We start from the raw sequence: 57,671 nt of genomic DNA, 5'->3' as shown, positions 1-57,671 counted from the left end.
AGTCGCAGGAGCTGGATACGTTGGCCTGTCCAATGCTGTCTTACTAGCACAACATAACGAAGTAACAGTAGTGGATGTACTACAAGAAAAAGTTGATACGATCAATAACCGCCGTTCACCTATTATAGATAATGAGATTGAGGAATATCTTGCACACAAAAACTTAAACCTTACCGCCACCACAGATAACTATTTGGCATATAAAGATGCAGAATATGTCATCATTGCAACACCTACCAACTACGATCCTGAAAAGAACTATTTTAATACCAGATCTGTTGAGGCAGTAATAGCCAATGTTCTTTCCATTAATCCGGATGCAGTTATGGTAATCAAATCTACCGTACCGGTCGGTTATACGGAAAAAGTAAAAAAGATGTTTGAAACCGACAATATCATTTTCTCGCCGGAATTTTTAAGAGAAGGAAAAGCTTTATACGACAATCTTTATCCTTCAAGAATAGTTGTGGGAGAGCAATCCAAAAGGGCGGAAGTCTTTGCAAATTTACTGCTTGAAGGCGCTATAAAGAAAGATGTTCCTGTTTTATATACAAATCCGACAGAAGCAGAGGCTATAAAGCTTTTTGCCAATACATATCTTGCCATGCGGGTTGCCTTTTTCAATGAGCTGGATACATATGCGGAAGTAAGAGGACTTGACACAAAACAGATTATTGAAGGGGTTTGCTTAGATCCCCGTATAGGGAATCATTATAACAATCCTTCCTTCGGTTACGGAGGGTATTGCCTTCCTAAGGATACAAAACAGCTTTTAGCAAATTATGCGGATGTTCCAAATAATCTTATCCAGGCTATTGTAGATGCCAACCGCACCAGAAAAGATCATATAGCCGATATGATTATTAAGAAAAATCCGAAGACGGTGGGTGTATATCGTCTGACGATGAAAACCAATTCGGATAATTTCAGAGAATCATCAGTTCAGGGTGTAATGAAAAGAATTAAAGCAAAAGGCATAGAAGTAATTGTATATGAGCCGGCTATGAAAGAGGACAGTTTCTTTAATTCAAAGGTTATAAGGGATTTGGATGAGTTTAAGAAACAAAGTGATATTATAATAGCTAACCGTATGTCAGATGATTTAAAGGATGTATTGGATAAAGTATATACCAGGGACCTGTATCAGAGGGATTAATATATCTTATTTTAGTAATTTTGCCTTAAATTATCTATTAGACTTGAAAAATATTCTTGTTGCCTGTATACTAGTCCTTGGAATAAATAAAGGAGATTAATTACTATGGATGAAATACATAACACAGAACAAATGATGACAGACGAGATTGACTTAAGAGAATTATTCATGGTTTTTTGGAAAAAGAAAATTTTAATCATTTGCATCACTTTAATTTCGGCAATTCTTACCGGTGTAATCAGTGTATTTTTTATAAAACCGGTATATCATTCCAGGCTAAATATAATTATTAATATGCCGGAAAAATACCTAACAAAATACGGAGGATATACCTTACCCATAACTACAAACGAGCAGTATATTAATTTAATTACCAGTTCTGAGATCTTAGCCCATACCATCATAGATATGGGTTATGAGGATATGACAATAGAATCATTGAGGGACAGAATCACTGTTGAAATTCCTGAAACCAAGGCAAATGTCAAGCAAAATAGCTTCTTTATAAAAGTTGCGTCAGACAATCCGCAGGAAGCCAAAGAACTGGCTCAGGCGTTATTTAATAATTATTATGAGTTTATAGATCTGATGACAGTTGAAGGGGCTGTGGATTATTACATAAATAAATATAGTGTTGATTTGGCTTCTTTAGAAGTTACATTGAATACAACCAAGGAGACCTTAGCCAAAAACGAAGCCCTGCTGGCACAGACACCCCAGACTATAAATCAAAAAGAAGCTATGTCAGAATTATATAATAATCCTGGCGTCAGCGATTATGTTATCCTTGAAAATATAATTAATCCGAACTATACCAAGATAGAGAGCAATATTATTGAAAATAAGCAAACGATTAATAATATTGAAAATAATATGGCGGTTTATAATCAGTATCTGGATGAGCTGAATGCGGTAAAAGAAAAAATAGCTGATTATAAATCAAACGGTAACTGGGATGTGCTAAATGACGAATTTAAAAGTATAGCAAAGACCAATATATATTTGCCGTCAGAACCTATTGTACCCAGCCGAAAATCAAGCCCGAACAATATGAGGAATGTTTTAATAGGGGCAGTGCTGGGAGGCATGGTTGCAGTGGTTGTAGTATTTATAAAGGAATTTTGGTTTACATCAAAATAGAAAAAGCAATATTTATAATTATTAAAACTTTATAATATCAATAGCTGATTACACGATAAGCTGCATATATTTTGCCATTTATTATAAGGCAAAAGTTATGCGGCTTATTTTTTTGTGTAAAAGTTCTATATTTTATCAAACTTTTTTAGAGTTAAATGGGAAAATCCCTATACAAGTTGCATAAAAAATCTATCTTACTTATTGACATTTTATATATATAATTGAATTGTCGGTAAGTTCTATATCAATTTTATCTAATTTATGGAGGGATTTATGAAAAGCAAAAAACTTAAAGCTCAAAAATTTATGGCATTAGTTTTAGCGCTGCTTATGATTTCCGGTTTATTTGCGGCATGCTCAAAATCTGAGAGCAACCCTGCAAATACCAACACCGGTAATAAAACTGAGCAGAAAAATGATGATACTTCTTCCAAGAATGAGGAGAGTAAAGTAGAAGCTAATGAAGAAGTTGTCATGGAAACCATTACGGTTTGGTCTGACAATGCTCATGAGAAAGAATTGAGAGATAAGCAGATCGCAGAGTTTAACGAAACAATCGGTAAGGAACTGGGGATTTACATTGAGTATACTGTCTACGGCAGCAATTATACCGACACAATAAAGATTGCTGCTCAGGCAGGCGAAGCTCCTGATCTTTTCAGATCCGACTCAAAATGGATGCAGGATTTTGTTGACGCAGATTATCTTGTAGCTATTGAGGACTTGCCAGGCAGTGAACAACTGCTTAGCAAATATAAAGATTTGGTAGCTAATCAGGCTCATGTATTTAACGGAAAGACTTATACCCTTCCTTATAACCTTACTACGTACGGATTTGTAATAAACAAAGACTTATTTGCTGCATGCGGACTTACCGAAGCCGATTATCCCAAGACATGGGACGATGTAAAAAGAGTAGCAAAAATAATAACTGAGAAATCCGGTGGAAAGGCTTACGGTTTTGGTATAGCACCCAGTGCACTTTGGACCATTTCTTCTTTCTATACCATGCCGGCAGGCCAGAACATAGGTCATTACGGATTTGACTATGAGAAGATGCAATTTGCATATTCTGACTATGTTCCGTTAATTAAAGCCATTGATGAAATGGTAGCAGAAGGCAGTGTAATTCCGGGATATGAAACTATGGATGCCGATATGCTAAGAGCTCAATTCTCAGCAGGAACAATAGGTATGTTGGGTGCGGCAAGCTTCGACGTAGCTGTATATAACACTCAATTCCCTGCAGAAATTGACTGGGCAGTTATAGATATTCCTACTTTTGACGGACAAGAGCCTAAATATAAAGCTTTCGGTAATCCTACCAACCTCCTTTGCGTAGGTAAGAGGGCCCTTGAACATCCCGAAAAGGTTCTTAAGGTACTGGAATTCTTCTATGATGATAAAAATGCGGCTGAAATGTATGAAGAAGGATTATATATTCCGGTAAGAAAAGAGGCAATTGCTCTTGCCACTAAAGAGCCCAGCATGAAGAATTTCTCTGCTTTTGCAAACTTTGATGAAATCTTTACAATGGCTCCCGTACCCGATACTTTAATCAAGTTTGAGGGTGATACATACCGTGATGCAATTGCAAAGATTTGGACAGATCCTGCCTTAAACGATGTGGAATCGATTATGGCAGAAATCGATGCCAAATATAATGCTGCGCTTCAACAGGTTGACCCGGCATTGGTGGAACTTTACAGGCTGCCGGAAGGCGTAACTGTTGAAAGAAGCAATTAGTTCTCATTACTATAGCCTATATAAGAAATATATAATCTTATATTAATTAAATATTTAAGCTGCCTCATGTATCTGAAATTCCCCCATATAAAACCTACCCCCATCTAAAGTAAAGATAAGTGAATAAATGATACAGAGGCAGCTTTAATTAGTAAATAAAAAAGTATGACAAAGTTGAAATAAAGGAAGATTGCCGGTGAAAAGTAAAACAAATTGGTTTAAAAAAGATTCGACACAGGCAGTTCTTATGCTGTCTCCGATGCTGATAGGATTCGTTCTTTTTACTTATTTTCCTATCATATATATTTTACGTTATGCATTTTATGATTCCAACGGTATCAAGGATACATTTATTGGTTTTGAAAACTTCGTAAGGGTATTTACCAGGGATAAAACTTACTGGAATTCGCTATTAAATACTATTATCTTGTCTTTCGGAAAGCTTGCAGTCGAGATACCTTTGGCTTTGCTGCTTGCAGTATTGCTTAATAAGGGAAGGAAAGGAACCGGGTTTTTTCGTACGGTTTTGTTTATGCCCACAGTTATAAGCGCGGCAATTGCAGGTCTTATATACTCCCTGATGTTTGCGTCTTTTAACGGTATTGTCAACGGTATGCTGCAAAATATAGGCCTTATTGAAAGGCCAATCAGTTGGTTCAGTTATAAGGGTAGCGCCATGTTTGTCATAGGACTGGCATCTGTATGGAATAATTTCGGTATCAATATGGTATTTTTCTTGATGGCCCTGCAGAGTGTTCCGCAGGAACTGTATGAATGTGCCGATCTTGACGGAGTTAATCCTGTTCAAAGGTTTTTCAAAATTACCTTGCCTATGATTGGGCCTACTTTCCAGGTTGTACTTTTAAATGCTATAGTGGGAAGCTTAAAGATGTCGGATTTAATCCTGTCTACTACAAACGGTCAGCCCGGCGGTAAGACGGAAGTTGTTATGACTTATGTATTCAAATATTTCTTCGGATATGACGGAAGGACGATAGAAGTCGGTTATGCTTCCTGTATGGCACTGGTTACGGCAGTAGTGCTTGCCATGATTTCACTTATTTATATGAAATCCAGTAAAAAGCTGGGCAACAGTTATTAATCGGAGGTTCTTATGCATTACAAATATAAGAAGATTCTTGGGAATACAATTATATATCTGCTACTTCTGATTGTATTCATATTCACTGTATTTCCGTTATTTTATACATTTATGGGTTCATTTAAAAGCAATATGGAACTTCTTGCAAACAGCGGCCGTTTGATACCTGAAAAATTTATTACAGACAACTATGTTCAGGCCTGGAAACTGGCCAATTTTAAGCAATATACTTTCAACAGTATCTTTTTATCGTTCTTTGTTGTTGTAGGAACAATATTTACCAGTACGATAGCAGGATATGTGTTTGAAAGGGGTAATTTTAGGTTAAAAAACTTTTTATTTGCCATGGTTGTATCTTCAATGTTTGTTTCTTTGGGAAGCCTTACTTTATATCCCCAGCTTATGACCGCAAAATTTTTCGGGATAAACAAATCCTTATGGGGTGTAATAATCATCCGTGTTTTCGGTCTGAACGTTACCAACTTATTTGTAACCAGATCTTATATTCGGACGATTTCTCCGGAAATTGATGAATCGGCAAAGGTGGACGGATGTACTTTCTTTAGAATATACAGAAGCATTATTTTTCCGCTGTTAAAGCCTCTTATTGCAACTTTAGCAATTTTGGAGTTCAGATTTGCATGGAACGATTATCTTATGCCTATGGTATTTACCTTGTCAAACCCTAAGCGCATGCCTTTAGTTGTAGGTATTATGAACTTAAAAGGTACGGGAGCTGCGGCTTCTTCTTGGAATCTGATGCTTGCGGGTACTTCTATAGCCATTATCCCGATGATTGTAGTTTATGTTATATTTAACCGCTATTTTATTAAAGGACTTACGGCCGGAGCGGTAAAAGGCTGATTTTTGAAAATATAAAAATTACAGATAAGTAAAATTAAATTTGAAAGGATGATGTCATATGACAAATGAAGAATTAATTAAAGAACTTAGAAAGTACAGATGTGCAGACTTATCCGATGCTATGGATGCTTTGGGACTTGTGGATGTTGGGACTATGGATGAAAGAATGAGGCCTTTACGCCCTGGTATTGAGTTTAAAGGATTTGCCCATACCGTTAAATTATATCCGAAACAGGGCAAGGTCAAAGAATGCAAAACCGTTGAAGAATGGAAAGAAGAGCTTTCAAGAGAATGTAATAATATTTATAGCTTTGTGGATACCATTACAGAAGAAAATTCCAAAGACATGGTTGTTGTTATAGATATGGACGGTATACGCGGCGGACTTTGGGGCTCGGAGATTGCCATGAACATGATGCGCCGCGGTATTGAAGGGGTTGTTATTGACGGCGGTTGCAGGGATTCTTATGAGACCAATCTGGAGAATGCTCCCGTATTCTGCACCAGAAGAACCTTTACCCACTCATACGGCCGCGTACAGGGCGGAACTGTCGGAGAAGTTATTAACTGCGCAGGGGTAACCGTAAAGCCCGGTGACGTTATATGCGCTGACGATGACGGAGTATTGGTAATCCCCAGAGAAGTGGCGGAAGATGTAATCAAGTTTGCAAAACTGCAGCTTGAAGAAGATATTAAAACAAGAAGCGATCACTACAAAGCCCTGGGCTTTAAGCCGGATGAAACCCTGGAGAGATTAAGCAAATGATTAAGATAATTTCAAATATTACGATTACCGAACCGATTAGGTGGGCTTTAGATAGGCTACAAGCGGAACTTAAAGAGAAGGAGCTTTCCTTCGAATTTGACCTAAAACTTATGAATGATGACGGCATAGAAGCTCAAGGGTATGAACGAAAGCTGCATAACGGTTCGGTACTTATAAAAGCCGGTGACGATGCTGGTTTTATGTACGGCATACTGGACCTTAGCCGGGATATTATACATAAAAAAGGCCTTATAAATTTGCAGGACCTTAAGGTTACACCCTATATTAAAATGCGGGGTATTAAATTTAATATCCCGCTTGATGCAAGGACACCAAGTTATTCCGATGCATCCGATTCTGCATTTTATAATATTGAAAATATGTGGGATTTCGGTTTTTGGACCGAATTCCTGGACAGAATGGCCATGGACAGATATAATGTTTTGTCTTTATGGTCTTTATCCCCATTTCCTTCCCTTGTACGGACCAAAAAATACCCAAAAGTGGCCCTTGACGATGTCAAAGTATCCCTAAGGCCAATAAAGACGGATCTTGCGGGGCTTCGTATGTATGATGACGATATGGAAGAAAGCTTAGTTACCGTAAAGAAAATGTCCATTGAAGAAAAAATAGAATTCTGGAAATCCGTTATGGAATATGCCCATAACCGTTGTATTAAGATATTTTTATTTACATGGAATCTCTTCGTTTACGGAACAGAAAACAATCCTTACGGAATAACCTGTGATATGGACAATCCTGTGACAAAAGATTATATATACCATTCCGTGTACGATCTTATGGATACATATCCTCTGCTTTCCGGTATCGGGGTAACCGCCGGAGAAAATATGAAAAGGGATGAAAGGGATATAAAATTCCTTGCGGATACTTACGGCAAAGCGGTCAGGGATTATATAGCCGTTCATCCGGACAGAGAGTTCAGATTCATCCACAGGCTGCATTATGCGGGATATGAACATATCGTAACCGAATTTAATGATTTTCCGTGCAATTTTGAAATCAGTTTTAAATATTCCCAGGCCCATATGTATTCCAGCATCAGGCCGGCTTTTATCGATGATTTTCTAAAAATCAGAAGGAATAATCATAAACTCTGGCTGACAGTCAGAAACGATGACTTTTATATGTACCGATGGGGTAATCCCGAATTTGCAAGAGAGTACCTTAAAAACATGCCGGTTGATATAATGACGGGATTTTATATGGGAGCGGACGGATTTACCTGGGGCAGGGACTATTTGGACTTAAGAGATACTTCTAATCCTCTGTTTATAGCCAAGATGTGGTATATGATACGCATTTGGGGTCTTCTTTCATATCGTATTGATCTTGCGGACGGGTATTTTACGGATGAATTAAGCAGTCACTTTAATATAAGTAACATCGAAGCTAAAGAGCTGTACGGGACATGGAAGGAAGCCTCTGAAATTGTGCCCGAATTAAACAGGGTCCATTGGCATGATTTTGATTTTCAGTGGTATCCGGAAGGATCATGTATGTATGATTTTGAAAAGGACAAACTAATCTTTGCGGATATCAATGAGTTTATAAATTGTCCCGTAATGCCCGGAGAAAATATACATAGTGTAAATGAGTACTGCCGGTTAATTGCTGAAGGCAAGACGACTGAAAAAATATCCCCCCTTTCTGTCGCTGACAATATTTATAATCATGCCGAAAATGCAATCAACGGCGTTCTAAAATTGAGGGCAGGAATAACCGACAACAATGAACTTTTATATACTCTTGATGATATAGAAGCTCTGGGCTATTTGGGACATTATTATGCTGCCAAGCTGAAAGCTGCGGTTTATCTGTGCTTATACCGGTACAAAAATATTGAAAAATACAGATTGGATGCAAAGAATATGCTTGAAAGGGCAGCAGAGAACTGGCTTAAATATTCTGCCAAATCAAAATCCATGTATAAGCCCCAGCTTCTTGGAAGGCTGCTTAGCTTTGTGGACCTGCAAAGGTTTGACAAGCTGGTGCTTCTTGATATTCTTCATGCCGAAAATCCGTAATTTACCTATATTAATAGCAGATACTATAATGAATTTTTTACTGTACTTTTGTAGTTTTTATGTAATTTGGCATTGCCTGTTCAGGCATATAATATGGCATAAATTTAGGTATTTTTTGCTACAGCATATAAATTGTCAATGGCTTTTATTATGTTGCAGCAAGTATACCATGGTAGTATTATATAGTTATTACTACGATTAATGTCGATTATGAAAGGAGCTTCAGATATATGAAAGAAAGTATACATAAATATTTTAAGGTTGGGACTATTCTCTGGATGAGCTATCCGCCTGCACATTATGATTATATAGATTCTTTAAAAAGGATACTTAAAGACGATTATTTTGATGCCATAGAGATTACACAGATTAAGGATGACGAACTCCGCAAGCAGACGAAAGATTTGCTTGAACAGTCCCATATCAAGGTATGTTACGGAGCCCAGCCGCGTTTGTTATCAACCGGCCTTAATCCCAATGATACAGACGAAGAAGGGCGTAAGAAAGCTGAAGCTACTTTATTGGAGGCTGTTGATGAAGCTTTTTATCTTGGAGCAAAAGGCATTGCGTTTCTTGCCGGCAAATGGAAGGAAGAAACAAAAGACGAGGCTTATAAGCAGTTGTTAAAGACTACCGTTAATGTATGTAAATATGCTGCAACGAAGGGTATGACGGTTGAACTTGAGGTTTTTGACTATGATATGGATAAGGCTGCCTTAATCGGCCCTGCCCCTTATGCGGCAGAATTTGCGGCAGACGTAAGAAAAAGCTGCAGCAATTTTGGCTTGCTGGTAGACTTGTCCCATATACCTACCACATACGAAACCATCAGTGATGTTATAAGGACATTAAGGCCTTATATTACCCATTTGCATATAGGAAATGCCGTTGTTAAGCCCGGCTGTGACGCATACGGTGACCTCCACCCCAGATTCGGGTATCCCAATTCGGCTAATGATACTCCGGAGCTTTTGGAGTTCTTTAAGGTCCTGAAAGAAGAAGGCTTTTTCAGGCCGGATAATCCATATGTACTTTCATTGGAGGTAACACCAAGACCCGGTGAAGATGCAGATATTATTCTTGCCAATACAAAGAGGGTAATAAACCGGGCATGGGCACTGTTGGATGACTAAATATTTGATAAGTAAAATAAGCGGCAAGAGCAAAACGCTGGCAGTCTGATATTACGGATTATAGGCAGAAGGGAATGAATGTTATGAAAATGGTTGTCCTTGACGGATATACATTAAATCCCGGCGACCTTAGCTGGGAGGAGTTGGAAAAAATGGGGGACTTGACGGTTTACGACAGGACTCCCCAGGATCTTGTTGTGGAAAGAATGAAAGATGCGGAAATTGTGTTTACCAATAAAACAGTAATAACGGACGAAATCCTGTCAATGTGTCCGAAAGTAAAGTATATAGGCGTATTGGCCACCGGCTACAACGTGGTTGATGTGGCGGCTGCGAATAAAAGGAATATAGTAGTAACCAATGTTCCGGCATACGGGACCGATGCCGTAAGCCAGTTTACCATAGCCCTGTTATTGGAATTATGCCATCATATCGGAGAGCATTGGGCTTCGGTTAGAAACGGTGACTGGTCCAAGTCCCCGGACTTTTGCTATTGGAAATATCCTTTAATCGAACTTGCGGGAAAAACTATGGGGATTATAGGTTACGGAAAGATCGGGCAGGGGACGGCAAGAATTGCAAAAGCCCTCGGTATGAATATTCTTGCCTATAACCGCAGCCCCATAAAGGAGGAAGACATTAAGGATATAGGAAGGCAGGTCTCTTTTGACGAACTTATAAGAGAATCCGATGTTATATCCCTGCATTGCCCTCTATTTCCTGAAACCAAGGGCATTATAAACAAAGACTCCATAAGCAAAATGAAAGACGGGGTTATAATTTTAAATACCGCCAGGGGCCCCCTTATTGTAGAAGAAGATTTGAGGGATGCCTTAATAAGCGGAAAAGTGGCTGCAGCCGCAGTTGATGTTGTGTCGGTAGAGCCGATAAAAGAGGACAATCCGCTGCTTTCTGCGCCCAATATAATAATTACGCCCCATATTGCCTGGGCTCCCAAGGAAACAAGACAAAGGCTTATGAACATTGTTGTTAAAAATCTCAAGGCTTTTATTGAAGGAAATCCAATTAATACTATAAGGTAAACAGGAGTGTTTTATGTCTTTTTCAGGTATACTGGTAAATCAAATTCTTATTATATTTATAATAATTCTAATCGGTGTTATCTGCTACAAAACCAAACTGATTGACGATACTACCAACAGTAAGCTGTCAAATATATTATTGATGCTGGTTAATCCCATAGTAATTTTTGTATCTTACCAAAGAGATTTCAGTAAAGAACTTCTTGAGGGTTTGCTTATTTCCTTGCTGATGTCTTTTGCGGTACATATTGTAGGTATTCTTGCTTCTTATATCCTTATCAGGAAAAAAAGAAAGCAAGTTATTGTCTTGGACAAAATCCGTATAAAAAAATATGTTGATGCGGAAAATGTAGAAGTTGAACGTTTTGCAGCCATATATGCCAATGTAGGATTTATGGGAATACCTTTGGTGAACGGGATTTTCGGAAGCGAAGGTGTATTTTATGTTACCGCTGCATTTACTGTTTTTCATATTTTGTCATGGACCCATGGCGTAATGATGATGTCCGGAGAAAAGAACTTAAATTTTAAGGATTTCTTCAAAAAGCTGATAAATCCTACAATTATTGGGATTGCTGTCGGCCTTATTTGCTTTATCTTTCAGATTAGGGTCCCGGACGTTGTATATCAGGCACTGGGCCACATAGCAAACCTGAATACGCCTTTTGCCATGCTGATTGCGGGAGTAACCATTGGAAAATCCAATATTGTAAAACTATTTACCAAAAATTTGAGGATATATTATATTAGTTTAATAAGGCTATTGGTTGTACCCCTTATTTCTGTCATGATGTTTTTTTGGCTGCCGATTAATGAAACGGTTAAAATAACAGCTATTTTAATGTCAGCAGTACCGACGGCGGCTATAGGAACACTGTTTGCAATTAAATTCAATAAAAATGCGGTACTGGCTGCGGAGATATTTGCGGTTACAACTCTTTTATCGATTGTTACCGTTCCTGTTATTATTAAAATAGCAGAGATGCTTATTTAAGTTTCTTAACTGTAGGAGGATAAGATGAAACATACCGGTGTAAGGATATTTATTTTAGGGGTTTTACTGTGCTTTGTATTCGGCCTTGCAGGCTGTGCAGGCAAAGATACAGGCAATCCTCCTTATGGTGATACGGAAGGCAATAACCAGACAAAAAAGGTTACTACGGAAAAGATCCGTGTATGGTCCGATAATGCCCATGAGAAGGAACTGAGGCTTAAACAGATTGAAGAGTTTAACAGGACGAAAGGGAGAGAACTGGGTATTGAGATTGAATATACGGTATTCGGCTCGGAGTATCAGGATGTCATAAAAGAGGCTATGGCTGCAGGAACTGCCCCGGAACTGTTTAGGCCCACAATGGTTTTGGTACCCGATTTTATCAGTGCGGGCTATATGGTACCTATTACTGATCTTCCCGGAGGACAGGAACTGGCAGAAAGTTATGGCAATTATCTTATCAATAATCAGCATATTTTTAACGGAAAGGTATATACCCTGCCATATAATTTGACTACTTACAAATTTATCATAAACGAGGATTTATTTAAAAAAGCAGGAATAGACCGTTACCCTAAAACTTGGGATGAGGTCAGGGAAGCTGCCAGGCGGATAACCGAGGCAAGTGACGGCAAAGCGTATGGCTGGATATTGGGGCTTAAGTCAGACTGGATGATAAGTACCTATCTTATCAGGCCCAACGGTGTAAATGTAGGCCATGTGGGATTTAACTATGAAACTATGGAATTTGATTTTTCGGCTTTTGCCCCGGTTATTAAGGCGGTAAAAGGAATGATTGACGATAACAGTGTCTTTCCCGGATTTGAAAACCTGGATGCGGATGCCGCAAGAGCCCAGTTTGCCGAGGGAAGGGTAGGTATGATACCCGGGGCCAGTTTTGACACCAGTGTTTATAACGATCAGTTTCCCGCAAATATTAATTGGTCTGTAATACCGGTCCCTTCATTTACAGAGGACGAGCCGGCATTTAAAGAGTTTGCCGATGCCACATCTTTGCTTGGGATCAGTGTTTCGGCTTACGATAAACCGAAGAAAACTATGGAAGTATTAAAGTTCTTTTATTCCGATGAGAATGCAGCCCAGATGTATTCCCAATCCCTTTATATACCTTTCCGTCAGGAGGCAATTGATATGGCAAAGAGCAAACCGGCATTAAAGGGTTTTTCCGACTTTGCCAATATACCTGACAAGGTGCTTATGCTTCCTACACCGGAAAACATAATTAGGGTTGACGGGACTTTATACAGGCAGACTATTTCAGATATTTTTGCAGGAGTCTATGATGATATGTCCGTGGAAGAAGTCCTAGAAGACTTAGATAAGCGTTACAATGAAGCATTTAAAAAGCTTCCCCAAACAGTTCGGGACGAATACAGACAACCTGCAGAAATAATCAGTAATTTTAAAAGGGATAAATAATGTATTGGAGGATAACCGATGAAATATACAATTAAGGCAAAAGATGTAGAAGTAAAAAAAGAAGTGGATATCCTTGTTGTTGGAGGGGGCCCGGCAGGAATCGGTGCGGCTGTTGCCGCAGCAAGAAGCGGCAAAAGCGTGATGCTGCTTGAAAAGAGGGGCTTTCTCGGTGGCAATATTACGGGATGCTATGTTGAAACCTGCAATCATTTCCTTCACGGCACCAATTTTAAGGCCAACGGAATATACGCTGAAATAGAAAAAAAGTACAGGGAAAGGTTTGGAAATTCCCATGATATAAGAGAAAATTCACCCCATCGGTTCAGCAGCGAATATCTTAAGGTATTTTTGGATGAATTTTTGCTTGGCGAAGGGGTTGATATAAGATTTCATTCCTTTGTTAATGATGTGATTGTAAAAGACGGCAAAATTGAGTGTGTAATAATACAAAGCAAAAAAGGCCCGGTAGCCGTAAAAGCCAAGGTTGTTATAGACTGTACCGGAGACGGTGACGTGGCTTACAGTGCCGGTGTACCGTTTGAACAGGGAAGGGATAAGGACGGTTATTGCCAGCCCGGCACCTTAAATTTCAGGATTGTGGGAGCAGACGTAAAAGCTCTTACGGAAAACGGTGACGGCCTAAAAAGAATAGGAAAGAAATTTCATGAGGATTACAGGGCGGGAAAGACCGGACTTAGCTGCAAACGCCAGGATTTGCCTTTCGGTCGTCTGACACCGGCAGGTATGGTTTCTTACGTAAATTATCCCTGCGAATATATGATTGACCCTACGGATATTGACGGGCTTACTCAAGGGGAAATAAAGTGCAGGCAGTATATTATGGAGTTTTATGAGTATGCAAAGAAAAATTATAAGGAATTTGAAAATATTGAGATAGCGTCCATAGCTCCGGAAATCGGTTTCAGGGACAGCAGAAGAATAAAGGGCTTGTATAAACTTACCAAAGACGACATTGAAGCCCAAAAGGTGTTTGACGATGCAATAGCGGTTTATCCGAGGTTTTATGATATGCTGTCGCCGGACGGAAATATGGACGGTGACGGAAAGCTTGAAGGCGGAGGATATAAAGGCCATATCTATGAGCCTATTACCGATAACAGAAGTTATACTATTCCGTACCGGTGTCTGCTGCCCGTAGATATTGGCAATCTTCTTGTAGCCGGAAGGTGTATCAGTACCGACCATGTGGCAGAAAGCAGCATAAGAGGGATTTCAGCCTGCATGCTTACGGGTCAGGCAGCCGGAACGGCAGCAGGAATTGCCTGTACAGAGGAAATATCGCCTAAGAATATTGACGTAAAAAAACTTCAGTCTGTGTTAAAAGAGCAGGGTGTTAAACTGCCGATTTGATTTTGAATGCCTTATGTATACGGTTTTAAGGCTTAGTTTACGGCTAATTATGTACACAACATACGGATTATGGGTGCAGATTTACATATATTTATATAAATATCCGGGGCTAATCTGTAAAGGTAATAAAACCGGATTTGAGTAACAAGGTTATTTTATACTTTAATGATAATTTTTTTGATTATAGGAGGTATAAATATGAAGATTGCATTATTGGAACCGTTAAACGTAAACAGTGAAATTATTGAGGAGTTATCACGGCCTATTAAGGAGCAAAATCACGAGTTTGTGATATATGATAACGTAACCAAAGATACCGAAGAATTAAAAAGGAGAGTTCAGGGGGCAGATGCCATTATTATCGCCAACAACCCTTTGCCGGGAGAAGTTATAGAAGCGGCAGACAAGCTAAAATTTATATCCGTTGCCTTTACCGGAATAGACCATATCGATAAAAATGCTTGTATAAATAAGGGCATAAAAATATCTAACTGCGCCGGTTACAGCGACCAGGCTGTGGCTGAGCTGGTTATCGGAATGATTATAAGCAAACTTCGCAATATTGTGGAATGCAATGTAGCCGTAAGGCAGGGCAAGACTATGGCTTCCGAAGGCCTGATGGGATCGGAACTGGCAGGTAAGACGGTAGGTATAGTAGGAACAGGAAAAATCGGACTTAAAGTAGCTGAACTTCTTAAAGCCTTCGGCTGCAGGCTGCTGGGGTATGACGTAACCGTAAGAAAAGAGGGCGAGGCTTTGGGAATTAAGTATGTAGCCCTGGAAGAACTATTAAAGGAAAGTGATATCGTTACCCTTCATGTTCCTTTAATGGAAGAAACCAAAAACTTAATCAATAAGGAAAGGCTGGCTTTGATGAAACCGACTGCTCTGCTTATTAACTGTGCAAGAGGCCCGGTTATTGATATCGAAGCGACCGCTTTGGCATTAAAGGAGAGAAAAATTAAAGGTGCTGCCATAGATGTGTTTGAAATCGAGCCTCCATTGCCTACAGACCATGTGCTTGTCACCACAGACAATACCTTGCTTACCCCGCACGTTGCATATGCCACCAAAGAATCAATGATAAGAAGGGCAAAAATAGCTTTTGAAAATATATATGCATGGCTTGAAGGAAAGCAGATCAATACCATGCTGTAAAAATTAAGGGTATATAGATACAATCGGAAATTTAATTCCGGCTGGATCTGTATACCCAATTATTTATTAAATAACATGAATCTAAATGTAACGGTGCCTGAATTAAAGATAAATATTTAGCTGATTAATCAATAGTTTTTGCTTTGCTATGTTGCTTAACGGTATTAAAATTATATGCTTAACATAATTAAAAATCTTTTTAATTTTACCGAAAATTAGGTTTTTATGGATGAATATTTAAGCCTTATTGAAAAATATAAAAAGTTTTTAGTGCTTTTTTATATGCTTATAAATTGCCGTATGGTAAAAATACAGGGTCTATTATGCAATTTAAATTACGGTCCTGTTCAGAAACTCTGAGAAGTTAATTTGCTTAAGAAGTTTTATGACTTCTTTCATACTTTTCATTTCAAATTTTTTAAGTATACTGTTTACCTGACTCTTTACGGTCGCTATGGATACGTATCTTTCTTCGGCTATGGATTTGTATGTACCGCCTTCGAAGAAGGATTTGAGTATTTCATATTCACTGTTTGTCAGTTTGGACAGGATATTAAGAACATATATTAAGCTGGATCGTTGAGTTTTAAGTCTTGTAAACTCTTCGATTATTTTATTCGCCACTCCGGGCCGGAGCATCAGCTTATTTGCATAAACGGTACGTATGGAATTAAGAATCTGTGAGATAGAATCGGTCTTTACAATATAATCCATAACACCGGCGCAGTATGCCTGGAATATATATTCGTCTTCTTCATGAATTGTCAAAATAATTATTTTGGTGTCCGGATTATTATTCTTAATTATTTTGGTAGCATTTATTCCGGCAGTTCTTGTTTCCATCTGGATATCCATAAGTATGACATCCGGCTTTAATTCCTTAGCTTTTTGAATAGCTTCAATTCCCGAGGTTGCAAGGCCGCTTATTTCTATATCAGGCTCTCTTGAAAGTATCATTTTAAAATATTCCCGAATGTCTTCCATATCATCTACGATTAACAGCTTAATCTTCTCCATATTGACCTCCAAAAGATTTACTTCTTGGTAAAAGAATTTCAACATTTGTATATTCGTCTTTTTTGCTTTTTATCCTCATATGACCGTAATGGGCGGTGATTACCCTGAATACATATGATAAACCTATACCCCAGTTATTCTGCTTTGATTTTGTGGAGAAATAGGGATTAAATATTTTTTTAATATATTTTCTGGGAATACCGCAACCGTTGTCACGGATTGAAAGATATATCCACTCAATACTGGAGTTAACGGTTATTCGTATTATGCCTTTTTCTACATTTTTGGAGTATATGGCATCCAGTGAATTAGTAATTAGGTTGATTAAGGCCTGTTTCATATGATACATGTCAAAATTGCCGTATACTTCGGTATCATGATAAATTTTGATTATCTCTATATAATCCGGTATATTTACTTCATTTATCGCAGATTCAATAGCATCTATCAAATTGTTGTGGATTGTACTGACTTTTAAATCTTTTATGTTGTTTAATGCTTTCGCGATTGACTCCATATGGTTGTTTGATAAAGAAAGTATTTTTTCAAGCTGGGCTTTGCCTTCCGCGGTTCCGTAGCTTGCAAGAGCTTTTTCGGACAGAATTTTTATGTTAAACATAATATTTTTGTCCGAGTGCAAAACATCTTTCAGATTATTGTTCAGCAAGGTTAGGCTTTTTTTAATCGCCCTTTCTTTGAACCAGTTAAACATATTGTCTGTTTTAAATTTATAGGCAATAAGCAAAATGGCAAGCAAAATTATAAAAGCCAGCGGCGGAAGGACAGTGGCATAGTATCTGGGAACAATGACTTCCAGTTTATACCGCCAGAAAGCGTATTGGAATACGTCATGCACCGAGGTGCGGAATGTTCCGGTAAAAAAGATGAAATAAAATATCGTATTTATGAGGGACAAACTGGCCGCTAAGCCTATAAGCTGTTTTGAAAAAAAGATATTTTATTTTTGAAAAAATTCCTTATAAGCAATCCTATAGGATATAACATATAAAGGAATGCTATAATATTCATTGCGTTATCAAGATTAATGATAAAGCTTTCCCATAATTCATTAGTTCCCTGGATTTTTAGTTTATTATCAATCAGGTATATGGCAAAAGCCGTATCCGGATGATAAAAAATAAAATATATAATAATGTAACTAGCCAGTATAGTATATTGTAGAATTTGAAGAACCGGTTTTATTTTCTGATTTTTTGTCAGAATGTTTTTGTTAAATGTATTGGCAAAAAGCATTATAGCTGTCAGATAAGTAATGATACCGATATTTCGGATTATTTGAAGGTTAGAAAGGGATATTTTTGAAAGTCGTCCGCTAAAAAGCAAAAAAAGATTATACTCAATTCCGCGATATACAAAGGAAGAAGGCACCAGATAGTTGCTGCTTCTGTAAATCTCGGAAATTATGGTAAAAAGAGATATAGTCATGCCTATAACCATTATAATAAAAAGCAGGTTATATTTGTTCTTTAGAACACGTAAGGCAAAAACAAGAGAGAAAAATCCCATAATTATTATAGTAAGTGCCGTATTATCCCCCAATACAGCAAGCCATAAAATCCAATGAATGTCTTATTATAAAAGTATAACATATATTTGACATAATGTAAGGTGTATAAATTATACAACCAATTAGGGAAATGGCACTATTTGCTTCTTTGACATAAAATTTTACTGCCTTGGAAGTATTTAAAATAAAATTTGATATATGCAATTTACAAATATTGTAGTAAAATTACATATATAAAAAATAATGCTTAGTCTTAAGAGACAAAGTACCTTTTAAATCATTACAGATAATACTCCTTGGTTTAATTTTTATATCTGAACTATAGGAGTATGTTTCCAGTATGACCGGTATAATAGTTTATTGCTATAATTAAAATCGAATGATATAATAATCTAATTAGAGCAAATTGCTCTAATATAAAAAAGCAGGAGTTGGTTATGAGCAACAATAATTACTCTCAGGATTTTTATGAAGAAATCAGTTTGCAGGACCTTTTTATGGCCTTATGGAAGCAGAAGGTTTTAATAATAATATTCACATTAGCGGCTGCGATGATTTCAGGCATTTTCAGCATATTTATCCTGAAGCCGGTTTATCATGCAAGACTTGACATAATCATTAATATGCCGGAAACATACCAGACGAAATACGGAGATTTTCTTTTGCCTATTTCTACTAATGAACAATATATAAACCTGATAACGAGTTCTGAGATTTTAAAAAATACTATAGAAGATATGGGTTATGATACAAACGAAATTTCAATCGAATCTTTAAGAGACAGAATTTCAATTGTTCAGACCAACAATAATAATGCAGGCCAAAACAGTTTTGTTATCCGGGTAGCGGCAAATAATCCGCAGGAAGCAAAGCTTTTAGCCGAAGTATTATATAACAATTATATTGAGTTTGTTGATGTACTTACGGCTAAAGGAGCAGTAGAGTACTTTATTGATTATTACTCGGTTCAGGTAAGTTCTTTGAATGTGGAACTTAAGTCAAACAAAGCACTTTTGGAAAAATACACTGAACTTTTAGCAAGTACTCCGATGACAATAAACCAGAAAGAAGCTATCGACAGTATAAAATCCGCAGATAAAATCAGTAATATAGTTATTATGGAAAATATCATTAACCCGAATTATACTGCTCTTGAGCAGGACATTATTGATATTAAACAGACCATTAATACTATTGAAAGCAACATTGACCTGTATAATACTTATCTTGATGAGCTTAAAGCAAAGAAAGCTGAAATTGAAGCATATTATAATACGGGAGAGTTTAATGAAATAAGCAATAAGATAGTTAGGGTTACAACAAGTAATATATATTTAGTATCCGAGCCTGTAGCTCCCAGCAGAAAAAGCAGCCCGAATAACTTTAGAAATATATTAATCGGTGCTGTACTGGGGGCGATGGTATCTGTGCTTGCAGCACTGATAAGGGAATTTTGGTTTAAAAAGGACATGCAGTAAAAATGACAAAAGATAGGAGTTGAATTTGCTATTGAAGATATTGAAGATGGATAGTATAAGGAAGAAAATTTATGTTTTGATATCTGTAACGGTTGTTACATCGTTATTAGGAATATCAGTTGTAAATTACATTATTTCCAAAAGGGAACTAAACCGTTCCAATCTCATTATTTTAAAAAATGCTGTTGAAGCAACCATGGTGGAGATTAACAGGAATTACCGTTATACTTTGGATGAATCGAATTGGATGACAGAGGAAGAAGCTAAAATGCTGTCACTTTCATCCATTGGGGATCTGACCAAGACTTCTATTGACGGAGTATCAGGAGCGACCACTGAGGCAAATGATGCCACCAGTGCGGCTACCGCTAACAGTATATATGCTCAGCATTCAATTGATTTAGGCGAATCGGGATATTTATTTGTTATTGATTCGGAAGGCAATGTTATTTACCATCCATTCTTGTCAGACAATATTTATGACTTAAAATCCCATGACGGAAGATACATAATACATGAGATTATAAAACAAGCAAAATCCGGCGGCGGAACCACTCATTACGCCCTGGATGAAGATGTCAGCCTTATAACTGACAGCAAGCTTGTATATTCCATGTATTTTCCTTACTGGGACTGGATTGTCAGTGCGGTCATTTATGACAAGGAGCTGGCAAGAGGGTCAAATATCATAATGACCTACAATTTAATCGGTATAGTTATAGTTTTGGCAGCCGCTTTATTATTAAGCCTAAAGATTACCGGAAGAATTATTGATCCTATAAAAACGATTTCCCAAAAATTATCCGAAGTGTCTGAGGGAGATTTGACCGTTGACAAAATACATATAAAAACCGAAGATGAAATGAAGCTTTTGGGAGACAGCGTCAACAGTCTCGTTGACAGTTTAAATCGGATTGTAAAAATGATTGTAACGTCAGGAGAAAGGTTGAACAAATATGCGGCTAAGTTAAAAGAATCTTATGGGTATGTGTCCAAATCCACATCGGAAGTTACAGGTGCCATATCCCAGATGGCAATGCAGACTGACGAACAGTCCAGGGAAACGGCAGAAGGAGTGGATAAGGTTATTCTTCTCGGGGAAAATATTAAGGAAACTGCAGAAGCAAGCAATAAAATAGGCAGCGTAGTCGAAAAAAATATTAAACTTAAGGAACTTGGTTTAAAATCTGTAAGAGAATTAAAAGATGCTGCCTTGGAGAATAACGAAAATACCGCAGTTATCGAAAGACTTGTAAGTAAAATGAAAGAATATTCAGTCGATATAGGTAAGATTTCGGACATTATATCAAACATAGCAAAGCAGACCAACTTGCTTGCTTTAAATGCCAGCATTGAAGCTTCCAGGGCCGGAGAAAACGGATTGGGCTTTGCAGTCGTTGCCGAGGAAATCCGTAAACTTGCCAACGAGACCTCCCATGCCGTAAACGATATACATGAAAAAATCGGGCAGGTTCAGGAACAGACCGCCGCAGTTGTTAATTTCATATCAAAGAACAGGTCCGGTGTGGATAGGATTAATCGGTCGGTAGAAAAAACAGAAGAAATTATAGGATTGATTTCGGACGGACTGCAGGCATTGATAGAGGAAATCAAAGTCATTGTTGATCATAACCGAATAATTAATCAAAAGAAAGACGAAATACTTGAAATGCTTGGACATATTTCAGAGAGGGCACAGGAAAACTCAGCCAATATTCAGGAAATCTCCGCAGCTGCCGAGGAACAGTCAGCTACAATCATTGATATAAGCGAAAGCATATCTCAATTATATGAGATGGTTAACGACCTGAATAATCTTGTTAAGGAATTTAAAGTGGAATAAATTATAAATATTTATGGGGTTTTCTAAAAATTATATTATAAAAAGGAAATAGATATAATTGTAATACACCATTAGAAGAACATCTAGCGTGTTTTGTGCGTCATTGGCGTACTAATAAGTCCGACTATGACGCACAAAATTAGTTAGATGTTCTTTTTACGGTGTGTAAACCAAATAGTAATTTGGATAGAATTATGCGACAATCTATTTTTTTCTTGCATAATGTACGTTGTTGTGGTAGTATGGTAAAGTGCTAATAAACTAAAATGCTTAATGCAAGTATATAGGGAGGAAAGTTATGAAAAAAAGGTTATTTATTTTTATGACAGCAATTTTACTGGCAATCGCTTTTGCTGCCTGTGCAAAAAAAGAAAAGAATACGACATCGGATCAGGTGGTAGAAGATACGGCCAATAATAATAATCAAGAACAGGGGCAAGACGAGGATCTAAAGAAGCAGGGGGAAGATCAAAGTGATAACTCATTGGAGTATATAAAAAGCAGGGGCAAGCTGATACTGGGGCTTGATGATGCTTTTCCTCCGATGGGATTTCGGGATGATTCAGGTGAAATCGTAGGTTTTGACATAGATATGGCCAAAGCCGTATGTGAAAAGCTCGGGGTTGAGCTGGTATTGCAGCCGATTGACTGGGAGGCTAAAGAACATGAGTTAAATACCAAAAATATTGACTGTATCTGGAACGGTTTTTCTGTTACGCCAGAAAGAATGGAAAGCCTGACCTTATCTATACCGTATATGGAAAATGCCATTGCGATAGTTGTTAAAAAAGACAGCGGCATAAATACCAAAGAAGATATGGCGGGAAAGAGGCTTGCGGTCCAGGGCAGATCATCTGCCGAAGAAGCTTTATATATGGAAGAAAATTCAGAGTTCAGGGAATCTCTCGGAGAAATCAATTCCAGCTTTAAAGATTATGTAACTGCACTTATGGACCTTGAGACCGGCAATTCCGATGCGGTTCTTATGGATTCAGTAGTTGCAGCTTATATGATTAATGAAGCAGGCAAAGATTTTGTTGTTCTGAAAGACACCTTGGTTGCTGAAAAATATGCGATCGGTTTCAGAAAAGGTGAAGAAGCCCTGGCAGAGGCTATTAATAATGCATTAAGAGAACTGAAGGCAGACGGAACCGTAGAAAGAATTTCTACAAAATGGTTCGGGTCAGATATAACAATTATTGAATAGAAGTATATATTAAGCGATAAAACATCCTTCCGATAACCAATTATTTTGTAAAGCAATCTAAAGTAAGAAGGTTTCACACATACCTTGAAGTACATAAGTACATATGGTGTGGTGAAACCTTCTTACTAATGTGAGAAAATTTCGAGATTAAAAGTGTCAGCGATAATTAATGTCGAAAAGTTTCAATATATGGGGATATATATAGTATGATGTATTTTATATATTTTGTCAATATATTGTATTTAATGTTAATAAAAAATTTAGAAAATAAAGGAATTAAAATAAGATTGAAAATGGCACATCATTATGGTAATATGGTAAAGTGCTAATTTAAAAAGAAAGGTTACCTGCTATGAAAATCGATAATATACCTATAGATTTAATATTAAAAAATATGTTTGCCGCAACAGGTACTGTACTAAAGATTTTTTTTCTTACCATATTGTTTTCTGTACCCTTAGGTTTTCTGGTTGCCCTGGCAAGAAGAAGCCGTTTTAAGATAATCAGCCTGCCCACAAGGATATACCAGCTTATATTCCGGGGTACACCCCTTATGTTACAGCTGTTCTTTTTCATGTACGGTCCGTTTTACATATTCGGTAAGGGCTTTGAACGGTTTACGGCCTGCATAGTAGCATTTGTAATAAACTATGCGGCATATTTTGGTGAAATTTTCAGAGGAGGTATTGCTGCGATACCGAAAGGCCAGTACGAAGCGGCAAAAGTGCTGGGCTACAGCAGACTTCAGACGTTTATGAGGATTATTCTCCCACAGGTTGTTAAAAATGTTATTCCGGCTACCGGCAATGAGTTTATGACTTTGGTTAAAGATACCGCCCTGGCCCAGGTAATTTCGGTAAGTGAAATATTCGATGTGGCATCCAAGGCAGGGTCAAAATACTTTTCGGCAATACCTGTAATGATAGCCGCCTTATTTTATCTGGTTATGAATACGGCGGTTGAGTTTGCCTTTAAGTTAATAGAAAAGAAATTTGATTATTATAAAATATAAGGCTGCTGTTATTATTTATTTTTTCGGAGGATATAAATGCTTGTTAAGGCTTATAATATAAAAAAGAAATTTGATGATGTAAATGTGCTTGAAAATATATCTCTGGAAGTTAAAGAGGGGGAAGTGGTTTCTATAATAGGACCCTCAGGGTCTGGCAAATCCACTTTGCTTCGCTGTCTTACACAGCTTGAAAGAGTGGACAGCGGAAAGATAGAGATTGACGGCAAGGTTATGGTTGATACAAAAGACGGAAAAACAGTTTATGCCGATACAAATACTTTGCACGAAATCCAGCTAAAAGTTGGTCTGGTGTTTCAGAATTTTAATCTCTTTCCCCATTATTCGGTTTTGAAAAATATAATTGATCCACAAATTGTTGTTCTTAAAAGAAGCAAAGATGAAGCCACAAAGATTGCCATGGAGCTTCTTTATAAGATGAACCTGGCTGACAAATCCCATGCGTATCCTTGCGAACTTTCCGGTGGGCAGCAGCAAAGAATAGCCATAGCCAGGGCCTTGGCCTTAAATCCCAAAATCCTTTTCTTTGATGAGCCGACTTCTGCATTGGATCCGGAACTTACGGGAGAAATTCTTAAGGTTATAAAGAATTTAGCCAAGGAAAAGATGACAATGGTTATAGTAACCCATGAGATGGCATTTGCAAAAGAAGTATCAGACCGGGTTATATTTATGGATAAGGGATTTATTGTTGAGCAGGGAACACCTCAAGAAATTTTTGGCAATTCTGTAAACCAAAGGACAAAAGAATTTTTAAGCCAGATGAATTCCTATAATCAGTTTTATTAAAATCAAAGATTTGGCAAGGTTAAGATGTTTAAATATAAATAAAATAACACTTGCAAATATTGGCTTTGTTTGTTATAATATCAACAGTACTAAATGGTAAGACTAATTGGGAGTGGACGCAAGTCCACTCTTGTATTTTGTAAACAAGGTAATTTCTATAAGAAGGATGATTATTTTTATACAATAAATAATCTGATTTTTGAAAGGCAGGGAATGAGTTGGCAAACCGCGAAGTATACGAGAAAAAAACAGAAAAATTACTGGAGCCTATCTTGGCAGAAAACAATTTTACATTGTATGATGTGGAATATGTCAAAGAAGGCGGCAACTGGTATCTGCGAGTCTATATTGACAAGGAAGGCGGCATAACCATTGACGATTGTGAGTTGGTGAGCAGGAAGCTTAGCGATTTGCTCGACGAAGAAGATTTTATACCCGATTCATATGTGCTTGAAGTAAGCTCACCGGGACTCGGAAGACAGCTTAAAAAAGATAAACATTTTGATAAAAGCATCGGTGAGGAAGTAGAAATTAAGCTCTATAAGCCTATTGACAAGAAAAAGGAATGGGTGGGCATCTTAAAAGGTTATGATGCCAATGTTATTAAAATTCAGATTGACGATCAGACTGAAATGGAAATTCCGAGAAAAGATATTGCTGTGGTCCGTCTGACTATTGATTTTTAAATATATAATTGCTTTATAATATGAAGGGAGAAGTCTGAAAATGGATGCGAACAGGGAACTGATTGAAGCACTGAACCAGCTTGAGAAAGAAAAGGATATTAAAAAGGAAGTTATTTTGGAAGCCCTTGAGAATTCGCTGGTTGCAGCATGCAAAAATAATTTTGGCAGAGCAGATAATATTAAAGTTAATATTGACCGTGAAACCGGTGTGGTAAATGTTTATGCCATGAAACAAGTTGTAGAACAAGTTACAGACCCCGTTACGCAAATCAGCCTGGCAGAGGCAAGAAAGAAGGATGTCACTCTTAACGTCGGAGATACAGTAAATATTGAAGTGACTCCGAAGAATTTCGGCAGGATTGCGGCGCAGAAAGCAAAACAGGTTGTCGTTCAAAAGATTCGTGAAGAAGAAAGAAAAGTTCTGTATGAACAGTATGTAACAAAGGAAAGAGATATCGTAACCGGTATCGTGCAACGGTATGTAGGCAATAATATAAGCATAAATCTTGGAAAAGTTGATGCTATGCTTAATGAAAATGAACAGGTTAAGGGTGAGGTTTTCCATCCTACGGAACGTATCAAGCTGTATGTCCTTGAAGTTAAGGACACACCGAAGGGACCTCGTATTTTGGTTTCCAGGACTCACCCCGAACTGGTTAAGCGTTTATTTGAAGCGGAAGTTGCAGAAATTCAGGACGGTACTGTGGAGATTAAAGCTATTGCCCGTGAAGCCGGTTCCAGGACTAAAATAGCCGTATGGAGCAATGATCCCAATGTAGATGCGGTCGGAGCCTGTGTAGGTGTTAACGGAGCAAGGGTAAATGCCATTGTTTATGAACTGAGAGATGAGAAAATTGATATTATAAATTGGAGTGACGATCCGGCTAAGCTTATAGAGAATGCCTTAAGCCCTGCCAAGGTAGTATCCGTTCATGTTAATGAAGAAGAAAAAAGTGCAAGGGTTATCGTTCCCGATTATCAGCTTTCCTTGGCTATCGGTAAAGAAGGACAGAATGCCAGACTGGCTGCAAAACTTACGGGATATAAGATCGATATTAAGAGCGAATCCCAGGTTATGGGAAATTAAGGATGTGATAGATAGTGGCAAAGAAAATACCGATGAGATTATGCACAGGATGCGGTGTATCTAAGCCAAAGAAAGAACTGATCCGCATATTGAGAACTCCCGAAGAAGACATTATTGTTGATACTACCGGAAAGAAAAACGGCAGGGGAGCATATATATGCTGTTCGGTCGATTGTTTGAAGAAAGCAATAAAGTCAAAGGGTTTGGAACGATCACTAAAGGTGGAGATACCCAAAGAATTGCTTGCCAACCTGGAAAAGGAGTTGGTATCACTTGAATCCGACACAAAGAAAAGTACTTAGCCTGTTAGGCATTGCTACAAAATCCAACAACATAGTAAGCGGTGAATTTCTAACTGAAAAGGCGGTGAAAGAATACAAGGCAGCCTTAGTCATAGTAGCTGAAGATGCATCTGACAATACCAAGAAAAGATTTAGAGACATGTGCATTTATTATAGTGTTCCTATATATTTTTTCGGAACCAAAGATGATCTAGGTCACGCAATGGGAAAGGAATTTCGTGCTTCTTTGGCAGTACTTGATAAAGGCTTGGCAGACGCGATTGAGAAGGAACTTAAAAAGATGTAGTGAGATTAACGGAGGTAGTAAGTATGGCGAAAATGAGAGTATTTGAATTAAAAAATTTAATAAATGAAGAAACTCATGGTAATATCGAGAGTAAAGATATATTGAACTTTCTTGAACAGAGCCTGGGGGTTAAGAAAACTCACAGCAGTAATCTTGAGGACCATGAAGTGAAGGCTGTTAAGGAGCATTTTATTTCTTCGGTAACCAAAACTTCCGAACCTCCTGCAGATAACGTGGTGCGTACTGCAAGTCATAAAAGTGAATTAGGTCAGGAGCTGTCACTAGCGAAAGAAGCACAAGGTAATGCCGCCCATATGGAAGTTGCAGGTCAAAGACCCATGCAGACAAGACAGGGAATACCGGTTCAACCCTTAACTTCAGGTGTAAGACCTAATGTTCCGGCAAGACCTCAGGCGGTCAGTCCTGCAAGGTCGCAAGGGCCCGGAGCCAGAGGACAGGGAATACCGGTTGCTTCCCAGGGAAGTCCTGCAGTGGGGGTAAGGCCTAACGTTCCAGCAAGACCGCAGACGACGGCTGCGGCAAAAACACAGCAGGAAGCTGCTGTAAGTTCGGCTAATGTTGCAAACAATGCAAGTGTATCCGGTACCTCAAATACTGCCGGCAACGCAAGTACTTCAGGTACCGATAATATAACTAATGCTGCCGGTACCGCAGGTTCTGCGGTTTCAAATAATACGACAAGTACTTTAGCAGCTGCTGCAAGTACTTCGGGCAATACAAACGGCTCTGCAGGGGCTGCAAATAATGCAAATATAGCCGGGCAGCAAAATAAGGCACAAAAAACCCAACAGCAAAAGAATCAGGCTCAAAAAGGCCAGGCACAGAAAGTTCAGGCTCAAAAAGATCAGACTCAAAAAGGCCAGGCCCAAAACCAGCAGCAAAAAGGTCAGGCGCCTGTAGGGGCTTCCCAAGGACAGCCTGCTCAAAAGCAATCCGGTCAAACTTCGGCAAAAGCATCTGGAGCAAATCAGTCAAGAAGCCAGCAATCAGGTCATGCTAAACAACAGGCACAACAACCGAAGGGGCAGCCGGGTACATCCAAGAATCAAAAGCCCTATAAGGATGAGCAAAAAACTTCTGTCCATTCAAAAGCGGATAAGCCGCAGGGACAGCAGAAAGGTCAAGGAAAAGATTATCAAAAATATTCTAAAGACGAAAATATGCAAAAAGGTACAAATAATATAAAAGGATCAAGTTCAGGAAGAACAAATGACAGAAAGGATTTTGACCAACAGATGCTGGATCAAAAAGTAGCTGAAAGAAACGACTTCAGTAGCAAGAAAAACAGGGACAGAAACGTCAAAGATAAGTACAGGGAAAAAGGGCCACAATTTGATGAAGAGGATATTATTTTAAATAAAATTAAGAAGGGACAATTCATTAAACCTAAGCCGGTAGAAGAAAAGAAAGAAGAAATCAAAGTTATTTCTTTACCTGAGGTAGTGACTATCAAAGAACTGGCCGAAAAAATGAAAGTACCCAGTTCGGCTTTGATTAAGAAGTTATTCCTGGAAGGAAAGGTTGTTACCATCAATCAGGAAATAACCTTTGAAGAAGCCGAGGAGATTGCCTTAGAGTATGACATTATAGCGGAAAAAGAAGTAAAGGTTAATGAATTGGAAGAACTTCTTAAAGACCAGGAGGACGATCCTTCCACTTTGGTAAAACGACCTCCGGTAGTTTGTGTTATGGGCCACGTTGACCACGGTAAAACATCCCTTCTTGATGCCATAAGACAAACCAATGTGACAGCAAAGGAAGCAGGAGGAATTACTCAGCATATCGGTGCCTACACGGTTGAGATTAACGGAGAAAAAATTACTTTCCTTGATACTCCCGGTCATGAGGCATTTACATCCATGCGTATGAGAGGAGCTCAGGCAACCGATATTGCGATTCTGGTAGTTGCAGCCGATGACGGTGTTATGCCTCAGACAGTTGAGGCTATCAGCCATGCAAAGGCAGCCGGTGTACAGATAATTGTGGCTATTAATAAAATCGATAAGCCCAGTGCCAATATTGAAAGAGTAAAACAGGAACTTACCGAATATAATCTTATTGCCGAAGATTGGGGCGGAGATACCATCATGGTTCCCGTATCGGCCCATACCAAAGAAGGAATAGACCAGCTGCTTGAAATGATTTTGCTTACGGCAGAAATTGAGGAGCTTAAAGCAAATCCCAACCGCAAGGCAAGAGGTCTGGTTATTGAGGCACAGCTTGATAAAGGTAGAGGACCTGTGGCAACCATCCTCGTCCAGAAAGGTACTTTACGTGTAGGGGATAACATTGCCGTCGGATCTTCATACGGTAAGGTCCGTGCCATGATAGATGAGAACGGAAGAAAAGTCAAAGAAGCAACTCCTTCTACACCTGTCGAGATATTGGGTTTAAATTCCGTTCCCGATGTGGGTGAGATATTTGTAGTAACAGACACAGAAAAAGAAGCAAGACATATAGCAGAAGTATATATTGCTCAAAGTAAGGAAAAACTGGTTGCTGAAACTAAATCAAAGATAACCCTGGACGGTTTGTTCTCTCAGATTCAGGCCGGTAATATTAAAGACCTTAACTTAATTATTAAGGCCGATGTTCAGGGATCCGTTGAGGCATTAAAGCAAAGCCTGGTTAAGCTCAGCAATGAAGAGGTTGCAGTACGGGTAATCCATGGCGGTGTAGGCGCAATTAACGAATCCGACGTCATTCTTGCAAGTACATCCAACGCCATTATAATCGGATTTAACGTAAAACCCGACAATATTGCAAAAGAAAGAGCTGAACAGGAGAAAGTAGAGATAAAACTTTACAAGGTTATATACAATGCCATTAACGATGTTGAAGCCGCTATCAAAGGCTTGCTTGATCCCGTATTTGAGGAACAGGTTATCGGCCATGCCGAAGTCCGTCAGACATTCAAAGCATCCGGTATCGGTACCATTGCCGGTTCTTACGTTCTTGACGGCAAGATCACAAGAAGCAGCAAGGCCCGTATTTACAGAGACAACATTCTGGTATATGACGGCAGCCTGGCATCCTTAAAGAGATTCCAGGATGACGTAAAAGAAGTTGCTGCCGGATACGAATGTGGACTGGTATTTGAAAGATACAATGATATAAGAGTTGGCGACCAGGTTGAATTCTATGTTATAACAGAGGTACCCAGATAAAATGGGTATACCGGATAAGCTACTGGTTAGAAAGGTATGGGTGATAGTATGAGGAAGAACAGCATCAAAAACACCAGAATAAACGGTGAGGTAAAAAGAGAGCTGAGCAATTTAATCAGCAGGGAAATAAAAGATCCGAGGATTCACCCGATGACCTCAGTGGTTGATGTGGAAGTGGCTCCGGATTTAAAGACTGCAAAAGTATATATAAGCGTTATGGGTGACGAGAAAGCCAAAAACGATACTTATCAGGGCCTTAAAAGTGCGGCATCCTTCATGCGCGGCCAACTGGCTAAAAACTTAAACTTACGTAATACACCGGAGCTTATCTTTATCATAGACAACTCCATTGAATATGGTATTAATATTTCAAGATTAATTGATAAAGTTAGTGCTCAATCATCACAGAATGCAAAAGAAGTGGACATTGATGAAACAGATGAAGATATAGCGGACGATGATGTGGCGGAAGATGAATAATAATTACATGACAAAAGAAAGATATAAAGATGACACTGACTAAAATGCGTTACCGATAAAAGTATTTCAGGCTGAAAGGATATTAAAATGAGTATTTTTACGAATAAAAATATCGAAGATGCATTGTTAAATTCTAAAAAGGTTGCAATAGCCGGCCATATCAGGCCGGACGGAGATTGTATAGGCTCATGTACGGCATTGTATATGTACTTGAATGAATGCCGAAAAGAGCTTGGACTTGAGCGTGTTGATGTATATCTCGAGCCTTTTGGTGAGGAGTTTAATATCCTTTCCGGTACGGAACACATAAGACATACCAGTGATAACGATGAGGTATATGATGTGTTTATTTCTCTGGATAGCAGCAGTCCCGACCGCTTAGGTTTTGCCATTAAGTATTTTGAATCGGCAAAGAAAAGGATTTGTATTGATCACCATATTACAAATGTTTTCTTTGCCGATATAAACCATGTGGTGGCAGATGCTTCATCCACCTGTGAAGTTTTATATAATCTGATGGACAATAGCAGAATAACAAAGGATATTGCCAAAAGTCTTTATATAGGTATAGTCCACGATACCGGTATGTTTAAAAACAGCAGTACCTCGGATAAAACTATGGAGATTGCGGCAGGCCTTATCAGAAAAGGTATAGATTTTACCAGACTGATCGATGAAACCTTTATCCAGAAGACTTATATGCAGCTTCAGATAATGGGCAGATGCCTTATGGAAAGCCAGGTTCTTTTGGGCGGTAAGGTGATCGTATCAAGTATTGAGCGTAAAGTGCTCGATTTTTACGGGGCAAGCTTTGGAGACCTAAACGGGATAATCGATCAGCTGCGTACCGCAAAAGGCTGTGAAGTGGCCATATTTATATATGAAACCAATGAGAATGAACATAAGGTAAGTTTAAGATCAAACAGTATTGTGGACGTCAGCAAGATTGCCTATTATTTTGGCGGAGGTGGACATATTAAAGCTGCCGGCTGCACAATGGCAGGTACCGTTCAGGACATAATAAACACTCTGACTCCTCATATTGAAGAACAGTTAAGGGCAGGAAATGCTCTTTAAAGGGGCAGATAAAATTGATTGACGGAATTATTAATATATATAAAGAAAAAGGATATACCTCTCATGATGTTGTGGCAAAAATGAGAGGTATATTAAAAATAAAAAAAATCGGACACACGGGCACCTTGGATCCTGAAGCGGAAGGTGTCCTTCCCGTATGTATAGGCAAAGCTACAAAAGTCGTTGATTTAATCGTAGATAAAGACAAAACATATGAAGCGGTTATGAAACTAGGTATAGTAACCGATACCCAGGATATGACGGGAAATGTTTTAAAAGAAGCTTCCGTGAATGTGGATTTACAACAGATAAAAGAAGCGGTTGAAAGGTTTATCGGAGGCTATGACCAGATACCGCCCATGTATTCTGCCGTAAAGGTTAACGGAAAAAAACTTTATGAACTGGCAAGGCAGGGTAAAGAAATAGAAAGAAGCTCCCGGAAGGTAATGATTTATAATATAGAAATTCTCAAATTTGACCCGGATGAACATGAGGTAAGGCTTAGGGTTGATTGCGGTAAAGGAACCTATATCAGGACATTGCTTCATGATATCGGGGAAATTTTGGGATGCGGAGGAGTTATGAAAACCCTGCTGCGTACCAGAGTCGGTAATTTTGATATTTCCGGGTCATTATATTTAAGTGAAGTGGAAGAATATGTCCGCAGCGGTACTATCGGCGGACATATTGTTTCTGTAGATGAGATTTTTTCGTCATACCCAAAAGCGGTTATGAGCAGCAAATACGATAAGCTCGTTTACAATGGCAATGCCTTTTTTAAAAGAAATCTGGACTTCTTATCTGATCAGGATACTATAAGTGGGGGAGCTTTGGTTCGGGTTTATGATTCAAGGGGAGTTTTTGTCGGTATTTATCGTTTTGATGCTGATTTGAGCAAGTTTGTCGCTTATAAAATGTTTTTATAATTACTACCGGAGGATTTAATGAAATATATAGCGGGAAAAACAGAATTTTATATTAATAACAGCGCAGTAACATTGGGTAAATTCGACGGACTCCATCTGGGACACCAAATGCTGATTAATGAGGTTTTGTCTCAGAAAAAACTGGGGATGACTTCTGTGATGTTTACTTTTTTGTATCATCCCCATAATGTAATTTCCGATAATGAGATTAAATTGATTTATACGGAAGAGGAAAAGAAGGCAAAGCTTGAAAAATACGGTTTGGATATATTGATATCCTATCCTTTTACATTTTATACAAAGAGCCTTGAACCGGAGGATTTTGTAAAGGATATTCTGGTCCAAAAACTGGATGCAAAAGTAATTGTTGTAGGAAATGATTTCAGATTTGGACGGGAGCGAAGAGGAGACGTAAATATGCTCAAAGCCATGGAGGATATCTATGGCTTTAAAGTTATTACCTTTGAGAAGAAAACATGGAAGGATAAGGTTATAAGCAGTTCGGTTATCAGAAATGAACTGGAAAAAGGAAATATTGAAGCGGTAAATGCCATGCTTGGAGCCCCCTATTCCGTATTCGGAAGGGTACTTCACGGAAAGAAAATCGGAAGAACTTTGGGAATGCCAACGATTAATCTTATACCTCCGGCAAACAAACTTCTTCCGCCAAGGGGTGTATATATTTCCCGGACAATTATAGATGGCAAAGCCTATCCCGGTATGACCAATATAGGTGTTAAACCTACTGTCGGCAACGAAGAACCGGTGGGTATAGAAACATATATCTATGATTTTAACATGAATCTATACGGGCAGGAGGTTTCGGTCGAGTTTCTTAAATATATAAGGCCGGAAATCAAATTCGGAAGTTTAGATGAGTTAAAGCACAGAATGGCAGAAGATTTGGATTTGGGAAAAAAGTATTTCGGTATTTAGATTAATTGACTAAAAACCGGACTATATGGTAATATATAGAAAAATACGGGAAGGATGTAATTGTTATGGAAAAACTTCGTGAAAAGAAGAACTTAGGCATACCGGTTACTATCCTGGTTGTATTCGCTTATCTGATAGGATATTTTTTATCTAAAAATATGTCCGGTACGCTTATTATTGCCTTGATATTTGCTGCGACGGTATTTACTTTAAATTTTGACGACAAAGTAAAGAATGCGGTAAAACACTCATATGTCTTTGCAATTCTGTTTCAACTTATTTACTTTGTGATTAATTTGATTACATCATTTGCGTCTTTATTTAACGGAGGACTGGACAATATAAAGATTGAAAATTTCTTCTATTCGTTCAATTATTTTAGAAGTGCGCCTGTTTTTTTCCCTATTTTTATAATATTGCTGTTATCGTTTCTTGTTGATGCGGCTGTTACAGCCGTCTATGTCATATGCATAATCATGACCCTGATCGGAAAAGATGTTAAAATAGGGATAATATCAAATATTCTCGGCGAAGCACAGTCTAAAAATACATATTCCCGTCCGCCCTTTGGCAGACAGAATAACGGTAGTACTACTCATATGCAATCACAGACTTCGCAGCCTTACGAACAAGCACCGTCAGATCAGATATCGGCACAGTCTATACAGGCCCCTGAATCTATGGAAGACCTAAAGGAAAATGATAAGGTTCATATGACAAATACGGAAAATCAGGGTACTGTTTGTACAAGATGTGGAAGAGTCAATGAAAATGATGCAATTTATTGCGGGTCGTGCGGGACAAAGCTAAAATAAGGGAAAAATTATCTAAATTAAAATAAATTTGTAGTTGAAAACATGAAATTATTATGATATTATAGCTGTTGTGGTTAACCAGCCAATACTCGGAAATTGGGAAACTCCGGCCTTTTCTTGGTATTTGGTGTTTAAATTATTAAAGGAGGAAAAGATATGCTTAGCAAAGAAAGAAAAGCTGAAATTATTAAAGAGTACGGAAGGACTCCTCAAGACACAGGTTCACCCGAGGTACAGATTGCATTGTTAACAGAAAGAATTAATCAGTTAACTGAGCACCTGAAGAATAATAAGAAAGACCATCATTCCAGAAGAGGACTTCTTAAGATGGTTGGTCAAAGAAGAGGACTTCTTGAGTACCTTAAGAGAACAAACATTGAGTCCTATCGTGAACTGATTGAGCGTTTAAATTTAAGAAAGTAATTAAATCAAAAACTGCTCCTTTGCAAAATTTATGGAGCAGTTTTTTATTCAACATTATTTGAAGTAATAAATGTACCTGTTTGTCAGTCTTTTAAAGATTTGACAGGTATATTAGATGCAAAGATATTTGTCTAAATATTTAAATGACAAAATAAACTATATCTAATTGGAAAACTAAACTATAATATTGAAATTTACGTAAAGAGGCATTATGAAAAGACTAAAAATTATACTGAAAGATAAGGAATTTTTAAAAAAGACATTTGCACTTACCATACCGATTGTACTGCAAAATCTGTTGAATAACCTGGTTAATCTGGTTGATACCTTAATGATAGGTAAACTCGGTGAAACCAGCATAGCAGCCGTAGGACTTGCCAACAAATATTTCTTTATATTTGCTTTGCTGACTTTCGGAATTAGCAGCGGCTCAGGAATATTGGCCTCCCAATATTGGGGAAAGGGTGAACTTTTAAATATTAAACGGGTTTTGCGTATCGCCATATTAATAGGAGTCGGCGGATCGCTTCTGTTTGTCATTCCGGGCTTTTTCTTTCCAGAGTTTGTTATGAGAATATTTACTCCTCTAGCCGGAACGATTCAGGAAGGTAGGAAATATCTTGTTATAATCGTATTCAGCTATCCTTTAGTCGCGATTTCCGTGGCGTTCGTATCAGTCTTAAGGAGTATGAATTATGTTAAGCTGCCGGTTATTATAACAGGCATATCCATCATGGTGAATGTATTTTTTAATTATTGCCTTATATTTGGGAATTTTGGCTTTCCCAGGATGGGTGTGGCAGGAGCGGCTTTAGCTACGGTTATCGCAAGAATCGTAGAATGCGCAGCATTATTAATACTAGTTTATTCCCATAAAACCGGTGACGGAAAACTGGGTGATTTTATTCACCAAAAGTATAACAAACATAAAGAAACGGGTGAACCGTTTCTTAATAAACTCTTTCTTACCAAGTATATTCGCACCGCCTCTCCCGTAATTGCCAATGAGTTTATGTGGGGATTTGGTGTTACCATGTATTCTCTGGTATACGGTAGGATGGGAGATGCGGCAACTGCAGCCATTACTATTACAAATACAGTTGAGCAGGTAGCCTTGGTATTATTTTTTGGCATTTGTAATGCTTCTGCGGTATTGCTTGGAAACGAACTGGGCTCCAATGAACTTGACAAGGCAGAGGAACACGCAAAAAATTATATAGTTATGATGTTCTTATTATCAATTGTCGGAGCTATAATTGTACTTATGGCAAGAATTCCTGTTGCTTCGATTTTTGATGTATCGGATGAGGTTTTTGAATATGTTATACTCTGCATAACAGTTTTTGCCTTATACATGCCGGTCAGGATGTTAAACTCCCTTTTTATTGTGGCGATACTAAGAAGCGGAGGAGATACCAAAGCATCATTATTTCTTGACGTAACCAGTGTTTATCTGGTGGGAATTCCAATGGCTGTATTGGGAGGACTGGTATTTAAACTTCCTATATACATCGTATATGCCATGATTATGATTGAAGAAGTGTATAAGCTGATCTTCAGTTATATAAGGTATAGGCAGAAAAAGTGGCTAAAAAATATAGTGGCTTAGGATCTATATTTATTTGCACTAAGGCTTTGTTTTTAGTAATTTGCAGTAGATGAATTGAATTGTTGGCACTATGTTATAAAGTTGATTAATAATGCTCCTCTTGCGCATATGCAGTATAACTTTCGCAAGAAGGAGCATTATTATAGGTAGAAAGTTTTTAATAAAAATATATATAATATTGAAACATAGGAAATTTATTGTAGCAAATCGGAAATAATAATGATATAATAATAGAGTTAGAGCCGTTTAAGGACAACCCGAGACTACTGAAAAGCCTATTGATTATTGGATTTTACAAATCGGTAGGTTTTTCAGTCGTTTCGGTGCCTTACGGCTCTGCAAATTAAATTAGGAAAAGGAGAGCTAAAGTATGTACAAAAGTTACACAATGGAACTGTGCGGCAGGACACTTAGAGTTGATATAGGCAGAATGGCCGCCCAGGCAAACGGAGCAGCTTTGATGCATTATGGTGATACGGTAGTATTGTCAACAGCAACGGCATCGGATAAGCCCAGAGAAGGAATAGATTTCTTTCCGTTAAGTGTCGAATATGAAGAAAAGTTATATGCCGTAGGAAAAATTCCCGGCGGATTTATTAAGAGGGAAGGTAAGCCTTCAGAAAATGCCATATTGGCATCCCGCGCCATTGACAGGCCTATGAGGCCTTTGTTTCCGGATGATTACAGGAACGACGTTACTATCGATAACCTGGTACTTTGCGTTGACCAAGATTGCTCGCCGGAACTTACGGCTATGCTGGGTTCATCTATAGCCACCTGTATTTCCGATATACCTTTTAACGGACCGGTAGCTGCTACCATGGTAGGTATGGTCGACGGAGAACTGGTATTTAATCCGACATCAGCACAAAGGGAAAAGTCAGATTTGGCCCTTACCGTTGCATCTACCAGGGATAAAGTCATAATGATAGAAGCAGGTGCCAATGAGATCCAGGAAGATAAAATGATTGAGGCTATTTATGCCGCCCATGAAATTAATAAGAAAATAATTGAATTTATAGATAAGATTGTGGCAGAGTGCGGCAAGCCCAAGCATGAATATGAAAGATTTAAAGTACCTGACGAAATGTATGAGGATATGGTTAATTTCATAACCCCCGAGGCTATGGAAGAAGCTGTATTTACCGACGAAAAACAGGTCAGGGAAGAAAATATCAAAGCTATAGTTGAAAAACTTACTGAACGTTATGAAACGGATCATCCCGATTGGGTTCCGTTTATAAACGATGCGGTTTATAAGTTCCAGAAAAAGACCGTAAGAAAGATGATATTAAAGGACAAAAAACGCCCGGACGGCCGTAAATTGGATGAAATGAGAAAGCTTTCTGCCGAAATTGATATTCTTCCAAGAACTCACGGCTCGGGTATGTTTACCCGCGGTCAGACTCAGGTTTTGACTGTTACAACCCTGGGCGCTTTGGCTGAAACCCAAAGGCTTGACGGTATAGATGAAAATGAAACGGTTAAAAGATATATGCACCATTATAATTTCCCTTCATATTCCGTCGGTGAGACTAAGCCTTCTAGAGGTCCCGGAAGAAGGGAAATAGGTCACGGTGCTTTGGCTGAAAAAGCTTTGGTTCCGGTACTTCCTTCCGAAGAAGAATTCCCTTATGCTATCCGTACGGTATCGGAAGTATTGGAGTCAAACGGATCCACTTCCCAAGCCAGTGTATGTGCTTCAACCCTGTCCCTTATGGCTGCCGGCGTACCCATTAAGGCCATGGTTGCCGGTATATCCGTAGGACTGGTTACCGGTGAAACCGATGACGATTATGTACTGCTTACAGACATACAAGGGCTTGAGGATTTCTTCGGTGATATGGACTTTAAGGTGGCCGGAACCCATAAAGGTATTACGGCAATACAGATGGATATCAAGATCCACGGCCTTACAAGGGAAATTGTAGAAAAAGCCATTTATAGAGCAAGAGAAGCAAGAATTCATATTATAGATGAAGTAATGGCTCCGGTTATATCCAAACCCAGACCCGAAGTCGGCCCTTATTCACCGAAGATTATTCAGATTAAGATTGATCCTGCCAAGATCGGTGATGTTGTCGGACAGAGAGGCAAGACCATCAATGCCATCATCGAACAGACCGGAGTTAAGATTGATATAACCGATGACGGTGCCGTATCCATTTGCGGACAGGATAAGGACAGCATCGACAGGGCTGCACAGATGATACAGACAATTGTAAGTGATTTTGAAGAAGGCAAGATTTACGAAGGTAAAGTTATCAGCATAAAAGAATTCGGTGCATTCTTAGAGTTTGCGCCCGGTAAGGAAGGCCTCCTTCATATTTCCAAGATGTCAAAGCAGAGGGTTCGTCATGTTGAAGACATCCTTACCTTAGGAGACAGGGTAAAAGTTGTTTGCCTGGGTCCTGACAAGATGGGAAGAGTGTCCTTCAGTATGAAAGACCTGTAAGATATAATAGTTTTACAATAAAATAAGTATACTGCAAAGGATGGGTTTATCTTGGTAACTTGGATGAATTCATCCTTTAAATATTCCGATTTAATTTATGCTGCCATTTAGGCAGCTTTTTTTATTTTAGAGTTTATTAATTTTATCGGTAAATATTTTTGTGAATAATTATGTTAAATATGGGAGAGGATAAATCAGGCCATAAAAGCTTATTTTATATTTTTAATACTTGTGAATAAAGATTAATGAATGAAATTTAAAATGATTTGCAAACGGATATATAATGACAATTTTACAGGCAATATATAAAGCATAATGGTGGTTATATGAAAAAGACGTTGAGGAAGCTGAAAGTTAAAAAAGCAGTTCTGGTTTCTTTGGGTACCGGTTTTGCGTTTTTTGTAACTGTTTTTTTCATCGGTTATATGGTTATCAGGAATTACATCAGGAAGATGAACGTGATAGACCGAAGTCAAGAGGACGATTATGTCTATGCCGAAGATTACAATGACAATATTGATATTGATGAGAACGTGCATATGATAGAGAATCAAGTATCGGAAGCCTTTCAGGATGAATTAAGTATCGATGACATTAATGTGGATAACGTATCTGATTCAACAGATGAGGATTTAAATTTTCTTTCCGAATACGAAAAAATAGCAGATATACCGGTTATGAAAGATAAGAATGTATTTAACGTACTGCTGATAGGCAGCGATTCAAGGGATCCGGATGACCGCGGCCGTTCAGATGCCATGATGGTTCTGTCCGTCAGCAAAAAGAATAAAGAGATAGTACTTACTTCATTGTTAAGAGACATATATCTGAATATTCCGGGTAAAAAGAGCAACCGTTTAAATGCTGCTTATGCCCTGGGAGGAGCCAAACTTCTGACAGAAACAATAGAAAATAATTTCAAAATCAAGCTGGACGGCTATGTGGCGGTTGATTTCATTGCCTTTTTAGAGATTATTGATATTTTAGGGGGAGTAACCGTAGAGGTAACTGAAGAAGAGCTCCCTTTTTTGAACAGTAATATACGTAATATAAATATGTTTTTAAATGAAGATACAGATAAGGATTTGATTCCGGCTGCGGGAAAGTATTTGCTTAACGGCAAACAGACATTGGGATACAGCAGAATTCGTTATGCAGGCACCGATTTTGCAAGAACGGCCAGACAGCGAAAAGTTTTGGAGCAGATTTTTGAAAAGATGAAAAATATCGGTTTATTAGATATACTTAACATTCTAAATAAAGTCCTTCCAAAAGTAACAACAAATTTAAGTGAAAAGGAGATAATATCCCATATTATAAACCTGCCGGATTATTTCAGATATGAATTTAAACAATGGCGGATACCTGTAGACGGTAGTTACAAATATGCAAAAATTAAGGGGAAGGATGTACTGATAATAGATATAGAAAAGAATATTAATGAAATTTTAAAGAAAATTTATACAATAAAGAGGCAAAACTAACAAGATACACTATATGTAAAATAATAAAATATTATGTAACGGAATAAAATAATATGTATGCTAAAATATTTGCATTAACAGTTTGTTCAACCATAACAAAAAAAATAATTACCCTTGATGCATGTAAAATTATGGATTATAATATTGATAAAAGTAAATACATGGGGATCTTATGTTGCACAAAAGGTATTAGATAAAATATTTGATTAAATACATTATTACGAGGTATAAGTATGGAGAACTTTGTATATTTAACTGAAAACGAATGTTACGAATAGACGGTGGAGCTGCCTTATTATGGGGTGCTGTAAAAGTTGGTGCCAAATATTTTGCACAAGGATTAGTGAAAGGAGCAGGTATTTGGGTAGCCAAGAAAGCTTTGGATTATTTCTTTGATTAATTTTACGTTAAAAATACAGGCATATTTATAATAATAAATATGCCTGTATTTTTAAGTATAATGAATAAATATTAATAAAATATAATAGATTATGGAGATATGTATGAGAAATTTAAATTTATCACAACAGTATTTATTATATATATTAAAGGATAAACCAAAAATTATTTATAGAAAAAAATGCAAATTGGGTCTGCTGGCTATAGGAATCTGGGAGCTTTTTCAATATGGCGCTATTGATTTAAAAAAAAATTGTCTAATATCTATCTCTGGTTATGATAACAATAAATTGCAAGATGATTTTCTTAAAGAATTATTATTAATATTAACTAAATCAAAAAAGCAAAGTTTAACTGCTATAGTTGAAAAGCATATTATTTACAGTTCAAGGCAATATAAAAGATATATGGAAGCCATTTTAAATTCATTAGTAGAACAGGGATATATAATTGAATTAAAAAAATGTAAGATGTGTCGAAAGAAATATAAAATTTCAAATGATTTTAAGATAGAGTTTAATTTTGAAAGCAATAATATAATAAAATATGTTATGTCAAAGATAGAAAATACGGATAATAAGGATACTTCGATAACAGATTATTTTATGAAAAAGTATGTTGATAAGTTATTTGATGAATTTAAATTTCATAAATTGGAGACTTTAATTATTATAATATTATCATTTTTTACTGATGATTAGAAAGCATATTTATGTATAAGGATTTATGAATTTAACTTCTTCAAGAAAGGGTTATAATTTTTATGGATATTATACTGTTTATTCTTGGAGCAATTGTTGTAATAAGTATACATGAATTGGGACATTTTCTTATGCTAAAATTATGTGGTTTTAATGTAGAAGAAATATCTATAGGAATTGGGCCAAAACTAATTTTATTTAAACATAAAGATACAAAATATAGCTTACGGCTGATACCTATCGGCGGATATGTTGCATCCCCGGAATTAGATGCAAATTATGAAATCATGGGTCAATCCATAAGAATTTTTAATTTTAAAAAGATGCTTTGTTATTTGGCAGGGCCTTTTTTCAGCTTGGTTTTAGCAATAATACTTATTTTTGCATCAGGAAATATTCTTGGACTACGAGTTGAAAAGATTTATAACCAGCAATTATTAGAGCAAGGAATAGAAAAAGATTACAGACTCCGCAGTATAAACGGCAATAGAGTTTTCCGTATATCTGATATTGAAATACTGCTTAATTCTGATAAAGTAAATATACTTACATTTTCAAAAAATAATAATGACAGATTATATGTTGAGTATTATGCTGATAATTCGGATTATACGCCTACAATAAAAGATGTATATTTTTATGAGCAAACTTTTAAAGAAAAGTTTTTAGCTGTACGCTATACGATCCGGGATCTTATTAAAATTGTAATAGAATCTATAGGTGAATTAATTACAGGAAAAACCTCGGTTATAGAAGATATATCTAATCCCTATAGTAATTATATATTTAAGAAAAATATGAATTTTACATATAACTTTAATGTGTTTCTTGTAATTACTGCAGTATTTTCATGGGGAGTTTCTTTTTTTAATTTATTACCTATTATCGGATTTGATGGTTTTAGATGCATATATACATTGATACCAATAATAATTAATCGCAAATTAACTTTGATAGAAAGAGTAATTATTTGCTGTATCAGTATTTTATTTTCTATATGGGTTATCTTTTGATAATTTTAAATTTTTTTATTGAATAGAAATTATCATCTTAACTCAGGCACCTGTCATATAAGTGCAAGAATGACTTCAATTGATAGGATAATTTTTTAATGTTTTAGGATAAATCTTAACATCATTTCCGATAGATTACTGTAAGGGTATAAGTGGGGCGAGCTAAATGAATGATAGCAGCAGTAACAAAGTAAAATTTATTACAAAACCATTATTATGTATGGCGTGGTTTAGTTTATTTATGACAACCGTACTTTTAGGTCTAATAACGATTTTTGATTTAGGCAGTAAGATTAATTTTTATTTTTATGTTTTTTATTCAGTATATAACATTATATTTGCATATTTGCTGATTGTAAGAATTCCGTTTTTTAAATTGGAAGAACGCAATAAATAAAGACGATACATCTAATACAAAATATGGAACAGCACCCTATTATTATGTTACCCAAGATATTTATGATTTTAAAAAAGGTAATATTATAGATAACAGACAAAAAGCAATGAATGAAATGCTTAAATATGATACACAGCTAAAGTTTATTGTCAATAAGTTAATCTCAGAAGATTTATAAAGTATAGTATTAGGAATTCTCATAAATCATATAATTAAATATACGGTGAAGTAAATGTTTAAAAGGTACTATTGCGTAAAACAACATGATATCACGGATTGTGGTGCGGCTTGTCTGGCCACAATTTCTAAGCAATATGGATACAGCACCTCTATTACAAAAATAAGAGAGATAGCAGGAACGGACAAGCAGGGGACTAACGCGTATGGTGTCATAAAAGCAGCCGAACAACTTGGATTTACTGCAAAGGGAGTAAGAGGGGATAAGAATGCATTCTTTTCTGAATTTCCTCTGCCATGTATAGCGCATGTCATAGTTGACGGAGTGCTTCTTCATTATGTTGTAATACATAAAATATCAAAAAAGCAAGTGATTATAGCAGATCCTGCAAAAGGTATTGTAAAACTGACGCCCGAAGAATTCTTTGGTGAGAAGTCAGAAGAAGGAAAACCACCAAAATATCAGTGGAGTGGTGTACTTATCCTTATGGTTCCCAATACCTCTTTTCAAAAAGGGGATGATACAAAGGGCTTATTTCAAAGATTTTTTTATTTACTAAAACCTCAAAAGCGATTGCTGCTTAACATATTTGTTGCATCACTTATTTTAACTTTATTAGGAATTTTGGGTTCATTTTATTTTAAAGTTTTGCTAGACGATATTCTCCCAGGGGGATTACAAAAAACATTACATATTTTGTCTATAGGAATTATACTGTTAAATCTTTTTAAGGTATTACTTGCAGCAATCCGTTCCCATTTGCTTTTGTATTTAAGTCAAAAGTTGGATATAGCGTTATTGCTTGGATATTACAGTCATGTCCTAAAGTTACCTATGAATTTTTTTGGGACAAGAAAAGTTGGTGAAATTATTTCGAGGTTTCAAGACGCATCAAAAGTCAGGGATGCAATTTCTGGAGCTACTCTAACCATAATGATTGATACCATTATGGCTGTAGCAGGCGGTATAATTCTTTATATGCAAAACGGTAAGATGTTTGCCGTTACAGTCATAGTAGTAATCTTCTATTTTGCTATAGTATTCTGTTTTAATGAATGGTATAAAAAACTAAATCAGGTTCAGATGGAGAATAATGCACAGCTTACATCATATATGGTTGAATCTTTAAACGGAATTCAAACTGTAAAAGCTTACAATGCCGAACGCAAAGTAGATTTAGAAACAGAAACTAAATTCATTCGTTTGTTGAAAAGTGTATTCAAATTAAGTTGGGTCAGCAATCTTCAGGGGTCTTTGGTGGAGTTTGTTGAACTTACAGGAGGAATAATTATTGTTTGGGTTGGAGCCTACAATGTTATAAAAGGTAATTTGACTATTGGACAATTGATTACCTTTAATTCATTGCTGGCTTATTTTCTTGATCCCGTTAAAAATCTTATTAATCTTCAACCACAAATACAAACAGCAATTGTAGCTGCCGACAGATTAGGTGAAATTTTAGATTTAGAAATAGAAAAAGGAATAGATGAAGAAAAGAAACTAAAACCAACTTCTCTGCATGGAGACATAATATTTAAAAATATTACATTCAGATATGGAACAAGAAGACCTGTACTAGAAAATATAAATCTGCATATTAAGCAAGGGGAAAAAATTGCACTTGTAGGTGAAAGCGGCTCAGGAAAGACTACGCTGGTTAAATTGTTGCTTAATCTATATTCTCCGGAATCAGGTGAAATATTAATAAACAACAATAATATTAAAGATATAAATCTAGAATGTTTAAGAGATAAAATAGCATATATTCCGCAGGAAATATTTTTGTTCAGCGGAAGCATAATGGAAAACCTTGTATTGGGGTTGGATGATGTCACGACTGAGGAAGTTATTGATGCTGCTAAAAAGGCTCAGGCTCATGATTTTATTAATGAATTACCTTTAAGATACGAGACCAGATTAGAAGAAAACGGTTCCAATTTATCCGGCGGACAAAGACAACGGCTTGCAATAGCCAGGGCCATATTAAAAAAACCGGATATTCTTATATTGGATGAAGCAACCAGCAATCTGGATTCTATATCTGAGAGGGCAATTCAGGAAACTCTTGATGAGTACAGCAGAAATATGACCACCATAATTATTGCCCATAGATTAAGTACAATTAAGAAATGTGACAAAATATATGTTATGGATAAAAGTTATAAAGAATATTACAATACTGGTTATATTAGTAGCGGTACAGCTTATCGTCAGGTGGAAATGAAAGTAGATTACTACAAATTACAGAAAGATGAGCTGGTTGAAAATATTTATACTTATGTAAATAATGCGATTCATTCTTATGAGCAGGCATATAAATCAAGAGAGGCTGCTTTAAAGGAACTGCAAATAAAAGAAAAAAGATACGATACTTTAACTTCAAAGTTTAAATATAAGAGAGCCAGCAGGATTGAAGTTCTAGAAAGTTTAGTTGAATTGAAAGCGGCAAAAGTGGCATATTATCAGAGCTGTTATGATGTTATTATGTGGCAGGATATTCTTGACAATTATATAGTGTCATAACATTATCTGCCAAGGTATTAGCTGATTATATATAAATAATTTTTCAAATATGTCATGTTATATATTGTAAATTTATGTTAGTGTGACAGTGTCTTAAATATTAATTTATATTTTAAAAAAGGAAGTGACAATTATAATTCTTTTGGTACCTGTTTTTGCACCTGTTGCTATATAGTTTATGATGTAGGTAAAGCGGTTGTTAATATGTTGTCAGTGAATATAAAAATGCAGCAGCAGAAGGTACCAGACGCGGAACAGTTGATGCATATAATGATTATTACTACTATAAAAATCAACGAGAATGAGGTGAAGTAGATGGTTATTGCTGATTTGGCTTTTGAAAATATTCCTGATGATCAAATATTAGAATTAAGCGGTGGATGCGTTATTGGTACGATTTTATCAATAGCAGGTACGCTTATAACATTAAATGGAATATACGAAACCGGAAAAGATCATATTTATGATTATTATTATGATAAAGCATATAAAGCCGAAACGGCAAGACTTGAAAGGATCGAAAAAAGTCAAACCAGCAGTAGTTATTACGGCGGTGGAGGCGTTAGTTATTTAACATTATATCAATACATAACTTAAGAATTTTGGTATGATCTGATTTATCTTTATATTAAATTAATAACCTCCTATGTTTTCAAAAAAATGGATTTCCAACCTCAAAAAACATAGGAGGTTATCAAATAAGGAGAATATATGTTTAAAATTAAGTTTTCTAAACATAACATTAAAAAGATGATAAAGATAATATTTCTTAGTATTATTATCATATGGGATATATATTTTCTTGTAGATTTGATTTTTTTTAGTGATAAATTCAGGAAACCATATGTAGGCATAAATTATAAGGATTATAATTTGGTAAATAACAATAAAAAGGAATCGGATTCTTTGTCGGTTGAAGAAAAAGCAGCTGATTTTCAGTTTATGATAGATTTTATGTATGAGAATTATCCATTGATTCATATAGATGAAGAAATATACGGAATAGTTTTTGAAGAGAAAAATGATAAGTTTCGTAAGTTGATAGAAGATACGAAAAATGATTTTGAATTTTATCTTACTCTGTATAAATATTTTTCGACTGTTAAAAGTGCACATACTTATCTTTTGTTTCCTGACCCTGTTTTTCTGGAAAATATTCAGGTAAATAATTTGTCCAATATCATGGAAAATAATTTATATATAGAACGACTTCAATATTGGAAAAATCTATTATATGAGAATGTAAAAAATTATAATTTGGATGACATAGTAAAATTTAAGTATATTGACGGAAGGTATTATGAGACTGAATTTTTTGACACTTATATTACTCATATTAATGGCCAGCCGGTACAGGAGTTCATTGACAACCATGAAAGTATATTAAATAAGAATTTCAGTTTTAGGAAGAATGCATTATATTTTAGTAGTCTAATTTTTAATAAGGTTCAAGGCGAACCGGTATCGGTTCGAATGAATAACGGGATAGAATATAATCTATATCATGCGCCTGAGTATGAATTTTCATATATTTATAACTTAAATGAAGAGCAACCTGAAATTTTTTATTTATTAGATGAAGTAAAACGGATTTGTTATTATAGGATAGATTCTTTTCAAATCAGATATCTTAATAAAATACGTAAGCTTTCAGAGGAGATTATTGAAAAGAAGGATAGTATTGATACTGTAATTTTTGATATAAGAAACAATAATGGCGGACATCTATTGACATTTATTGATGGTATTTTAGATCACTTTATAAATAAAGAATACAAATTTACATATAAGTACTATGTACCGTTTACAGAATTTCATTCTGCATTTAAATATGAGTATAGAAGTAAAATAATCAAGAATCCTGTAATTGGAATAAAAAATAAAACCAATTTATATTACTCATATAAACGTAAAATTGAATATGGGGAAAAAAACCCGCAATATCTAAAAACATGTATGTACTAATTTGTGAGGCGACAGGTTCGGCTGCAGACACATTCGCTGCAATAATGAAAAACGGCAATCATGCAATTTTGGTAGGGCAAAATACGGCAGGAGAAGGTTTGGGAGATACTAGTTGTGTAATAAGATTGCCAAATAGCGGGATATTAATAAGTTTTATGGGGTCTTACGGAATAAATAAAGACGGTATGTCTAATTCAAAATACGGAACAGCACCTGATTATTATGTTACCCCAAATATTTATGATTATAAAAAAGGTATTAATATTGAAAGCGGACTTAAGACAATAAATGAAATGCTTAAATATGATACACAGCTAAAGTTTATTGTGAATAAGTTAATTTCAGAAGATTTATAAAGCTTATTATCTGGAATAATTATGAATTATGTAAATAGTTCTAATTTGTTAGTAGCTGGTGCCATTTTGTGGACTATATTATGCTGGAAAGGGTGAAATAACAGGTGCTTATCAAATGTAGCAGTACAATCTGCTAAAGAAGCACTTGGATACTAATTATGATAGATTTTATTGCTGTTTTCTTAATATGAATTTTAATAAATTCTGTTGAATTAATTTCAGTTATATATTTTGCTATTGGTATCGGTTTATTAGGAGCAATAGATATACTATCACGAAAAAAAATATCAATAAAGAAGCCTATATTGCTAGCGCTTCAGACAACAAGTACCGTACTTATATCTTTATCTTTGCTTGATGAAGCACCTGCTTATTTAGTTTTTTTTATACTAATTGGAATGTGCATGTTTTATTCTTTATATAATTTAAAAAATGCACATAAAGTCAGTACCACTATATTATTGGTTATAGCAAGCTTAGTGATTGATTTTGCATTTTATCATGTATTAGATATTTTTAAATTTATCTTATTTGCAATAGGATTATTAGTTTATTTTTGTCTTGTATACTATAAAAAACCTATCAGTACTTAGGCTTATTTATTGATATAAGATACCAAAAGATAAGATTATCACTTTATTATATTTAATATAAGGTTAAATAAAATATCATTATAGCATATATATAAAAATCATGGTTGATTAAACCCCTGCTATGATTTCGGTCACAGACCAGAACATAGCAGGGGTTTTGTGGCACTAAATTGTCATATTTCTTTGTAAGCCTAGAGAGGATAACAATATTGTTATTTGAAGCCGAATATGTTACAATATTTCATTAGTATTATTCTTCATTGCACGAATGAAAGGAAGAACTTTGAATGATTAGTATTGATAAACTCTCCAATGGGATAACCGTTGTAACGGAAATTATGCCATATCTTAAAAGTGCCGCCTTTGGAGTATGGGTCAGGGTAGGTTCCGCTAATGAAGATGAAAGCAATAATGGTATTGCCCATGTAATAGAGCATATGATGTTTAAAGGAACAAAAAACAGAACCGCCAAACAGATAGCTGATGAAATGGCGAAAATCGGCGGTAATATTAATGCATATACCAGTAAGGAATGTACTTCTTACTATGCGACAACCCTTAGTGAGCATTTGCCGATGGCAATAAGGATTATCGGGGATATGCTAAATAATTCTCTGATTGACGAAAAAGCCTTAAGAAAAGAAAAGGGCGTTATTTTGGAAGAGATTGATATGTATGAAGATTCTCCTGAAGACTTGGTTCATGATTTGCTTCAGCAAAGAATTTGGAAGGATCATCCTTTGGGATATATTATCTCAGGTAAAAAAACTACGGTAAGGAAGATAAGCAGGGAGCAAATTCTTGATTTTTTGCATACATTTTATACAGGCGAAAATATTGTAATATCGATAGCCGGCAATTTTGATCGGGAAGAAATACTTGCACTTGTCGAAGAGGAATTCGGTAAAATAAGACCTAAAGGCATAAAGGACTATATCCCTCCCGAAAAACCGGTTTATCGCAAGGTGGTATGCAAAAAACGTAAGGATATTGAACAGCTTCACATAAATATGGCTTTTGATTGCATATCCTTCTTGTCGGAAGAAAGGTTTGCTCTGTCAATACTTAATTCCATCCTCGGAGGAAGTGTCAATTCGAGATTGTTCCAAAAGGTGAGGGAAGAAGCCGGACTGACATATGCTATTTATTCATACGGCAGTTCATATAAGACGACAGGTCTGCTCCATATATATGCGGCTATGAACCCCGGCCAAAAAGATACGGTATTAAATATGATCTACGATGAAATAGAAGATTTAAGGAAAAACGGGATTACCCCTGACGAACTTGCCATGACAAAAGAACAGATAAAGACGGAGCTTATTTTGGGAAGTGAAGGGGCAAAAAACAGGATGAATGCCAACGGAAAATCTATGCTTAACCGGGGCAGGTTGGTACCTCTGGATGAAACGATTGAGGGTATTAATAAAGTAACCATTGAAGATGTGCAGGATTTTGTAATCAAATATTTGGATATATCCAATTCCTCCATATGTTTGGTAGGAAACATAAAATAATTATTTAAACTATCCTTATTTAACCAAAGGGGTTTTATATGTCGTTATCCGGTATATTGCTAAATCAGATTCTTATTATTTTTATAATTATATTGATAGGAGTTATTTGTTACAAAGTCAAACTTATTGATGACGAAACCAACAGAAAACTTTCGGATATTTTACTGTATTTAGTTACGCCGGCAGTTATCTTTGTATCATACCAGAGAGATTTCAGTACGGAACTGATGGAGGGATTGCTGCTTTCTTTACTTTTTGCCACCGTGGTCCATGTGGTAGGTATTTCGGTTTCTTACATACTTATAAGGAAAAAGAAGCGGATTTTCGTAACTGAAGACGGTAAGCGTAGTAGTAAGATTATTGAAAATGAAAACGTTGAAGTGGAACGTTTTGCTTCCTCATATGCCAATGTGGGCTATATGGGTATTCCGCTTGTAAGCGGCATATACGGCAGTGAAGGAGTGTTTTATGTTACAGCTTATATAACTTTGTTCAATATTCTGATATGGACCCACGGAGTTATGATGATGTCAGGCATTAAAGAACTGAAGTTTAGGAAAATGGCAGGTATGTTCTTATCACCGTCAATAATATCAATATTTCTTGGCCTGATATGTTTTATATTGCAGATAAAAGTGCCGAAAGTTCTTTACGATGCTCTAAATCATGTGGCTTCGTTAAATACGCCCTTAGCTATGCTGGTAGCGGGAGTTACTATCGGTAAAACCAATATAATAAAAATTTTAATAAGAAATATAAGAATGTATTATGTGCTTTTTATAAAGCTTATATTGTTACCTTTGCTTATAACGGCTCTGATTGTTAAGCTTCCGGTTAACGATACAGTAAAAACTATAGCTGTTATAATGGCAGCATCACCTTCTGCGACAACGGTTATTTTGTTTTCTATAAAATATAAGAAGAATTCCGTACTGGCAGCGGAAATATTTACACTGGCGGTACTCTTTTGTGCGGCAACTATACCCTTGATTGTAAGAATAGCGGAAAGCTTATTATAATAAAGGTTAAAAAAATTAGACTGTAAAAAGTTTTATCTTGATTTTTATCTAAAATTTGCATATCATAATGCTATAGTAATTTAAAAGTTATATAGTGATAACACGTTGATGAGATGAGTACTATACGGAAGATTACAGAGAGAGATACATTTGGTGGAAGTATCTTATTCGGAAGTATAGGAAAACCGCCTCGGAGTGGCCCTAATAAGGTCCGGTGATTCCGTTATAATCAAATTGAGTGGGCGCATTGCGCCAAGAAGGGTGGAACCGCGGCATATTAATATGCTCGTCCCTTCCGGTTTAACAGAATAAATCGGAAGAGACGGGCTTTTTTAATTGAAATCTTAATTAAATACTTGGTTGCTATTTTAATAAATTACCCGGATTTCGCGTGATAAACCTGTTATATTGTTGCAGCACTTTTGGAATAATGAGTCACAAACATTATATTGACGGCATTTGCCTGCAATAAAAATGTAACTTAAAGATTTTATCAAAATGATACATGGCTCAGTTTATGACATTAAAAAATTAATGTCGGGAAAAATGATTACATTTAATTAAAAGATTGTAAATGATATTTACATCTAAAAGAAAGGAGTTTCTATAATGAAAATAACTTTAAAAGACGGATCAGTAAAAGAGTATCAAAGCGGAATGTCCGTATATGAAATAGCCAAGGACTTAAGCGAAGGCCTGGCAAGAGTCGCATGCGCAGCCGAAATTGACGGTAAGGTTGTTGATCTTCGCACCGTGGTAGATAAAGATTGCACCTTAAATATTTTAACCTTTAACGATGATGGAGGCAAGGCTGCCTACCGCCATACCGCATCCCATGTTCTTGCTCAGGCGGTTAAAAGGCTTTATCCGGAGGCTAAACTTGCTATTGGGCCAGCCATTGAAAACGGCTTCTATTATGATTTTGATATAGCTCCTTTTGACCGGGAAGCCCTTGATAAACTGGAAGCAGAAATGAAAAAAATTATAAAAGAAGGCCATGAGATTAAACGCTTCAGTTTACCAAGAAATGAAGCTATAGCATTTATGAAGGAAAAGGGTGAAATTTATAAGGTTGAACTGATTGAGGAACTTCCTGAAGACGCGGAGATTACTTTTTATCAACAGGGAGAATTTGTGGATTTGTGCGCAGGTCCTCATCTGATGAATACCAAGGAATTAAAGGCTATTAAGCTGATTTCTTCTTCAGGTGCATACTGGAGAGGTTCGGAAAAGAACAAAATGCTTACAAGAGTATATGGTACCGCATTTAATAAGAATGCCGATCTGGATGCATATTTGGCTCATTTGGAAGATATCAAGAAACGGGACCACAATAAGCTGGGAAGAGAGTTGGAGATATTTACTACAGTGGATGTAATCGGTCAGGGACTTCCTCTTCTTATGCCGAAGGGTGCTAAGATTATACAGACCCTGCAGCGCTGGATAGAGGACGAAGAGGAACGCAGAGGCTATATGAGAACAAAGACTCCTCTTATGGCTAAGAAAGACTTGTATGTCATATCCGACCATTGGAATCATTATAAAGAGGGTATGTTTGTAATCGGTGATGAAAACAAGGAAGATTCCGAAATATTTGCCCTTCGTCCTATGACCTGTCCTTTCCAATACTATGTTTATAAGCAATCACCGAAAAGTTACAGAGACCTGCCTTGCAGGTATGCAGAAACTTCAACCCTGTTCAGAAACGAAGATTCCGGAGAAATGCACGGTCTTACCAGAGTAAGGCAGTTTACCATTTCAGAAGGCCATTTGATTGTTACTCCCGAGCAGGTTGAAGAAGAATTTGCCGGATGTCTTGAACTTGCTATGTATTGCTTAAAGACCCTGGGTCTTGACAAGGATGTTACATATCGCTTGTCCAAGTGGGACCCCAACAATAAGGAAAAGTACCTGGGCGATGAAAAAGACTGGGAAAGAATGCAAAACAAGATGCGTGAAATGCTTATCAAAAACGGGGTAGAATTTGTCGAAGCCGAGGGTGAGGCAGCATTTTACGGACCGAAACTGGATATTCAGGCTAAGAACGTATACGGCAAGGAAGACACCATGATTACCATTCAGCTGGACTTCATACTTGCTGAACGTTTCGACATGACTTATGTGGATGCCAACGGTGAGAAGAAACGTCCTTATATCATCCACAGAACAAGTATCGGCTGCTATGAAAGGACACTGGCATGGCTTATCGAAAAATATGCCGGCATGCTGCCTACCTGGCTGTGTCCCGAACAGGTTCGTATCTTACCTATTTCCGAAAAATATCATGATTATGCGCGGAAGGTTAAGGAAGAACTGCAGAATAACAACGTCCTTGTAACCGTGGATGAAAGGGCAGAAAAGATCGGTTATAAGATCAGGGAGGCAAGACTGGATCGTATTCCTTACATGCTTATAGTAGGCCAAAAAGAAGAGGAAGAAGGTATGGTATCCGTAAGAAGCCGTTACCTTGGCGATGAAGGTCCGAAACCTCTTGCAACATTTGTTGAAGATATTTGCAGGGAAATCAGGACGAAAGAAATTCGAAAGATTGAAGTAACAGAATAATGGTACCTGACACCGTAAATAAACTGTAAACAAAATGTGAATAATTTGTAAACAGCCGGATAAGTTGTAGAATAACACAACTTATCCGGTTTGCTAATTTTGTAGTAAAATATTTACAAAAAGATAAAAATGTATTATAATACCAATTAATGGTTGTACTATTTGGCTTAATGTTAACAAAGTATTTATTTTAAGAGGCGGAGTATGGATTCTAACGTAATAATAGAGGCTTATCACGGAACCGATCTTAGCAATGCAGAAAGTATTTTAAAATCCGGATTTAAATGCAGACCTAATAAGCATCATTGGCTGGGAAACGGAATATACTTTTATATGGATTTTTCGCTGGCAAGATGGTGGACTACTAATCCTACTAATAAATTTGGTGTCCGGGTCAGGACACCTGCTATTATAAGATGTAAATTAAATGTAAATAATGAATATATACTTGATTTAAGAAGATTAAAAGATTATACTAAATTTGTAGAAATATACCGAAATGAGTTTTTACCGTTTCTGTTTAAAGGTGATTTAATATCGGTCACCGAAGATATGATTGATACCAAGAAGCTAAGATGTACATATTGTGACTACTTAAATATTAAATATAAATATAAACTAATTATCGGTACATTTTACCTGCCTAATCAGCCATATATGCCGACTGAATATGGTAAATTTTTTCATACCTTTAACATATCATATATTGAAAACCAAATTTGCGTATTTGATACAAATGTTATATCAAGTATGGAATTGGTTACTGAAGATCGGAGTTGATTTATATGTTAAGAAAAGGCAAAATAACCAGTGAAAAAGCATTTAAAGAAGCTTGCAAGAAAAACGGTCTGATTTATAAGAAACACAGCAAAGGAACAAAAACCGAATATGTAAAACTTATGGACGAGGAAGGAAATATTATCCGCCTGAACGATGACCTTACTATCACAAAATGCAGCATTGACAATGATGATGAAATGGCTGCAAGTGAGTTGGTTATTCAAAGAACAGAAGTAAAAAAAGGATTAAAATCACCTTATAAGATTCAAAAAGGCCTTCAAAAGGCATAAGGCAAAATCATGATTTATTGAAGCTAATACTGGGTATGCCGGTATAATCTAAGTTATATCGGTATACCCTTATTTAATGTAGGCCAAGTTTCTGCCGAATTTTATACAAATTTCCATTATTCTTAAATTGGAATCGGTGAGTTTATATGCTATGCTTGTAAAGCTTTAATTGGGCAGGACTGGAGGTTTAAACTGCATGATAAAAAAGCTGATGGGCGTATTTATAGCCATAAATGGTGTCGGATGCGGAATTTCTCTTTTTTTGCAAAGCGGTTTGGGAAGCGATCCTATAGGAGTATTATGTGACGGTATATCACGTTCTTTGAATATATCAATCGGACAAGCTTCACTGATATATAATTTAATCGTAATTTTAATTGCAGCTATCGTGGCTAAGGGGAATTTAGGTTTAGGAACCGTTATATATGCTTTATTATCCGGTTATTTTATAGATTTTTATAACTGGATTTTCGCACCGCTTAAGATTGGTGAATTAAATTTTTTGGGAAGATTGGCTGTTTATGTAATAGGTGAAATATTACTTGCAGCAGCCTTGGCTATGCTTATTTATTTTAAGCTGGGTATGAACGCCCTGGATGCAGTACTTTACAAGGTAAATTCTCTGACGGGCATATCTTATGCTGTTTTAAGAACAGGCTGTGACATTTTATATTCAATTCTCGGGGTTATATTGGGTGGAGTATTCGGAATCGGGACTTTGATATCATTTCTTACAACAGGATATCTGGTCGGAAAGTTTACCAGGATAATGGACGCCATGAATAGACTAAACAAGGATAATAAAAGTTACAGCTAAGTCATAATAAAAATAAGTGTTAAACAAAAATTTCTATCTATATTTAAAAACTGTCCCTTCGGAATGATTTGGGACAGTTTTTTTGATATGAAAACAGCACTTAATGATTATTGACAACGGATCTAAAGTCAATATATGATTTCATTAAGTCGGAGTAATAAGCCGGTTTTTCGGCTGACTGCATATTTACTTTATGACCTTAAATATTGCCCTTATAGGGGGTGGATTATATTTTTAGGAAGGATAATATTAAAAAAGTACAACTAAATAAGGTAAATCCGTGGTATATATTCAAAGCCGGTATCGGTTCGGCAATTGCCATAATTCTTGCAGAACTTTTTGGTTTATCATACAGTCCCTCTGCCGGTATAATAACCCTGCTTACCATTCAAAATACAAAAAAAGAAACCCTAAGTATTGCTGCAAAGAGGATTATATCATTCCTTTTGGCGGTTACAGTTTCTTATTTGCTGTTTAACGGGTTTGGGTATAATCCCTGGGTTTTCGGAATATTTGTTCTGATTTTTGCAGGGTTAAGCAATCTGTTTAATTTAAAAGAGGGTATATCCATGAATTCGGTTTTGATGACCCATTTTCTTATAGAAAAAAGGATGGATCCACAGCTTTTTTTTAATGAAGTGATGATTCTTGGTATAGGGATGGGCATAGGAGTAGCAGTCAATATGTTCATGCCAAGTTACAGGAAAGAAATTTTTATAAAGCAATATTTATTGGAAATTGAATTCAAAAAAGTGTTACGAGCCATGGCCTTTGCTCTTAAGAACAAAAAAGCCTGTCTTATTCAGGATTTTTCGGATGATTTACCAAATAAAGAAAAGCCGGTATTTACAGGTATTGAAACTGAATCCGGGATATCGGATCAAGGCAGTCTGAATAATGAAAATATTATCATTAATTTCAGAGACTTAGAAACTTTGCTTGAGGAACTTCTTCATAAGGCTTATGAAGATGCCGGCAACAGGCTATTATCCGATACAAGATATTTGATAACTTATCTGGAAATGAGAAAGCATCAAATCGAGGTATTAAAAGACATAAGCCGTGATATTTCCAATATTCCGGTTTTATTAAAACAGTCTATTCCTTTGGCAGATTTTTTAAATAGGATTGCGGACAGTTTTCATGAGATGAATAATGCTAAAGGTTTACTTGAGGATTTAAAAAATCTGTATAATCACTATAAACAGGATAAACTGCCGACAACAAGAGAGGAGTTTGAATATAGGGCTGTTTTATATCAGATTTTAAAAGAATTGGAGTATTTTCTCCTTATAAAAAGAAATTTTGTTATTGATATAGAAAAGAAAAATATGAAAACTTATTGGAATAACAATACAGACAAATAAACATTATATTTGCTGCTTGGAGTGCTTTGCATAAATTTTTGCATTTATCACATAATAGTATGGAAATTATGCAAAAAAATAAAAGGAGAAGCATATGCAAGGCACAAGAAGCAACAAAGAAAGCAAGGAAAAATTTAATTTTGATATGATAAATTCTGCGGAAAATGAAACAAAGACTGCAAATGAAGGCACAGACAATGATGCCGATGATGAAGGCAATCAAAAAAAATCTACCATGGAAGAACAGGAAGAGGAAAAGCTAAAAAAAGAAAATGAAGAATTAAAGGATAATAAAATATCCGAATACGGCCAGACGGTACTGGATAATAATAACAAAGAACATAAAATACATTTGCTGTCGATTATAGGGGAAATCGAAGGGCATGAGTGCCTGCCTCAACATAATAAAACCACTAAATATGAGCATGTTCTTCCTCAGCTTGCCGCAATCGAGGACAGTAATGAGATTGACGGCCTGTTAATTTTAATTAACACCGTAGGTGGAGATGTAGAGGCCGGACTTGCCATAGCCGAAATGATAGCATCCCTAAGTAAGCCGACAGTATCTTTAGTTTTGGGAGGAA

The 57,671-nt window shown here is 36.5% G+C and carries 50 protein-coding genes and 1 other annotated feature (2 of these 51 running past the window's edge); of the genes, 47 read left to right on the top strand and 3 right to left on the bottom strand.

Features of this window, described 5'->3' with window-relative positions; translation table 11 throughout:
* The 13 genes from HHT355_RS06350 to HHT355_RS06290 form a co-directional block, all read left to right on the top strand.
* Nucleotides 1–1,156, top strand: partial view of a nucleotide sugar dehydrogenase gene (locus HHT355_RS06350; protein ID WP_103202588.1) — the 3' portion only. The gene continues 11 nt to the left of window position 1, outside the view; only the last 1,156 of its 1,167 coding nucleotides appear in the window; its start codon lies beyond the left edge, outside the window; its stop codon occupies nt 1,154–1,156.
* Nucleotides 1,157–1,261: 105 nt separating this feature from the next.
* Entirely contained in the window at nt 1,262–2,296 is a 1,035-nt protein-coding gene (locus tag HHT355_RS06345) for a Wzz/FepE/Etk N-terminal domain-containing protein (protein WP_103202587.1), read from the top strand.
* Between the two features lie 273 nt (nt 2,297–2,569).
* Nucleotides 2,570–4,042, top strand: coding sequence for an ABC transporter substrate-binding protein (locus HHT355_RS06340; protein WP_158245907.1), 1,473 nt, complete (start codon nt 2,570–2,572; stop codon nt 4,040–4,042).
* Nucleotides 4,043–4,238: 196 nt separating this feature from the next.
* Nucleotides 4,239–5,144: a carbohydrate ABC transporter permease gene (locus HHT355_RS06335; RefSeq protein ID WP_242967564.1), complete on the top strand. Its 906-nt coding sequence runs from the start codon at nt 4,239–4,241 to the stop codon at nt 5,142–5,144.
* 12 nt (nt 5,145–5,156) lie between these two features.
* Nucleotides 5,157–6,008 (top strand): carbohydrate ABC transporter permease, encoded by an 852-nt coding sequence (locus HHT355_RS06330; RefSeq protein ID WP_103202585.1) that lies wholly within the window; start codon nt 5,157–5,159, stop codon nt 6,006–6,008.
* Between the two features lie 58 nt (nt 6,009–6,066).
* Entirely contained in the window at nt 6,067–6,774 is a 708-nt protein-coding gene (locus HHT355_RS06325; protein ID WP_103202584.1) for an RraA family protein, read from the top strand.
* Nucleotides 6,771–8,822, top strand: a complete 2,052-nt coding sequence (locus tag HHT355_RS06320; protein WP_103202583.1) for a hypothetical protein — start codon at nt 6,771–6,773, stop codon at nt 8,820–8,822. The genes HHT355_RS06325 and HHT355_RS06320 overlap by 4 nt, the downstream gene beginning before the upstream one ends.
* A 230-nt stretch (nt 8,823–9,052) precedes the next feature.
* A complete protein-coding gene (locus tag HHT355_RS06315) occupies nt 9,053–9,955 on the top strand; it encodes a sugar phosphate isomerase/epimerase family protein (protein ID WP_103202582.1) in 903 nt (300 codons plus the stop codon).
* A gap of 83 nt (nt 9,956–10,038) precedes the next feature.
* Nucleotides 10,039–10,998, top strand: a complete 960-nt coding sequence (locus HHT355_RS06310; RefSeq protein WP_103202746.1) for a D-2-hydroxyacid dehydrogenase — start codon at nt 10,039–10,041, stop codon at nt 10,996–10,998.
* A gap of 13 nt (nt 10,999–11,011) precedes the next feature.
* On the top strand, nt 11,012–11,992 hold the full coding sequence (locus HHT355_RS06305; protein ID WP_103202581.1) for an AEC family transporter: 981 nt from the start codon (nt 11,012–11,014) through the stop codon (nt 11,990–11,992).
* A 24-nt stretch (nt 11,993–12,016) separates the two neighbouring features.
* Complete coding sequence (locus HHT355_RS06300) at nt 12,017–13,432, top strand: ABC transporter substrate-binding protein (RefSeq protein WP_103202580.1); 1,416 nt, start codon at nt 12,017–12,019, stop codon at nt 13,430–13,432.
* Nucleotides 13,433–13,450: 18 nt separating this feature from the next.
* Nucleotides 13,451–14,803 (top strand): FAD-dependent oxidoreductase, encoded by a 1,353-nt coding sequence (locus HHT355_RS06295; protein WP_103202579.1) that lies wholly within the window; start codon nt 13,451–13,453, stop codon nt 14,801–14,803.
* Between the two features lie 198 nt (nt 14,804–15,001).
* A complete protein-coding gene (locus tag HHT355_RS06290) occupies nt 15,002–15,961 on the top strand; it encodes a 2-hydroxyacid dehydrogenase (protein WP_103202578.1) in 960 nt (319 codons plus the stop codon).
* Between the two features lie 330 nt (nt 15,962–16,291).
* On the opposite strand, the gene HHT355_RS06285 is transcribed toward HHT355_RS06290, so the two are convergent.
* From HHT355_RS06285 to HHT355_RS06275, 3 genes are all read right to left on the bottom strand, one after another.
* Nucleotides 16,292–16,978, bottom strand: a complete 687-nt coding sequence (locus HHT355_RS06285) for a response regulator transcription factor (RefSeq protein WP_158245906.1) — start codon at nt 16,976–16,978, stop codon at nt 16,292–16,294.
* Nucleotides 16,965–17,834: a sensor histidine kinase gene (locus HHT355_RS06280; protein ID WP_158245905.1), complete on the bottom strand. Its 870-nt coding sequence runs from the start codon at nt 17,832–17,834 to the stop codon at nt 16,965–16,967. The genes HHT355_RS06285 and HHT355_RS06280 overlap by 14 nt, the downstream gene beginning before the upstream one ends.
* Nucleotides 17,835–17,908: 74 nt before the next feature.
* Entirely contained in the window at nt 17,909–18,538 is a 630-nt protein-coding gene (locus tag HHT355_RS06275; RefSeq protein ID WP_146039172.1) for a hypothetical protein, read from the bottom strand.
* Nucleotides 18,539–18,943: 405 nt separating this feature from the next.
* Here HHT355_RS06275 and HHT355_RS06270 point away from each other — a divergent pair, with 405 nt between their 5' ends.
* From HHT355_RS06270 to HHT355_RS06100, 34 genes are all read left to right on the top strand, one after another.
* Nucleotides 18,944–19,984 carry a Wzz/FepE/Etk N-terminal domain-containing protein gene (locus HHT355_RS06270; RefSeq protein WP_103202574.1) on the top strand — a complete coding sequence of 347 codons (1,041 nt, stop codon included), beginning with the start codon at nt 18,944–18,946 and terminating at the stop codon, nt 19,982–19,984.
* 31 nt (nt 19,985–20,015) lie between these two features.
* On the top strand, nt 20,016–21,827 hold the full coding sequence (locus tag HHT355_RS06265) for a methyl-accepting chemotaxis protein (RefSeq protein WP_103202573.1): 1,812 nt from the start codon (nt 20,016–20,018) through the stop codon (nt 21,825–21,827).
* Nucleotides 21,828–22,125: 298 nt separating this feature from the next.
* Nucleotides 22,126–23,034, top strand: a complete 909-nt coding sequence (locus HHT355_RS06260) for an amino acid ABC transporter substrate-binding protein (RefSeq protein WP_103202572.1) — start codon at nt 22,126–22,128, stop codon at nt 23,032–23,034.
* Between the two features lie 352 nt (nt 23,035–23,386).
* Complete coding sequence (locus HHT355_RS06255; RefSeq protein ID WP_103202571.1) at nt 23,387–24,046, top strand: amino acid ABC transporter permease; 660 nt, start codon at nt 23,387–23,389, stop codon at nt 24,044–24,046.
* A 36-nt stretch (nt 24,047–24,082) separates the two neighbouring features.
* Nucleotides 24,083–24,853, top strand: coding sequence for an amino acid ABC transporter ATP-binding protein (locus HHT355_RS06250; protein WP_103202570.1), 771 nt, complete (start codon nt 24,083–24,085; stop codon nt 24,851–24,853).
* A 218-nt stretch (nt 24,854–25,071) separates the two neighbouring features.
* A complete protein-coding gene (rimP, locus tag HHT355_RS06245; RefSeq protein ID WP_103202569.1) occupies nt 25,072–25,539 on the top strand; it encodes a ribosome maturation factor RimP in 468 nt (155 codons plus the stop codon).
* A 40-nt stretch (nt 25,540–25,579) separates the two neighbouring features.
* Nucleotides 25,580–26,626, top strand: a complete 1,047-nt coding sequence (nusA, locus tag HHT355_RS06240) for a transcription termination factor NusA (protein ID WP_103202568.1) — start codon at nt 25,580–25,582, stop codon at nt 26,624–26,626.
* 14 nt (nt 26,627–26,640) lie between these two features.
* Complete coding sequence (gene rnpM, locus HHT355_RS06235; protein WP_103202567.1) at nt 26,641–26,928, top strand: RNase P modulator RnpM; 288 nt, start codon at nt 26,641–26,643, stop codon at nt 26,926–26,928.
* Nucleotides 26,900–27,214 carry a L7Ae/L30e/S12e/Gadd45 family ribosomal protein gene (locus tag HHT355_RS06230; RefSeq protein ID WP_103202566.1) on the top strand — a complete coding sequence of 105 codons (315 nt, stop codon included), beginning with the start codon at nt 26,900–26,902 and terminating at the stop codon, nt 27,212–27,214. The genes rnpM and HHT355_RS06230 overlap by 29 nt, the downstream gene beginning before the upstream one ends.
* Nucleotides 27,215–27,237: 23 nt before the next feature.
* Nucleotides 27,238–30,402 (top strand): translation initiation factor IF-2, encoded by a 3,165-nt coding sequence (infB, locus tag HHT355_RS06225; protein WP_330403377.1) that lies wholly within the window; start codon nt 27,238–27,240, stop codon nt 30,400–30,402.
* 48 nt (nt 30,403–30,450) lie between these two features.
* Nucleotides 30,451–30,882 (top strand): 30S ribosome-binding factor RbfA, encoded by a 432-nt coding sequence (gene rbfA, locus HHT355_RS06220; protein WP_103202565.1) that lies wholly within the window; start codon nt 30,451–30,453, stop codon nt 30,880–30,882.
* Nucleotides 30,883–30,969: 87 nt separating this feature from the next.
* Entirely contained in the window at nt 30,970–31,959 is a 990-nt protein-coding gene (locus HHT355_RS06215) for a DHH family phosphoesterase (RefSeq protein ID WP_103202564.1), read from the top strand.
* A gap of 14 nt (nt 31,960–31,973) precedes the next feature.
* Nucleotides 31,974–32,885 (top strand): tRNA pseudouridine(55) synthase TruB, encoded by a 912-nt coding sequence (truB, locus tag HHT355_RS06210; RefSeq protein WP_103202563.1) that lies wholly within the window; start codon nt 31,974–31,976, stop codon nt 32,883–32,885.
* Between the two features lie 18 nt (nt 32,886–32,903).
* On the top strand, nt 32,904–33,821 hold the full coding sequence (locus HHT355_RS06205) for a bifunctional riboflavin kinase/FAD synthetase (RefSeq protein ID WP_103202562.1): 918 nt from the start codon (nt 32,904–32,906) through the stop codon (nt 33,819–33,821).
* A gap of 65 nt (nt 33,822–33,886) precedes the next feature.
* A complete protein-coding gene (locus HHT355_RS06200; RefSeq protein ID WP_103202561.1) occupies nt 33,887–34,636 on the top strand; it encodes a zinc ribbon domain-containing protein in 750 nt (249 codons plus the stop codon).
* A 156-nt stretch (nt 34,637–34,792) separates the two neighbouring features.
* Nucleotides 34,793–35,059 (top strand): 30S ribosomal protein S15, encoded by a 267-nt coding sequence (rpsO, locus tag HHT355_RS06195; RefSeq protein WP_103202560.1) that lies wholly within the window; start codon nt 34,793–34,795, stop codon nt 35,057–35,059.
* Nucleotides 35,060–35,270: 211 nt separating this feature from the next.
* Nucleotides 35,271–36,668 (top strand): MATE family efflux transporter, encoded by a 1,398-nt coding sequence (locus tag HHT355_RS06190; RefSeq protein WP_103202559.1) that lies wholly within the window; start codon nt 35,271–35,273, stop codon nt 36,666–36,668.
* Between the two features lie 370 nt (nt 36,669–37,038).
* Nucleotides 37,039–39,123 (top strand): polyribonucleotide nucleotidyltransferase, encoded by a 2,085-nt coding sequence (locus tag HHT355_RS06185; RefSeq protein WP_103202558.1) that lies wholly within the window; start codon nt 37,039–37,041, stop codon nt 39,121–39,123.
* 326 nt (nt 39,124–39,449) lie between these two features.
* The gene (locus HHT355_RS06180; protein ID WP_103202557.1) at nt 39,450–40,607 is read left to right on the top strand and encodes an LCP family protein; all 1,158 of its coding nucleotides are present in this window, start codon (nt 39,450–39,452) and stop codon (nt 40,605–40,607) included.
* 265 nt (nt 40,608–40,872) lie between these two features.
* A complete protein-coding gene (locus HHT355_RS13865) occupies nt 40,873–41,007 on the top strand; it encodes a hypothetical protein (protein WP_278320044.1) in 135 nt (44 codons plus the stop codon).
* Nucleotides 41,008–41,110: 103 nt separating this feature from the next.
* A complete protein-coding gene (locus HHT355_RS06175; RefSeq protein WP_103202556.1) occupies nt 41,111–41,707 on the top strand; it encodes a hypothetical protein in 597 nt (198 codons plus the stop codon).
* 62 nt (nt 41,708–41,769) lie between these two features.
* A complete protein-coding gene (locus tag HHT355_RS06170; RefSeq protein ID WP_103202555.1) occupies nt 41,770–42,720 on the top strand; it encodes a site-2 protease family protein in 951 nt (316 codons plus the stop codon).
* A gap of 629 nt (nt 42,721–43,349) precedes the next feature.
* Nucleotides 43,350–45,818 (top strand): peptide cleavage/export ABC transporter, encoded by a 2,469-nt coding sequence (locus tag HHT355_RS06160; protein ID WP_103202553.1) that lies wholly within the window; start codon nt 43,350–43,352, stop codon nt 45,816–45,818.
* 315 nt (nt 45,819–46,133) lie between these two features.
* Complete coding sequence (locus tag HHT355_RS06155; protein ID WP_103202552.1) at nt 46,134–46,415, top strand: hypothetical protein; 282 nt, start codon at nt 46,134–46,136, stop codon at nt 46,413–46,415.
* A 114-nt stretch (nt 46,416–46,529) separates the two neighbouring features.
* Nucleotides 46,530–47,783 carry a S41 family peptidase gene (locus HHT355_RS13860; RefSeq protein ID WP_103202551.1) on the top strand — a complete coding sequence of 418 codons (1,254 nt, stop codon included), beginning with the start codon at nt 46,530–46,532 and terminating at the stop codon, nt 47,781–47,783.
* Nucleotides 47,771–48,139, top strand: a complete 369-nt coding sequence (locus HHT355_RS13855; protein ID WP_103202550.1) for a S41 family peptidase — start codon at nt 47,771–47,773, stop codon at nt 48,137–48,139. Before HHT355_RS13860 ends, HHT355_RS13855 begins: the two co-directional genes overlap by 13 nt.
* Nucleotides 48,140–49,019: 880 nt before the next feature.
* A complete protein-coding gene (locus tag HHT355_RS06135; RefSeq protein WP_103202548.1) occupies nt 49,020–50,249 on the top strand; it encodes a M16 family metallopeptidase in 1,230 nt (409 codons plus the stop codon).
* 38 nt (nt 50,250–50,287) lie between these two features.
* A complete protein-coding gene (locus tag HHT355_RS06130; RefSeq protein WP_103202547.1) occupies nt 50,288–51,268 on the top strand; it encodes an AEC family transporter in 981 nt (326 codons plus the stop codon).
* 96 nt (nt 51,269–51,364) lie between these two features.
* Nucleotides 51,365–51,565: a binding site (T-box leader), on the top strand.
* 312 nt (nt 51,566–51,877) lie between these two features.
* The gene (gene thrS, locus HHT355_RS06125; RefSeq protein WP_103202546.1) at nt 51,878–53,833 is read left to right on the top strand and encodes a threonine--tRNA ligase; all 1,956 of its coding nucleotides are present in this window, start codon (nt 51,878–51,880) and stop codon (nt 53,831–53,833) included.
* Between the two features lie 204 nt (nt 53,834–54,037).
* Complete coding sequence (locus HHT355_RS06120; protein ID WP_199179167.1) at nt 54,038–54,613, top strand: PARP domain-containing protein; 576 nt, start codon at nt 54,038–54,040, stop codon at nt 54,611–54,613.
* A 5-nt stretch (nt 54,614–54,618) separates the two neighbouring features.
* Nucleotides 54,619–54,903 carry a hypothetical protein gene (locus tag HHT355_RS06115; protein ID WP_103202545.1) on the top strand — a complete coding sequence of 95 codons (285 nt, stop codon included), beginning with the start codon at nt 54,619–54,621 and terminating at the stop codon, nt 54,901–54,903.
* 196 nt (nt 54,904–55,099) lie between these two features.
* Nucleotides 55,100–55,720 carry a YczE/YyaS/YitT family protein gene (locus HHT355_RS06110; RefSeq protein ID WP_103202544.1) on the top strand — a complete coding sequence of 207 codons (621 nt, stop codon included), beginning with the start codon at nt 55,100–55,102 and terminating at the stop codon, nt 55,718–55,720.
* Between the two features lie 221 nt (nt 55,721–55,941).
* Nucleotides 55,942–57,087 (top strand): aromatic acid exporter family protein, encoded by a 1,146-nt coding sequence (locus HHT355_RS06105; RefSeq protein ID WP_103202543.1) that lies wholly within the window; start codon nt 55,942–55,944, stop codon nt 57,085–57,087.
* A gap of 145 nt (nt 57,088–57,232) precedes the next feature.
* A protein-coding gene (locus HHT355_RS06100) for a ClpP family protease (RefSeq protein ID WP_456298588.1) crosses the window boundary here: on the top strand, nt 57,233–57,671 show its 5' portion. It continues 368 nt past the right edge of the window; only the first 439 of its 807 coding nucleotides appear in the window; the start codon lies at nt 57,233–57,235; its stop codon lies off the right edge, out of view.

It is taken from the genome of Herbinix hemicellulosilytica, assembly GCF_002904165.1.
GTDB lineage: Bacteria > Bacillota > Clostridia > Lachnospirales > Lachnospiraceae > Mobilitalea > Mobilitalea hemicellulosilytica.
Note: the sequence above shows the minus strand (reverse complement) of the source record. Positions and strands in the feature narration are given on the sequence as shown.

Coding starts and splice junctions, on each gene's coding strand:
- thrS (WP_103202546.1), top strand. CDS start 51,878: ATGAAAATAACTTTAAAAGACGGATCAGTAAAAGAGTATCAAAGCGGA.
- HHT355_RS06330 (WP_103202585.1), top strand. CDS start 5,157: ATGCATTACAAATATAAGAAGATTCTTGGGAATACAATTATATATCTG.
- HHT355_RS06295 (WP_103202579.1), top strand. CDS start 13,451: ATGAAATATACAATTAAGGCAAAAGATGTAGAAGTAAAAAAAGAAGTG.
- HHT355_RS06120 (WP_199179167.1), top strand. CDS start 54,038: ATGGATTCTAACGTAATAATAGAGGCTTATCACGGAACCGATCTTAGC.
- HHT355_RS06320 (WP_103202583.1), top strand. CDS start 6,771: ATGATTAAGATAATTTCAAATATTACGATTACCGAACCGATTAGGTGG.
- HHT355_RS06215 (WP_103202564.1), top strand. CDS start 30,970: ATGAGTATTTTTACGAATAAAAATATCGAAGATGCATTGTTAAATTCT.
- HHT355_RS06300 (WP_103202580.1), top strand. CDS start 12,017: ATGAAACATACCGGTGTAAGGATATTTATTTTAGGGGTTTTACTGTGC.
- HHT355_RS13865 (WP_278320044.1), top strand. CDS start 40,873: ATGTTACGAATAGACGGTGGAGCTGCCTTATTATGGGGTGCTGTAAAA.
- HHT355_RS06185 (WP_103202558.1), top strand. CDS start 37,039: ATGTACAAAAGTTACACAATGGAACTGTGCGGCAGGACACTTAGAGTT.
- nusA (WP_103202568.1), top strand. CDS start 25,580: ATGGATGCGAACAGGGAACTGATTGAAGCACTGAACCAGCTTGAGAAA.
- HHT355_RS06315 (WP_103202582.1), top strand. CDS start 9,053: ATGAAAGAAAGTATACATAAATATTTTAAGGTTGGGACTATTCTCTGG.
- HHT355_RS06110 (WP_103202544.1), top strand. CDS start 55,100: ATGATAAAAAAGCTGATGGGCGTATTTATAGCCATAAATGGTGTCGGA.
- HHT355_RS06135 (WP_103202548.1), top strand. CDS start 49,020: ATGATTAGTATTGATAAACTCTCCAATGGGATAACCGTTGTAACGGAA.
- HHT355_RS06115 (WP_103202545.1), top strand. CDS start 54,619: ATGTTAAGAAAAGGCAAAATAACCAGTGAAAAAGCATTTAAAGAAGCT.
- HHT355_RS06345 (WP_103202587.1), top strand. CDS start 1,262: ATGGATGAAATACATAACACAGAACAAATGATGACAGACGAGATTGAC.
- HHT355_RS06290 (WP_103202578.1), top strand. CDS start 15,002: ATGAAGATTGCATTATTGGAACCGTTAAACGTAAACAGTGAAATTATT.
- HHT355_RS06175 (WP_103202556.1), top strand. CDS start 41,111: ATGAGAAATTTAAATTTATCACAACAGTATTTATTATATATATTAAAG.
- HHT355_RS06310 (WP_103202746.1), top strand. CDS start 10,039: ATGAAAATGGTTGTCCTTGACGGATATACATTAAATCCCGGCGACCTT.
- HHT355_RS06205 (WP_103202562.1), top strand. CDS start 32,904: ATGAAATATATAGCGGGAAAAACAGAATTTTATATTAATAACAGCGCA.
- HHT355_RS06160 (WP_103202553.1), top strand. CDS start 43,350: ATGTTTAAAAGGTACTATTGCGTAAAACAACATGATATCACGGATTGT.
- HHT355_RS06170 (WP_103202555.1), top strand. CDS start 41,770: ATGGATATTATACTGTTTATTCTTGGAGCAATTGTTGTAATAAGTATA.
- HHT355_RS06260 (WP_103202572.1), top strand. CDS start 22,126: ATGAAAAAAAGGTTATTTATTTTTATGACAGCAATTTTACTGGCAATC.
- infB (WP_330403377.1), top strand. CDS start 27,238: ATGGCGAAAATGAGAGTATTTGAATTAAAAAATTTAATAAATGAAGAA.
- HHT355_RS06305 (WP_103202581.1), top strand. CDS start 11,012: ATGTCTTTTTCAGGTATACTGGTAAATCAAATTCTTATTATATTTATA.
- HHT355_RS06180 (WP_103202557.1), top strand. CDS start 39,450: ATGAAAAAGACGTTGAGGAAGCTGAAAGTTAAAAAAGCAGTTCTGGTT.
- HHT355_RS06325 (WP_103202584.1), top strand. CDS start 6,067: ATGACAAATGAAGAATTAATTAAAGAACTTAGAAAGTACAGATGTGCA.
- rpsO (WP_103202560.1), top strand. CDS start 34,793: ATGCTTAGCAAAGAAAGAAAAGCTGAAATTATTAAAGAGTACGGAAGG.
- HHT355_RS06200 (WP_103202561.1), top strand. CDS start 33,887: ATGGAAAAACTTCGTGAAAAGAAGAACTTAGGCATACCGGTTACTATC.
- HHT355_RS13860 (WP_103202551.1), top strand. CDS start 46,530: ATGTTTAAAATTAAGTTTTCTAAACATAACATTAAAAAGATGATAAAG.
- HHT355_RS13855 (WP_103202550.1), top strand. CDS start 47,771: ATGTATGTACTAATTTGTGAGGCGACAGGTTCGGCTGCAGACACATTC.
- HHT355_RS06190 (WP_103202559.1), top strand. CDS start 35,271: ATGAAAAGACTAAAAATTATACTGAAAGATAAGGAATTTTTAAAAAAG.
- HHT355_RS06270 (WP_103202574.1), top strand. CDS start 18,944: ATGAGCAACAATAATTACTCTCAGGATTTTTATGAAGAAATCAGTTTG.
- HHT355_RS06250 (WP_103202570.1), top strand. CDS start 24,083: ATGCTTGTTAAGGCTTATAATATAAAAAAGAAATTTGATGATGTAAAT.
- rbfA (WP_103202565.1), top strand. CDS start 30,451: ATGAGGAAGAACAGCATCAAAAACACCAGAATAAACGGTGAGGTAAAA.
- HHT355_RS06285 (WP_158245906.1), bottom strand. CDS start 16,978: ATGGAGAAGATTAAGCTGTTAATCGTAGATGATATGGAAGACATTCGG.
- HHT355_RS06255 (WP_103202571.1), top strand. CDS start 23,387: ATGAAAATCGATAATATACCTATAGATTTAATATTAAAAAATATGTTT.
- HHT355_RS06130 (WP_103202547.1), top strand. CDS start 50,288: ATGTCGTTATCCGGTATATTGCTAAATCAGATTCTTATTATTTTTATA.
- HHT355_RS06155 (WP_103202552.1), top strand. CDS start 46,134: ATGGTTATTGCTGATTTGGCTTTTGAAAATATTCCTGATGATCAAATA.
- HHT355_RS06340 (WP_158245907.1), top strand. CDS start 2,570: ATGAAAAGCAAAAAACTTAAAGCTCAAAAATTTATGGCATTAGTTTTA.